Consider the following 57,671-nt stretch of genomic DNA (forward strand, 5'->3'; position numbering starts at 1 on the left):
GCCACTTTTCGCACGGTGGTATCCAGGGTAGCGAAGAGTTTGTTTTCGGCAAAAACTTCGGATTTGGCCAACAAATTCATCAAAGTAGACTTGCCTACGTTGGTGTAGCCCACCAGCGATACTCGAATCAATTCGCCCCGGTTTTTGCGTTGGGTGGTGGCTTGTCGGTCAATGACCTTGAGCTTTTCTTTGAGCAAGGCAATTTTATCCCGAATGATTCGGCGGTCTGTTTCAATTTCTTTTTCACCGGGTCCTCGCATACCGATACCCCCACGCTGGCGCTCCAAGTGCGTCCAGAGGCCCCGCAATCGAGGCAGCAAGTATTGCATTTGTGCCAGTTCGACCTGGGTTTTGGCCTGGGCTGTTTGAGCACGGGTAGCAAAGATATCCAGAATCAAGCTACTACGGTCGATGATTTTGACCTTGAGCGCTTCTTCCAGAGCATTGGTTTGCTTGCCCGTAAGGTCATCGTCAAAGATGACCATCGAAATTTCTTCGTGGCGCTCGATGTAATCGGCTATTTCCTGCAATTTTCCTTTTCCGATATAGGTACGCGGATCAGATGCATCCAATTTTTGGGTGTACCGTTTTATCGACACTGCACCAGCCGTGAGTGCCAAAAATTCGAGTTCGTCCAGGTACTCTTCTACCAGTTCTTCCGTCTGCGTTTTGTGAATAACGCCAATCAGCAAGGCAAATTCCGCTTCCTGCACAATGCCTTTTTTCCGCTGTTCTCCACCTACATTCCACTCGTTTGCCATATGCTTATCGTCTTTCTAACCAAGAAGCGGGATTGAGTTTTTGCTTGTCCCGCCATACTTCAAAGTGCATTTCCGGTCTTTCAGTTCCCACTTGACCGATTTCTTGTCCGGTGGTCACCGATTCGCCTCGTTTGATGTTGATCGAGGCAATATTGGAATACACTGTATAAAAATTGCCGTGCTGAATGATCACGGTGTATTGATATCCATTGATGAATTGAGCACCCACAACTTTACCCTCAAAAACTGCCCGAACTTTGCCCGCCGCCTGAGTACCGATATCCAGTCCGCTATTGGATACTTTTACATCCTTGTACTTCGGGTGTTGAAAAGTACCAAAACCCTGCACAATCCGTCCTTGATCAACTGGCCAGGACAAGCGGCCTTTTCGCGCTGCAAAAGTGCCGCTGGCGGCCAGGTCTTCGCTGCTTGGCGGAAGGTTATCTGATTCTGTTGTACCAGATTTTGAGGTTCGATCGAGTCTGTTGCTGTTTACTGCAAGACTGGGGTTGTTGGCGTTGTTCAGTGCTTCGGCGCTACGGGCTTTCTTGCGTTGGGCCAGCATTTCTTGCTGAATTACATTTTCAATGATTCCATTGAGTTTGTTGTGTGCTTTTTGGCGGTCAGTGAGTTCCTTAAGCAGTACTTTCTCATCTGCTTTCAGGTTTTTGAGCGCCAGGTTTTTGTCTTGTAATTCTACGCTGAGGGTTTGTTTTTGTTGTTCTACACCGTTCAGAAGATTTTCTTTTTCGCGAATGCGCTGCTTCAATTGCGTTGTTTTGGCTTGTAGCGTGCTTTGGGTTTCTGCGATCAGCAACGCCTGGCGTTTGCGGTAGCGCTGGTATTGACGAATGTATTGCCAACGGCGAATGGCATTGTTGAGGTTGTCGGCAGAGAGCAAAAACATCAAATAGCTTTGATTGAGTTTTTGGCGCAAGGCCATGCGCAGGGTTTGGGTATATTCCTGCTTCAAACGCAATACATCCTCCTGAAGGGCAATCAACACGTCATTGGTACGAGTGATGCTGCTTTCGTTGAATTCAATTTCTTGCTGAAGGTTGCCGATGAGTTGTTCGCGTTTTTTGACCTGGTTTTGAAGCGTTAAAAAAACCTGCAAGGCCGCATTTTTATCTTTACGCTTTGCCGATAAACGATTGTTGGTTTGATCAATTTCTTCGATCAGTTTTCGGCGCTTGTCTTCGAGGTCTTTGCGCGATTGTGCACAAAGAGAATACGGCAAATACCAGGTCAATCCCAATAGCAAGAGGATACGGCCAATGGTTTGTTTACTTGACCCGTTTGAAGCGCTGCGGAATATCAAATGGCATTGATATAGGGACATTGAGTTCTACCTGTGTGAATTGAATGTTTACTTCAACCTTACCTGTTTCGCGGCTGTCCACCACGAATTTACGAAGGTACGAAAAATCTTGTTTGTCGTTGGTGGCATTGTATTCTTCCAAGTCCAAATTTAAAGAACGAGTGGCCCCTGGTTCCAAATATTGCAGGTTGCGCAAACGCAGGGCACTGGTTTCGATCGACATTTTGACTTCCTTGCCCGAACCAACGTCGCTTAAAAGATAGCGATCACCTTCAGTCGTACTGTTAAATCTGCGGGACAAGAAAAATGGATTGCCTAAAATTACCTGTTGGATCATCAAGAGGTTTCCTGGCAATTGGTATTCTTTGCTCAGGTGGTCGAGGCCATATACACTGTATTCGTTGTTGATGCGATCCAGAATACGTACCGAATCGGCTGTAATCAGGGCACGTGCTACTTCGAAACCCAGTTTGCTCAAGGTAACCCAAACTGCGCTGTCTTTTTGCATGCGAATTCGGGCATTGCCCGACATGGAGATGTCCTGACTGCGAAAATCGATCTTGGCCTTGGCATCAAACGTTTTGGCTTTGACTTGTTTGGTTTCCATGCGGCGCACCAATAGTTCGGTTGAACTAAGATTGGCATCCTTATTGCCGAGTTTTTTGGAGGCCCCACAGGAGAATCCCAGCAGGAGAACCAGTAGGACAGCAACTGAGTTGATCCAGCTTATTGAAAAAATAGCGTTTTGCCGCTTATTCATGCAATTGTTTTTCATTGATTTTTTTCTTCAAAGACGCTGAAACGCTTCCTTTTGTTACGGCCAGGCTCCATTGTTGTACTGCCGCCGCAGTATCTCCCGATTTAAAAAGCACATCGCCGTATTGTTCCAGGTAAAGGGGATTTGAGCTGGGCAGTAAAGATTCGATTTTGGTTTTGGCATCGTTCAGGTTTCCATTGCGGAATTGTGCACGCGCCAATGCATAAATGGCCAGGCGAGACTGAGGATCGGCCTCGATTGCTTTTTGTGCCAAGGTCAAAGATTGTGACGCACCATTGGGCCGCAAAGCAAAACTTAGGGATTGCCAGGCCAGTACTATTGTCGTATTGGCGTTGATTTTTAAGGCTTCGCCAAAATTTTGATCCGCGCTGTTGGTGTTGTTTTGCAGGGTTTGAACCATGGCCAACAAGCTGAATAAATGCTGACGGGCCACTGGAAATTTAAGGCTCAGTGGCAAGCCTAGATCTATAAAATCCTGGGCATTTTTGAGTTGGTTCATGGCCAATTCAGCGCTGGCGGCATAAACATATACTTCAGGCTTGTTTGGGAATACATCCAGTGCTTTTTCGCAGGCCTTGGACAATTCAGGCATATCGCCAACCGTCTCTAATCCGGTAAATAAAACCTCCCAGTTGTTGAAATCTGTATCGTCTAGTCCAATTGCAACCCGGCTTTTCTCCAGGGCTTCCGCTTTTTTCCCTTGTTTGTTCAAAATGGAAGCACTGATTGCCAAAGGTTTGGCCTCTTTGGGGTAAAGTTGTTCCAAAATTTGAGCAAGGGTCAACAATTCTTTGGCCAATCCGGGGTCTCCTGAATTCAAATATTTATTCAACAAGGGCTCGATTTTGCCCAATTTAACTTCAAGGGCGGTATTGGTGTTTTCAAAAACTTGCCGAAGCGAACTCAAGTATTGGGCATCGTTTTGTTTACTTACGTCTCCACCGGCCAAAGCAAGGTTGGCCTTGGTATCGTTGGCATCCAATTCCAGAATTTTGCGGTAAACGATCCGGGCTTGTTCCTTTTCGCCTATTTGGGTGAAATATTCTGCCAGGTTGTGCTGGTAGTCCAGGTTGGATGGATGGGCATCGGCCAGGCGTTGCAACTCACGTACTGCTTTTTTTTGATCCCCTTGCGCAACATAAAGTCCATGTTTCAGGCGCACCAAATTTTCGTTCATTCCGGTACGGCGCTCCAGGTCATCGTATACCCGCAGCGCGGCATTGAGTTCATTGGCTTTTACCAGGTAAAATGCCCATTTGTAGGAGTAATTTGACTGTGTCGGCACCTGTTTTGTCAGTTGCTCGTATACGCCGGCAGCGGCTTTGAATTGCCCCATGGCCTGAAAAGCGTCGGCTTTGAGAACGGCGTACCAAACGTTGGTTGGACTCGCGGTAGCTGCTTTGGTGGCCCAAAGAATGGCTTCTTCTGGTTGGTTCTGCACCATCAGAATCCTGGCCAGTTCATATGCAGCTACATCATTGTTGGGGTATTCGGTGAGGAGTTGCTTGTACAATTCTTTGGCTTTGTCCAATCGGCCCAATAACTTTTCCTTACTCGCTTCGATGATCAAAGCTTCTCGAGTCACCTCTTTATTGGCCACGGTTTCATTCTGTGCAGCCAAAGTCACTACCACTAAAAGCAGCATCGCCAAAATAGTACTCCTCATAAACCTACATTTGAGAGCGACTACCCTTTAAAAGAGGTATAATCGCCCATGTTTAATGCTTTGGGAATCCCTGCGTATTCGCTTTGATTGCCCAGCATGGATGCTGTAAGTGAAGCATGCCTTATCTGAGCGTCGTTCTGAATCACGCTATTTTCAATAACAGCATTTTCTACGATACAGTTGCTTCCTATTGAAACGAAAGGACCAATGATTGCATTGCGGATCTGGGTATTTGCGCCAATGTAACATGGTGGGATGATTCGGGAATTGTGTACGGATACTGAAGGAGAGACCAATTCTTCCGTGTTTTCCTTGAGTTCCAGGATTCGTCGGTTGGTTTCCAACACATTGCTCATATTCCCACAATCCAGCCATTCTTCAATGGAAGCCTTGCGAAATCGGGTACCGTTGTTTTTCATTATTTCGAGCACCGAAGTAATCTGAAACTCCCCTTTGTCTTTGATTCCGTTGTCGATGAGATGCTCTACTTTACTGCGAAAATCGTCCCCATCACGAAAATAATAAATTCCAACGATTGCTTGATCGGAAACAAATACCGGGGATTTTTCTACAAACTCGGTGATGATGTTGTCGGCATCGGTTTTGACGACTCCAAAGGAAGCAGGGTTTTCTACTTGTTTGACCCAGATTAGGCCATCTTCAGTTGCATCAAAATGAAAATCTGCTTTAAATAAGGTATCCGCAAAAGCCACGATGCAAGGGCCACTTAGACTTTCGCGGGCACAATAAATGGCGTGGGCTGGCCCCAAAGGTAAATCCTGGTAATAAATGGAGCATTTGGCGTCAATTAAGGCGGCGATATTTTTGAGTTGCAGTTCTACTTCTTTACCAAAATCTCCGATGACAAACGCTACTTCTTCAATTTCACCAGAAAATGACGCGTTGAAATCTTCAACGATGCGCTGTACAATGGGCTTTCCGGCAATGGGGAGCAGCGGTTTTGGAATGGTAAGCGTGTGTGGGCGCAAGCGAGAACCTCGCCCTGCCATTGGGATAATAATTTTCATGCATAAAACATTTAAAGTCTACAGATTTGTATTTCACAGGTTTTTAAAATACGCATAAATAAGTTTACGTATCTAAAACCTAAATATACAAATCCGCAGACTTTTGTGCTCATAAAAAATGAGCTATATTAACCAGGACGAGTAAAAAATTATTCTACTACGGTAACTTTAAGCATATTCGTACGGTGGCGGCGGTGCAATGGCGTGGTAGCGGTATTCACAATGATGTCCCCTTCTTTAACGATGCCATCGTTTTTCAGGATCATGGTTACGTCGTTGATCGTTTCATCGGTAGTGGTGAATTGATCATAGTAGTAGCAGCGTACGCCCCAAACCAGGTTCAAGGTTGCCAACATGTGCATGCGATCCGAGAAAATATAAATTTCGATGGTATTCTTTGGCCGGTAACTAGACACCTTAAAGGCGGTATATCCAGAGCTTGTCATTCCGACAATGGCTTTGGCATTAATGTTTTCTGCAGTATTTACGGCATTCATACAAACTGCATCAGAAAGGAAAGTCCGTGATTTATGAGAAGGAATTGGGCGACGGCTTCCAATGACAAAATCTTTCTCGGCCTCGATGATGATTTTGGTCATGTACTCCACTACCTTAACGGGGTGTCTTCCTGCGGCAGTTTCGCCACTGAGCATTACTGCGTCGGCACCATCTAGCACGGCGTTGGCTACGTCGGTTGCTTCTGCACGAGTTGGTGATGGGTTGGTGATCATGCTTTCCATCATCTGGGTAGCCACAATAACCGGCCGAGCCCGCTGAAGGCATTTTTTGATGATCATTTTTTGGATGCCTGGCACCTTCTCGATGGGCATTTCAATACCCAAGTCGCCCCGCGCCACCATCACTGCATTGGATGCTTTAATGATTTTGTCAATGCGTTCGATGGCTTCTGGCTTCTCAATTTTGGAAATGATTTTAGCCGGGTGGCCTTTTGCATTCAGGATTTCGCGCAATTCTTTTACATCACTGGAGCGACGTACAAAAGAAAGCGCAATCCAATTGACTGGCTGAGTCAGCAAGAAATCAAGATCCTTGAGGTCTTTCTCGGTCAAACAAGGGAGAGAGACTTTGGTATTGGGCAGGTTAACCCCCTTGCGAGAAGAAAGAATTCCGCCATAAATTGTTTTCAGTTTAACTGTGTCTTTTTCGTTGGTTTCCACCACTTCAAAAACCAATTTACCATCGTCTACCAAAACCGTTTCCCCTACTTTTACGTCTTTGGGAAACTCCTGGTAGCTCATGTAAATTTTTTCCATATTGCCTACGCACTTCTCATTCACAAAGGTGATGACATCACCAGGCTTAAGGTCAAGTGCGTTGTTTTCAATTTCGCCCACCCGTAATTTTGGGCCTTGTAAATCGGCAAGCAAACTAACGTGCATTCCGTATTTCTCGTTGATATACGTTACATGATTAATGACTTGCAAATGGTCGTCATGGGTACCATGAGAAAAATTGAGACGGAAAACATTCACACCAGCCTTTGCGAGGTCAAGCAGCGCTTCATAGGAATTGGATGCAGGACCTACAGTGGCTACAATTTTGGTGTTTTTCATTGGGTGAGCAGTAGCTTCCATTTTTGTGTTGAGGGTGTTGGATTAAAATTAAAATTGGTTGATAAGTAACGCAGAAAAATTAACTTCTCGATTTTGGCTTTTGAATAGGAAGTCGAACGGTTCATTTCAAGTAAGCTTCCTATTCAAAAGCCTCTCAAAAAATCGGGTAGTAATTTTTTGCGTCATACTAAGGCGCTTGCACAAAGAAAATTATCTTTTGCAAACTAAGTGTAAATTTTACAATAAACCTCAGTGTAAAAGTACGTTTATATTGGAGAAAACAAAAACTCTTATGGCCACCATTTTGCTTACAGGTGCACGCGCACCCGTTACGCTTGAGCTTTGTCGCGCTTTTGCGCAGCAAGGGCATCGCGTTTTCGTTGCTGACGTATTGTTCTTACCCATAGCACGTTGGAGTTTGTATGCTGCCCAGTACTTCATCATTCCCCCACCTACTCAACGGTTATTGGAATTTGAGCAAGCCTTGAGTAAACTGATTGTAAAGTACCAAATTGAGCACCTGATTCCAACTTGCGAAGAAACCTTTTACGTAAGCAAAATCAAGGATCGTTTGCCTTGTCGAGTCTGGACGAGTGATTTTGATTTAATGATTCAACTGCACAACAAGCATCGTTTTCTGGATTTGGCCAAAGGTTTCTTTCAAATTCCGGCCACACTTTCTTGTACGGAATTTGACGATTGGCCAAACGCAAAAAATTACGTTTTCAAACCCGTTTTCTCTCGTTTTGCCAGCCGAGTCATTATCGGGCAGGATGAAGCGCAATGTCAGGAACCTCGTGAGCATCCTCAAGACTGGATCGCCCAGCAGCGGCTTTACGGGCAAGAAATTTGTGTGTATTCCATCTGGCGAAAAGGGCAATTGGGTGGCTTTGCTGCCTACCAACCAAGATACAGGGTGGGTAAAGGTTCCAGCGTTTTTTTTGAGCCATTTTTTCAACAAGATATTTTTGACGCAGTGCAGAAATTCGGTCAACATTATCAATTTGATGGTCAATTGAGTTTTGATCTGATGCTGTGTCCTGATGGGGTATATGTACTTGAATGCAATCCACGCAGCATTAGCGGTGTGCACTTATTGGGCGATGAATTGGAAGCTTGCTTTTTTTCGGAGCAGACCATCATACAGCGTTCGAAAAAAGCAAAGGCGGTAAAATCAGCATGGCTGCTTACGCAACCCTGGCAACTGTTTTCTCATGCTTATGCGGAGACTGAAGATGTGATTTGGCATCCGAAGGATATGAGGCCCTTTTTACTGCAAGGTTTGAGTCTACTTGAAATGGCGTATTTGGCCATTCGCCACCGCCAAAGTATGCTTGCGGTATCTACCCGCGATATTGAGTTCAATGGAGAATAAGAGGGAGAACAGAAAAATCCAGGATATTTTGGCCATTCATGAACTTGTCTTGCCAGCTTTTCTTAATTTTAACCCGATAAAAAACAAAACATCATGTCATTCGAAGTAGAAGGAAAACTACACAAGATATATCCTGCCGAAAACAAGTCAGGAAGTTTCCAAGCCAGAGAGTTTGTGATCGAGGTAGAAAGTGGCCAATATCCCCAAATGGTGAAATTTCAATTGGTGCAGGATCGCTGTAGCCTGATTGATGATTATGCCGAAGGGGATATGATCAAGGTACATTTTGACTTGCGTGGTCGCGAATGGCAAGGAAAATACTTTACCAACCTGAACGCCTGGCGTTTGGATCGCCCTTCCAAAGCAGAAAAATCTGCTGCTCCAGTTTCATCCGGCGTAGATGAAGGCGAATTTCCTTCCGTTAGCGATGAGCGCATGGGCGGTGGTGGCAGCAGCAGTAGCAAGGACATGGATGATCTGCCTTTCTAAAAGTACGAAGTATGAATATTGAGTGACGAATAATTGCCTCTTTATGGCCTTATTCGTCACTTGCTGTTTTTTCTATAATGCTGCCAAAATCTGCTGCGCGTGATTTTTGGTGTCTACCTTTTCTATCACTTGGGTGATCTCCGCATTTTCATTGATGATAAAGGTACTGCGCAGCACGCCTTCGTAGGTTTTGCCATACATCTGCTTTTCGCCCCAGGCGCCAAAAAGTTTGATTACTTCGTTGTCTTTATCGGCAATCAGGGAAAAAGGAAGGCTGTTTTTCTGAATGAAATTTTGTTGCTTTTTCACCGAATCCGGGCTAACGCCCAGAAGGGCATAGCCTTGGGCTTTCAGGTCGGCATATCCATCGCGTAAACTGCAATTTTCGACCGTACAGCTGGGCGTACCTGAAGCAGGGTAGATGAATAAGATCAGTTTTTGGCCTCGAAAATCTTGCAGAGAAACGGTTTCTCCAGTTTGAATAGTGGCCGTAAAATCCGGTACATGGTCTCCAGCTTTCAACATGTGTTTCTAGTTTTTGATTGTTGGTCAAAACGGAAACAAAAAAACCTGCCTCCGGTTCACCAATTTACCTGCTGAAGTTTTTCTCCCAAATCCGTTTGTTTCCCAACCCATCCCATACCTCCAGGTGAAAAACATGTGCACCCGGTGCAACCCGCTGGTCAAAGCGGTAGGTGATGCGGTCGTATTTTTCATCGTAATCCATTAGTATCCACTGCCCATCTATCTGCGCCCGATAACTCAATCCGGGCATACTTCCTGCCGCTCCGAAATTGTCGCGAATGCGAAAGGATACCGCATTCACTTTGCTCAAAACCGGAGTGAAGCGTTCAGGCGTGATTGTGGGCGGAACCGTATCCACTTTGATGCAAAATTCGCCAAAAGTGCGCACTTCTGCTTTCAACATGCCGTCTTGCCACTTGCCTCCATAATTGGTGACACGGCCACTGGCATTGCAGTATGCTACGAATGCTTTAGGGCGCAAGGAATCTGGCAAATTGACAGGTTTCAATGCCATCGTGTAAAATAGGTGGACTGGAATCCGCGCGTTATGTAGGGTATGCACTTTAGAAAAAACATTTGCCGATCGCTCGGGAACTACACTGTACTGCATAAAGCAATCTTCGTAAAAAGTACCCCCCTGAAAATTAATTTTGATGTCGTTGTTGTTGATGATACTGGGCTGGTTGTAAGGCAAGAGGTAATTGTATTGTCTGGCGGGAGCACTGATTAACGCCGTATCCAGCTTGACCCAAAACTGGGTACGCGCTGCATTTCCTGCGGCATCTTTGATCAGGATGTTGACTTTGCGGGTTTGTTTTTCGGCAATGTTGATTCTACCACTTTCTTGTACTTGTGAGTACATGGCCAAAGCATTGCCCGGCAACAAAAAGCATCGGTGGAAATAAGAATTGCGCGAAACCCGCTCTTCGTAATCCACATGTGCATTGATGTAGCGGGTTTCCGTAAAATCTAGTTTTTCAACCGCAAAGTGGTACACCCGCCGGTCGTCTACAAACATTTCTAAGCTGTAGATGCCATTGGAGTTGCTGACGCCATCCATGTAGTCATAAGCCTTGATGGCCAATCCCAATTGTTTGGTTTTAACTTTGAAGGTATCGCCGGTTACGCCATATTGTCCGTTTTTGAGCAACAAGGGTACACGGCGCGTTTCGGCCAGTTGCTGGGTTTCGGTGATCTGGTAGAGTTTGAGTTCGTGTACTCTTGGTGGGGTATTGTCTATTACCGGAAGTCCAAACAACAATGGGTTGATGGAGCGGTCGGTGGCGGTTTCCCGAATTTCGAAGTGGAGGTGTGGCCCGAAGGAATGCCCGGTATTGCCCATTTTGGCAATGTTTTGGCCCTTTTTTACGGGAAAACGACCTGGCTCGGGGTAGAGCTCTACACCAAACTGTTGTGCTGCGTATTGTTTTTCTTCGATATAACGCGCCAACTCAGGGGCAAAACCACTTAAGTGTGCATACAGGGTGGTGTACCCATTGGGATGCCGCAAGTACATAACATTGCCGTAGCCACCAGGATTGATCTTGATGCAGTACACTTCACCATCGCCAGCAGCATTAATGGGGTAGCCCAAGCCTCCTTTGATGTCGATGCCCGAATGAAAGTGATCGGGGCGCAGCTCGCCAAAAGTACCGGAAAGACGCAAACCTCCGTTGACGGGTGGTGCAAAAAAATCTTTAGGGTAGGTGTCTTCAGCACTAGGGAGTACGAAAGCCAATAACAAAACCGGGAGCAAAAGCGAGAGCAGTCGAAGTAGCATAGCAGTTCGTGGTAATTTAAGCACAAAAAAAATCATTGCATCATTCAGGTTTGGGGAGTGGAAAATGTGAGATTTTCACACATTGCAGAGTTGATGGAGCTAAAATAGTTTATTCTGAGAGAAGTTGCGCCCAAGAGCCTGTTAAAGTCTCTACATTTTTATTGTCGTCGAGGTATTGTAAGAATTTTTCCCGGCTAATGGGTCTTGCACCAAGACTTCCCAAATGCTGCGTTTGCTGCTGACAATCAATCAAGGTGAAACCTTTTTCTTTTAATTTTTGCACCAAAGTGATGAATCCAAACTTGGATGCGTTGCTGGTGCGGGCAAACATTGATTCACCAAAAAATACCTTCCCGAGAGAGATGCCATACAAACCACCCACTAATTCTTCATTTTGCCAAACTTCTACGGAATGTGCATACCCCATTTGATGGACTTCTACATAGGCTTCGATCATGTCTTCGGTAATCCAGGTTTCACCGGATTGCCCGGTTCGGTTGGATTGTTGACAATTGCGCATGGTGCGTTCAAAATCCTGGTCAAACGTGACCTCAAATTTTTTTTGGTTGAAATAGGGCCGCATGCTTTTGGCCACAATCAATTCGGAGGGAAACAACACGAAGCGAGGATCTGGCGACCACCACAAAATCGGATCGCCTTCATTAAACCAGGGGAAAATGCCAGACGCATATGCCTGCAACAACCGAGCTGGAGAAAGGTCTCCACCAACAGCCAGAACTCCCTCAGGAGTAGCGAGTTCGGGTGCTGGAAATTCTATAGTATGCTCGTCTAACCAAAAAACAGGCATAATCAAAAATAATTAACATTAAAAAAAGTTTTCCACAAAGTTTTCCACATTTTCATTTTTCAACACTATTCCTAAGCTGATAGTTGAGAAAAAGTACTATAGAAAGTAACAATAATGCTCCCGCCTGGTGGAAAACACCTAAGCCGATGGGCACAGTTCCTTTACAGTACAAAAGTGTAAAAATTCCCAACAAAACCTGTATAAAAATCATCACCGGAAGCAAGGGAAGTACAGTGCGAAAAATACTTTTTGATGCTTGTGTCATACCTTTGTAAAAATACCATAACACAATGATTGTCAGTATATATGCGAGGGTTCTATGCAGGATTTGAACGAGGGCTGACATAAACGGACCGCGGTCGTACTCCATGAAATTGAGGCTGTTCCATTCACTTCCTTTTAACACTACAGATGGAATCCATTCCCCATTCATTTGGGGCCAGGTAGGGAAAAAAAGACCTGCTTTCATGCCTGACATAATGCCTCCCAATACAATTTGTATGGCCAATAAGATGCCTATGTACAATCCCCATTTTTTCAACAAGGAAATGTGGATAACTTGTGGATAATGTGAAAAAGTTGTGAATAATGTCCACAATAAGGTACTGTACACTGCCAATGCGATAGACAAGTGGAGTGTAAGCTTATAGGCATTCACCCATGGCCGATTGACCAATCCACTGGCCACCATGATCCATCCAAAAGATGCGGCCAGAGCAGCTAAGAGTACAACTACCCCCAATCGACGCAACAATGGTTTGTCAATCCATCCCCTGAAATAAAAAAACAAGAAGGGAATCAAAAAAACAAAACCCATGGTGCGCGCCCAAAGTCGATGAAAATACTCCCAAAAAAAGATGAACTTGAATTCCTTCATGCTCATCCCTTCATTGATTTTTTGGTACTGGGGCGTCTTTTTGTATTCCGCAAAAGCTGCGTCCCATTGTAAAGCATTGAGTGGCGGGATTGTTCCGGTGGCAATCTCCCACTTGGTAATGGACAATCCTGAACCCGTCAACCGGGTAACGCCCCCGATCACAACCTGCATAAAAACCATAAAAACACCCACAAACAACCAAATCTTAATTGCGTTGGGATAAGCGAAACCTTTCGTATTTTCTGAAGTAAGCGTTGATGACATTCCATTGTGATTTTTAACTGGGACAAATATAGTCGCTTTTTTTTTCTAAAATTTTCAGTCGAAGTTCTCTATGATTAATAATAATGAATTTAAATTAAATAATAAATCAAGTTCATCATCAGCAGTGTTGGTATGTGGAGAAAAAAATAAGTTAACTCCAGGTTAATTAACGGTTAACCATTTCCGAATGGGTTATGCACAACAAACCAACAGGTCGAATCCAATGAAATAAAGCATTCTTCGATTTTATACACATCTTGCCTTTTACTCATTAACAGAATAACTTTATTTTTAGAAGCAGTGTTTGAATCGTTGGTAGAGGTGTAGTTTATAGCAGACAACTGCGACAAAACACTGTAGAGAATGGGGATAACTTTATTCTCAGCTCTGGAATGTGAATAGGTGTGTATAACCAGGGCCTATACTGACGCTTATCCACGAATGGGTAGTGGATAACTTCTCGTGTTAATTGAATGTAAACCAGTGATTTAATCAAACCTTGGGAAATGGCCTTGTGGAAAACTTTTCTCATTTATTTTTCCACAGTCCATTTTTACCAAAACAGCAATTTTTCATTAAAACTGTAAAAAATGTGCGGACGGTATTCTTTTTCCACAACCAAGGCTAAAATAAAGGTACAATTGGACGTACAGCTTGAATCTGGTACTGAACTTATCCACAATTACAACATTGCACCAACCCAGCAGGCCTATGTAATCAGTGACTTGGCGCCGGGTATTTTGCAACGGTTTCAGTGGGGACTGATTCCGTCCTGGTCTAAAGATCCCAAAATGGGCAGCAAATTGATCAACGCCCGTGCCGAAACGGTACTGGAAAAACCGTCATTTCGGCTGCCCATTCGCCAACAGCGTTGTTTGGTAGTAGCAGATAGTTTTTATGAATGGCAGAAAGAAGGGCGGGCGAAGACCCCGTTTCGCATTTTTCCCAGCAACGGTCAATTGTTGGTGATGGGCGGAATTTGGGATACCTGGCAAGGGGATGGAAAAGTTATCCACAGTTTTTCGATCATCACTACTGCTCCCAATCAGGAGATGAGACCGATCCATGACCGGATGCCATTGGTGTTGCCAAACAGAGATTCACAAAAAAGTTGGTTGGAAGAAAGGAACCCGGCAGCAATAGCGGAGTTGTTGCACACACCCGAAGATTGGATTCTGGATATGTACCCGGTTTCAACTGCGGTGAATTCGGTGCGAAACAATGGAGAGGAGTTGCATGATACTATACGATAAATTAAAATGGGATGTCATAATTTAAAAGTTCATTATAATTTTCTTGTAGAAACTTTACTCCCTGCAAAAAACTATTACCTAAAGAAGTATTTATCTCTTTAAGCTCTTTAGTGGATAAATACACATGGTACGGTTTTTTAACAGAGAATATGTTGTGGATATGATTTACGAAAATTAAACCGTCACTTAGCTCTGTTTTTGATACTTCTAAGTAATCTGGATTGCAGGCAAATACATTTTTATCTTCATTGAATTTGTCAAATAATGGAGATAGTTCATGATCTGGGTCACTTATTCTCGGCCTGATGGTCATAATGTATCCTAGTAGCTCAAAAGTGAAAATTAGCGACCAGTTTATACTAAAAGGTGTTTCTTGATTTTTAAAATAGAGAAAATTATATTGAATTATGACTTGTTCCAGCGGATCTAATTCGTCAAACCCAAAAGGAACATTATTTATAGAATCAGCATAATTAATGACTTGACCTTTTGAGGTAGAATAAAATATATGAATTGTATTCTCTATAAAAAAGGGAGAGAATTTACGGAATACAGCTTCGCATTCGTGTGCTAGTGGTAGCATTAAGTTGTTCTTTACACTAACTAAAGTGTCACTGCTTTTTCTTTTTTCAAGAGTTCCTCCGTTAGTTTCCATTTCCCTCTTCAACAACGCCAACTCTTTATCCAGATCATCTGGTTCTTCCAGGCTTTCTCCCTTTGCTCCTTTCACGTACAATTCCATTGAGTGTACCAAAGCCTCACCAATCAGCTCAAAGAATGGAAGATATTCTCCAGCATCTGCCTGACTCAGAGCATAATAATAAGCTTCCCGACTTGCTTTTTCCTGACGAATGATTACTGGAGGAAAGCCAGCTTTCATCAACAGTAGATTCATCATCAAACGAGCCATGCGGCCATTTCCATCATCAAAAGGGTGAATGGCGGTTAAGCGGTAGTGGAAGTAGGCTGCCAGAATAAATGGATTTACCTGAGGATTGGCTTTGTTTTGGCGATACGTTTCCATCAACTCGCCCATCAAAATGGGGGTCTCTTCAGGAGTGGCGTAATAGTGAATTTCACCAGTTTGGGTCAGAACGTGGTTGGAGCTGGTTTTGTACACACCAATCTGGATGCGTTTTTTTGCTGGTATGCCTTCATTGGTTTGGGTATCTACTTCATAAGGTTCAACCAAAATGACTTTGTGCAAACTCCGAATGTCACTCTCTGTAATTTCATTTTCGTCCTTGATCATTTGGTACAAAAAATTGATCGCTTCGTTGTGTCCCCTAATGTCCAAGTGATCTTTGAGTGGTTTACCTTTTGCCGTGAGGCCATGCATCAAAAAGGCGCGGGTTTCGCCATACGTCAGACTGTTTCCTTCGATAGCGTTGGAGTGGTAGTTCCAATCAAGGCGGTATTTCTGAAAAATGCGTTGTTCTTGTTCGGGTGAAATGGGGCGTAAAGATTCAATCTGCTGGTGCAAAAAATTAATCTGTTCAATGATTGGCAACGTTGAATAAGCTTCTAAGTTTATCATCCCATTTCTTTTTCTAATGTAGCAACTATTTAACAAGTATAAAAATACGACTTTTTAAACATTTGTTTTCCAAAGTTTCTTTTTTCTTTTTCTTAAAACGAAAACCCCTGAAACAAACAATGTTTCAGGGGTTCGTGCTAAAAGTATTTCAAAAAGGCAATTACCGCATATCCGCGATCGCCTCCAATTTTTGTACATATGCACCCGCCTCCAATTTCTGCTTGATGTCTTTGAAGGCAACAAGGGTAAGGTCAACGTCCTCATCGGTGTGTGCAGCAGTAGGAATCAAACGCAAGAGGATCATGCCTTTAGGGATCATCGGAAACATCACTACGGAGCAGAAGATGTTGTGGTTCTCGCGAAGGTCTTTCACCAGGTTACCAGTTTCATCCACCGAGCATTTGAGGTATACCGGAGTTACGCAACTGTTGGTGGTACCGAGGTCGTGACCCATTTCGCGCAGTCCACCTTGCAGGCGGTTTACGATGTGCCAAAGTTGCTCACGCAGCTCAGGCTTGGTACGCAGCAATTCCAAACGCTTCAATCCACCAATTACCAGTGGCATGGGCAGTGACTTGGCAAAAATCTGCGAACGCATGTTGTAACGTAGGTAATCGATGATATCCCGCTCGCCAGCCACGAAGCCACCGATGGAAGCCATCGATTTGGCAAAAGTACTGAAGTATAAATCAACGGCATCGGTTACCCCTTGAGCTTCAACAGCCCCTGCGCCAGTTTTGCCAAGCATTCCAAAACCGTGGGCGTCATCTACGAAGAAACGGAAATCGTAATGAGCTTTCATGGATGCAATCTCTTTCAGGATACCCTGGTTGCCGCGCATACCAAAAACCCCTTCTGAAATTACCAGGATACCGCCGCCGGTTTCTTTGACATGCTCGTTGGCACGTTCGAGTTGTTTTTTGAAACTCTCGAAATCATTGTGCTCGAAAGGAAAACGCTTGCCGATGTGCAGACGCACGCCATCGTAGATACAACCGTGGCTGTCTTTGTCGTATACTACTGCATCGTGACGGCTCAGTACAGAATCGATGATGGACACCACCGCCTGATAGCCAAAGTTGATCAACAAACCACGCTCTTTGCCTACAAATACAGCCAGCTCTTGTTCCAACTGTTCGTGGTAAGGTGATTCACCAGACATGATCCGGGCGCCCATTGGGTAAGCCATGCCCCATTCGGCAGCAGCATTGGCATCGGTTTCGCGCACCTCGGGGTGGTTGGCCAATCCCAGGTAATTGTTCAAGCTCCATACAATGCGCTCCTTACCCTGGAACATCATGCGACTACCGATTTCTCCCGAAAGTTTTGGGAATGCGTAGTAACCATGAGCCAATGCGGCATATTGTCCTAAAGGACCGCGGTTGTCTAGTATTTTTTGAAAAAGATCCGCCATTACAAGTTTGTTTTTAATTTGGTTTGAACCCTGATTGTGAATTCAGTGGGCAAAGATATATACTTTATCGCTTTTTGCTAACATTCGAACAAAAGTCATTCTGTACCAATTAATCAGCTAAAAACGAAATCCAAAGAATCAAAATTGAACTGGGCCCGTACCAACCCGATCCGCAATGATTTTTCCATCTTCACAAAGCGGCTTCAATTCGCTTTGGATAAATGGAGCAACCTGTGCCGCAATCTCAGTGGGGTAAAGCAAATGCAAATTGGGGCCAGCATCCAGCGTGAAGTAAAGCGGCAATTGGGTGTCCGCACGGTATTGCCTGATTTTTTCGATCATGGCCAAGGAGTTTGGTTTCATCAGCAAGTAGGGTGGTTGCGAACTCATCATCAAGGCATGCAGGGTGAGTGCTTCCAATTCTGCGATTTGACCAAAACCATGCAAATCTCCTGTTTTTAAAATATCGATCAATTGGTCAAGATTGCTGGATGCTTGCTGGTATCGAGCAGGAGCATATGGGTTGCCTTCCATAAGTTGGTGTCCAGCCCGGCTGGACACACTCTTTTCTCCTTTGCTCACAATGAGGATGTCATCGTGAAAGGTATGGAATACGGGATGCACCCAATCTGCACAAGGGCTTCCCCAAAGTTCACTGCTCCCGGGTTGTTTTTCGATTTCGCCCCAAGATCCCATAATCGGATACAATGAGCGGCATGCGCTACCCGAACCAAGGCGGGCCAGGAATGAAGCCTTGCGGTAAAATTCCACAGGCGTGTTGAGTGTACCAAACAGGTCTTGCTCCATGCTGCACAAACACAAAGCCAATGCACTCATGCTGGAGGCCGACGAGGCAATGCCCGCACTGTGGGGAAATGAATTGGCAGAGTGAATGGTCAAATGGAACTGGGTCAAAAAAGGTAGAATTTCTTCGACGGCCAATGCGCTGAGAAACTTGACAATTTTTTGTGCAAAAGCGGGTTGCGGCTGACCTTCAAAGAAAAAATCCAAAGAGATCTCCTCTCCAATTGTTTCACGTGGAACATAACTGAGTTCGGTTTCGGTATAAGCAGCTTGCAGGGTAAAACTGATCGAAGGGTTGCGGGGCAGTTGCTGACCGTACTTGCCCCAATATTTGACTATGGCAATATTGGACGGACTCTGCCAATGGATGTCGCCCGAAAAAGCATAGCCCGCAGCCATGCGCAATAGCGGATTGCGGTAGTGGTTTTGCATTGTTGAAGAATTGGTAGGAAGTAGAACACCGGGTGATGGAGAGTGTTCACCTCGTGGCGTAAAGTTAGGGAAAAAACTTTTGGCTTGACTATTCTATTCAGGGGAAAGGAGCTTTTATAAAAAAGGTAGCAAGTTGAATTAAAAATATTCTCGTATTTTTAATTCAACTTGCTGATTATAAGTTAATTAGACCCATTGGCCTTCGCCTGAATCTTTTTCGCTTTTTGCATTGGATTGTCTCCGGTTTCTACCGTCTGTCTTGGTCCCAAATTTGATCCTTTGAACAATTCAAAACGGCTCTGCTGTGACTTAGGGGGAAAGAAATTGTTTTCCATATCCACATCGGCGGTTTCGAGGTAAGGATCAAGAGTGATTTGAGTGGCCTCCTTTTCAGTGACAAAAACCTTGCTGACTTCCTCGTTGTTGAGTCGCCAAATTTCGGCAGGGATGCGGTACTCTTTGGAAGTGCCGTCCGCAAAATCAAAACGCAAAATCAAGGGCATCACTAAGCCGCCTTTGTTTTTGAATTTGATTTCATAGAAATTTTTGTTGGTTCCCAAAATTTTCTTTTCCTCATCGCTCAATCCATTCAGGTATTTTTGGTAGTCCTCTTTGTCCAGAATGGTTACTTGCAACGGGTCATAGCTGTAGTAAAAATCCCGGATGCTGGGATCCAATTCTTCCTGCGTTTTGGCGATCTCTTTTTCGTTGCGAATGCTGGTGATGTTTCGCGGTTGTTTTTCTTGTTCCTTGCGCACCAAGGTTTTTTCTACATCCGGATTTTTGCTGTCTGGGCGAAACCATTTTACATCTTCCAGCGCGATGTCTACATTGTCGCAAGTGTAAAACCAGCCGTTCCAAAACCAGTCCAAATCAATACCACTGGCATCTTCCATGGTGCGGAAAAAATCAGAAGGTGCGGGATGTTTGAACTTCCAACGGTTGGCGTACATTTTGAAAGCATGATCAAATAGCTCACGGCCCATCACAGTTTCACGCAAAATATTCAGTGCAGCAGCAGGTTTACCGTAAGCGTTGTTGCCCAATTGAGAAACTTGCTCTGAGTTGGTCATGATGGGCTCTAGCATTTTTTTGTCCATCTTCATGTAAGGCACAATGCTGTTGGCGAAACCACGGCGTGATGGATAATCCCGTTCCCATTGTTGTTCGGCCAGAAACTGCAAAAAAGAGTTCAAACCTTCGTCCATCCAGGTCCATTGGCGCTCGTCGGAATTGACGATCATGGGGAAGTAATTGTGGCCAACTTCGTGGATGATTACCCCAATGGTGCCGTATTTGGTTCTTTCGGAATAAGTTCCATCTTTTTCTACCCGACCATTGTTAAAGCAAATCATCGGATATTCCATGCCATTGGCCGCTTCTACAGAAATGGCCACAGGGTAAGGATAATCAAAAGTGTAGTGGGAATACCACTTGAGGGTATGGGCAATTGCTTTGGTTGAGAATTGTCCCCATAGTGGATTGGCTTCTTTGGGATAAGCGGACATGGCCAATACGTTGGTACCATTGGATTGCTTTACCGACATGGCATCCCAGATGAATTTGCGTGAAGAAGCAAAGGCAAAGTCCCGAACATTGTCGGCCTTGAAGCGCCAGGTCTTCTCTCCTTTTCCCTTTTCTTTTTCATTTTCGCGGGCTTCATCTTCGGTTACAATCACTACTGGAGTAGTGTATTCTGTTTTGGCTTTTTCAAAACGCGCCATTTGTTCCTTGCTCAGAATGTCTTTGGTATTTTGGAGGGTGCCTGTGGCTACTACGATGTGGTCATCGGGTACGGTTAGGCTCACGTCGTAATTGCCGAAAACGAGGGTGAATTCGCCTGCGCCAAGGAATTGCTTGTTTTGCCAGCCCTCAATATCGTCGTATACACACATCCGTGGAAAAAACTGGGCGATGGAATACAGGTAGTTTTTGTCATCTGGAAAATACTCGCATCCTGAACGACCACCCAATTTGAGTCGGTCTACGATGTTGAACCACCATTTGATCTTGAAGGAATACTTTCCTCCTGGCGCAATTGCCGTTGGGAGATCGATGCGCATCATGGTTTTTACCACGGTATATTTTAAGTCTTTTCCGGCGGCATCTTTCACAAATTCAATTTTATCTCCTCCATCAAAAGTGGGGGTGAAGCCATCCAGTTGCCGCAAAGTCATACGCTCAGACATGGTACTTGGGCGAGTGGAATAAGTATCGGATTCATCGTCGAAATGGTTTTGATCCAACTGAATCCACAAATATTCCAGTACATCTGGGGAGTTGTTGGTGTAAGTAATGGTCTCTTCTCCGTAGATTCTTTGCTTGTCATCGTCGAGTCGGATGTTCATGACGTAGTCGGCCTGCTGCTGATAATAGCGATGACCTGGGCCACCAGCACCATTGCGGTACACGTTGGGAGTAGGCAATTCTTGGTAGAGTTGCTTGAATTTGTCCTTCTTGTCCGGTGTTTGTTGCCCAAATATTGGAACAACACACCAGGCCAACGCCAAAAACAGTAGCGCGATTTTGGTAGTATTTGGTTTCATTGAGTGGATGAGTTATTGTGAATGAAAATTTTATCGTGCTTAAATATACAAAAGACTGAGGTTTTTGGGAAAGGATGTTGCTAAAGAGATGAAATTGGTAGATGGATAACGAAGGGTAGGGTGGATGTTCCACGTGGAACATCTCTCTCTTAGGAAAAAAGGGAAGAACAAACGAACATGGGTAAAACAAAGAAGGGGGATGTTCCACGTGGAACATCCCCCTTCTCAATTGTCTCAGAAAATTGAACCTCTTATCTCCCCATCAACCACCCCTTCAGCGCCCCATACTCCGCCTCCAGGAAATCCGCCTTTTTTTCTCGATCCGTCAATTCCGCCAGCCGTTCTGGAACCTCAATTTGACGCCCCAAAATTCTTTCCACATCATCCAAAAACTTGGCTGGATGGGCAGTTTCCAATATTACACCCCGTGTATTGGGATGCTTTTCTTGATACGCTTCCAGTGCCAAATACCCCACAGCCCCATGTGGATCCAGCGTATAGTTGTACTTTTGATCAACCAACTGCATGGCTTCTGCCGTTTTTGCATCATTAAAAGCATATCCACTGATTTGGTCTTTGAGATTGTTCCACGTGGAACATTCATCTTGTCCTAAATAGAGATCGAGCATTCGCGCAAAATTGGAAGGATTTCCTACGTCCATGGCATTCGAAAGGGTCGGCACGGAAGGACGCGATTGGTATTTTCCACTAGCAATATACTCCGGAACCACGTCATTGGCATTGGTTGCGGCAATGAAATGATGTATAGGCAAGCCCATTTTGGTGGCCAACAGTCCAGCCGTAATGTTCCCAAAATTGCCACTGGGAACACAAAAAACTACTGGATCGGCCGCTTTTGGCAATTGCTTGAAAGCTTCAAAATAGTAAAAAGACTGAGGAATTAGCCGGGCAATATTGATGGAATTGGCCGAACTCAATCTGATTTTCTGCGTTAGCTCCTTGTCCAAAAAAGCCTGTTTGACCATGGCCTGGCAATCATCAAAAGTACCATTGATCTCAAGTGCACTGATGTTGTGTCCCAGGGTAGTTAATTGCTTTTCCTGGAGCATACTCACTTTGCCACTGGGGTACAAAATAACCACCCGAATGCCGGGCGTTTTGTAAAATCCAGCCGCAACAGCTCCTCCGGTATCTCCTGATGTGGCCACCAAAATGGTCAATTCTTTGTCTGCACCTTGGTTGAAATAGCTCATCAATTGCGCCATAAACCGCGCTCCGAAATCTTTGAATGCCAAAGAAGGGCCATGAAAAAGCTCAAGGATAAATTTTTGCTCATCTAGTTTGACTATGGGCGCGGGGAAATCGATGGAGTTGGCCAGGATTTTTTGCAAGTCTGCATCAGGAATAGTCGTCCCAAACAAGGTTGAACAAACCTCATAAGCAATTTCTAGAAAACTATAATTGGCCAGATTTTGAATAAACTCAGGACTCAGTGAAGGAATATGCTCGGGCATGTACAAGCCATTGTCGTCCGGCAATCCTTTCATGACCGCCTCCTGTAAACTGGCTTGGTTTTTCTTGTTTTTGGTGCTGTACAAAAGCATAGCAAAATATTTTTTAGCGTTCAGATTGAACTTCCAGGATTATAATCGAATGGCGCCTTTTTCATTGATGGCAGAGACAAACAACTGGCAATTGATGTTTTCTTCGCGGTAAATTTTTTCCATTGCTGCGCCTACATTTTCAGCAGTTGTGAGGCTAGAACTAAGGGCAAAAATAGAGGGCCCTGCACCGGATATGCTGCAACCCAACGCACCTGCATTTAAAGCCGCGGCTTTGGTGGCATAAAAATGTGGGATCAACTGCGCCCGCTGTGGCTCAATGATCACATCGTGCAAAGATCTGGAAAGCAAATCAAAATCACTGTTGTACAAACCAACTATGAATCCGGCTAAGTTTCCACACTGTTCAATGGTGGCACTCAGTGGGACTTCTTTTTTTAGAATTGCCCTGGCTTCGCGGGTGAGAACTTCTACTTCGGGATAAATTACACTTGCATACAGTCCGGCAGGAACAGGTAAATTGTGTACATCCAAATCACGATTGCTCCGAATGAGCACTATACCGCCAAATAGGGAAGGGGCTACATTGTCGGCATGGTAAGCGCCATCCGCCAATTGCTCGCCTAAAACTGCAAAATGAAGAATTTCGTGCTTGCTCAATCTGCCACCCAAAAGCTCGTTGACAGCCATTACCCCTCCTACCGCACTGGCAGCGCTGGAACCCAAGCCGCTGCCAAAAGGCATTTTCTTGTGGATTTCCATGTCGATGCCCCATTCGTTTTCGCCCAGGTGTTCGAGCAATTTAAAGGCAGAAAAACTGGCAGTATTCTTTTGTGGATCCATTGACAGTTTGCCACCATCTCCGGTAATGCGCGTGATCCGTAGTCCAGGTTTATCCGAAAATTTGGCGACGATTTCGTCACCTGGTTTGTCTATTGCAAAACCGAGTATATCAAATCCAACTGCCACATTTGCTACAGAGGCAGGAGCAAAAACGCTTACGGAATTCATGTTTCGTTTGGGTTTTATGGGAGAATTCAGGGGTAAAACATAAATTTGAATCACCCCTAAATTTACCTTAATTTAAATAGTTGCCAATGCGAATGATTTCTGAAAAGATTCCAGCCGCAGTTACTTCTGCACCTGCGCCGGGACCACGTACTACCAGCGGTCGGTCTTTGTAGCGTTCGCTGGTAAACACAATCATGTTGTCGCTGCCGCTGAGTTGATAAAATGGATGAGATGCATCTACACTTTGTAGTCCAATGCTGGCCACTCCATTTTCCAAAGACGCCACCATGCGCAGTACTTTTCCAGCTACTGAAGCTGCTTCAACCAATTTATTGAAATAGAAATCAGCTTGTTTTAATTCGCTGAAAAACTCCTCTACTGTCGGTGCATTCCGACATGCATCGGGCAGTACGGCCTGAATTTGTACATTATCGGCTTCAAGTGGCAAGCCTGTTTCCCGAGCCAGGATGATCAATTTCCGGCGTACATCAATGCCATTGAGATCAACGCGTGGATCGGGTTCGGTGAAACCTAGTCTTTGTGCTTCTTCTACAATGGCGCTAAACGACACACCTGGCTTAAACGTATTGAAGATAAAAGAGAGTGAACCAGACAAAACGGCCTCGATTTTGAGAATCTGGTCACCACTGATGATCAGGTCATTCAGGGTAGAAATCACGGGCAAGCCAGCACCAACATTGGTTTCATACAAAAATAAAATTCCGCGTTTCTTCGCCGTTTTCTTCAACTTCAAGTATTGCGCGTAAGCGGAGGAAGTGGCAATTTTATTGGGGGTGGAAATAGAGATGCTCGCATCCAGAATTTCATCGTAGTGTTCAGCAATTTTTTCGTTGGCGGTATTATCCACAAAAATTGAACTGCTGAGGTTCATCGATTTCATTTTTTCAACGTAGTTGTCGATCTTCATTACCTCCACCGATTCGGACAAGTTCTCGCGCCAATTGTCCAGATCGATTCCATTGTCATTGAACAGCATCTTTTTGCTATTGGCCAAACCAACTACTTTAACCTCAAGGCTGTGTTCTTTTTTCAAAAAATCTGCTTGCGCCTTGATTTGTTTCAGTAAGGTGCCTCCAATCAGTCCCACTCCCACCATGAAGAGATTGACTACCGATGTGTCGGACAAAAAGAATGCTTCGTGAAGGGCATTCAGGGCTTTCGACTCGTCGGCTCGATTGATTACTACAGAGATGTTCAATTCGGAAGAGCCTTGCGCGATGGCCACCACGTTGATCCCGTTTTGTCCCAAAGCTTGAAACAAGCGACCCGAGATACCTGGCAAGTAGCGCATGTGTTCTCCGATGATGGCTACCACCGACAGTTCAGCTTCCATCCGCACGGAATCTACCAGCCCCGATTGGATCTCGTATTCAAATTCTTTTTCTACTTGCTTGCGTGCCTTGATGGCTTTATCCGGCTGTATTGCAAAACTGATCGAATGTTCAGAAGAACCTTGGGTGATCAAAATGACGTTGATACCCGCACTGGCCAAAGACCCGAATAAGCGCGCCGCGATTCCGGGTACCCCAAACAGGCCACTGCCTTGCAAGGTGAGCAATGAAATATTTCCAATGGAGGATATCCCTTTTACCGGGGTGCGTGATTCGTCTTCTTTGTCCGAAACGAGTGTGCCAGGATGGCTGGGGTTGAAAGTGTTTTTGATCCACATTGGGATCTTCTTGGCCAGCACGGGTTGGATGGTCGGAGGGTAAATTACCTTGGCACCAAAGTGCGACATTTCCATCGCCTCTGCGTAAGTCATCACTGGAATGGAAAACGCTTTTTTTACCCGACGAGGATCTGCGGTCAAAACGCCGTCTACATCTGTCCAGATTTCCAGCAAATCGGCATCCAATCCCGCTGCAATTAATGCTGCAGTGTAATCTGACCCACCTCGACCAAGTGTAGTCGTTAAACCTCCTTTGGCAGCGGCTATGAATCCTGTAACAATCTGAATTACATTGGTTTGCGAATAAAGGCTCTTGATTTTTTCATATGTCAAGGCCAAATCCACCTTTGCATTGCCAAAGTTTTTATCCGTCAGAATAATTTTTCTGGCATCCAGATATGCAGCATTAAGTCCTGCTTGTTGGAGGGCATGGGCTATGATGAATGCAGAGTTGCGCTCGCCAAAGCTGATCACGTAATCCATGGTGCGGGTAGAAGCTTCGCGCACGAGGAATATGCCGTAAAGCAAATTTTTCAAAACCTCGTGGTTGTTTTCCAATCCCTCTAGTACCTCACCCAGATAAGGTTCTTGCAATAAATTTCTTGCTGCATCCAGATGCCTTTTACTAAAAGCCAAAAAATGCTCATAGTAAGATTCATCTCCTTTCGCAGCCAGGCCGCTCATGTTGATCAGGGAATCGGTAACTCCACCAAAAGCAGAAAAAACAACGGTGAAGCGGTCGCCCCGACCAGAGTAATCCTTCAAAATGTCTACAATACCACGAATACGATCAGGAGTGCCCACCGAGGAGCCTCCAAACTTCAGTACTTTCATAACTCAAAGCATTTGCGGTTACAGTTGTATGGTGTCGATTTCTCACACTATTTACACGATAATGTGATGATATTTGGTTGGCAGGCTAAATCATTGGGCAACAAAGGTATAAAAAAGGTGAGTTCTGGCTAAAGAACTAGACTTAAATAAGTCGTTCAAGAAGGAGAAAAAACTGGGACAATACAAAAAAAGGCGGCTCAGAAAGTGAGCCGCCCAAAATTATTACGGTTTACTAGTTGTCGAAAATAAATGCTCTATCACAGATTGAGCGGTATATTCAAGAGATGTGTTTATTGTTGGCCGGGATTCATCATTTTGCCCATGAAAATTGCCTGATTGGTCAGGCGTTCACTGATGATAAAAATGAATGGGCGATTCACCAGAAAGTAGGGATTATTCGGAACTGAGGTTACAATGATTTCAACGGATGTAGCTGCAGCTGCTTTTGTGCCCACCTCATCCACTTCTATGAATGCCTTGTGTTTGACATTAGAAATGGACAATTCCTGGTTGCTGGCTATGCCCGAAAAATCAGCTTTTTTAGGGATGAATGCGGTGGGCATTCCTAGTGACTCCAAACTTGAATTTAGGCTGGCTTCGTATCGTAGCGTGAATCTTGGTAGTGCAAAAAAGACTTCTTGTGTAGTGTAGGCTTTATTCCAATTGTTCCAATTTGTCAATGTAAGCTCGGGCAGCACATCTTTTACAGTATAACCTTCTTTTGGCAAAATCACCGTCATCGAATAGATGGAATCTGCATACGGAAGCTTAACTGCTTGTAATTTTTCGTTGCTAAAATAAGATAATTTTGCCAAAGAGTTGCTATATGACATCATTTTTACAGGTACGCGCTGATTTTTTCCGGTGGTAAACTCATCATTGTACGTTTTCTTGGGGTCGAACTGGTTGCGCCAGGTTCCTTTAAAATAAATGGCGTTGATCAAAAACATAACCGAATTATCGTTGATTTGGTCAACAATCGTGGGGATGAGTTTATTGGTTTTGTCACTCACCCAGGCATTGATGATGTCTTTGGCATCGGATTTGCCAAAATCAAGTGGCTTAACTTCGCTGTTGAAATAAGTGGTGTTGGTGGAAAGGAAGTTTGGATTTACCGTAAAGCCCTGGCGGTACCAAATGGAGTTGGCCAAGGTGAGTTTAACTTTTGGATCCAGGTTCGGAAGTTCTTTTAGCAAAGTTTGATACGATTGGTTGAGTTCATCCAAGTTGATTTTTCCTGCCGTCAGTACTTTGAGCATTTCCTCTTTGGTTTGGCCGTTGGCACCATTGAGGGTCATGCCCAGGGCAGAGCTGATGCTGAGAGGAGAAATGAACAAATTATCCTCAGGCTTCTGTGCGTTGAGTTTTTTGAACATGTCAAAACCAAACTGATTGGTGGCTTCTCCCAACTTGCACACATTGGGATTTTGGTCACAGCTTAAGGTGCTGGTATTTGGGCTTGGGCTGTCGCCACCGTCACATTGAAAAAGACAGGAGGAAAGGCCAAAGCAGAGCAGTAAGAAAAAAAGGTTGCGTTTCATAATCATCAGGTTTATTAAGTTTAGACGCAGGACTCCCCAAAAAGGTTGGCGAAAAGTGCAAAACAAAAGAACCGGCCGTAAGCTTGAGTGTCTTACAGCCGGTATCGAAAGCGACTTTAGATTGCAGGAAAGAATAAATCTTTATGCGAAATAAGAGAAGAATACAACAATAATTAACCCTTTGATGACCACAAAGAAACAGGCGCAAGGTGAATTGAGGATTAAACCCAGGTTAAATTGACTTTAATTAATTTTGAGGTATTCCGTGCAACAATTGCCGTACAATGGGGGTAACCATTTTGGCGCGTTCTGGATCAAATCCATTTAAACTTGCCTTTTTTACGGTGCCTTCGCCTTTGGCGAAAACCAGCAATTCCTGGCGTTCAGGAGGGGTAAATTTGGAAAAGGTTCTCCGCAGCACGGGGAGTGCTTCGCGAAAAACTTCGTAGGGCAAGGTACCCAGCCAGTCATTCAGCATTTGCCACAAGGCTGGGGTGTGAATCAGCAGTTGACCGCTGCCATGCAAAAAACCTTCCAGCCACTCGGCGGCTTCGGTTGCTCCGGCGGCTCTGGAGAGTGCCGCAGATAATTCAGTGCCCGCTTCTTCCGGTTCAAGTTGTTTTTTATCCAACAAAATGCGGGTACATATTCCGGCCAAAAGCGGATGGGTGCCCACCGAACGCATCACCTGGGTCAATGCATCATTCCACAATTCGGTAGCTTCCTTCTCGTTCAAGAGGGCTACGGCGCGATTGCCTTCCAGGAGTAAACTGAAAAACTGGCGGGCAGGTTCTTCATCCAACTGCCGACAAGCGGCGGGCAATCCGATGCACACTCTGGGTAGGAGTTGATCCAATAATTCCCGTACGGCCAGGGCATCGGTTTGGCGGGTGTTACCGTAGCGTAAAATATTTGCCAACGGCGGCAGGGCTTCCAATAGTCCCAATACATCACGGGTTTGCGCACCGAGTTCTTGCAATCGTTTGGTCATAGGCCCAATGGCCGCGGGCAAATCCGCTTTGAGCACTTCTCCAAATCTGCTCAGGAGTAAGGAGAGACTGTCTTCACTTTGTACCAGATGCAAGATGTAGCGCAAAGCTGCTTCTTCAACGGTATTGCCCCACATGCCCATTTCGATCAAGCGGATAATGAACTCCGGTGTCCAATCGTTGAATTGCCACAATTCATGAAATCCGCCTTTGACTTTTCCGCTTACCGCCAGCGGGCTGGCCCAGGGTACGCCAAGAATGAGCAAGCGGTGGAGCAAATGACTCGCCCGCAAATTTCCGGGCGTACGCATGTCCAGTTTTTTAGGCTCGTCCTTTTTGTGCAAGCCTTTGTATTCTTTGCTCAAACTTGCACTCTTGACGCAAGCTTCAAAATCTTCTTGCAAAGGAATGCCACTGACCCCTGCTGGAACATTGCCTTGCACATTGCCTACTACCAACTCCTGATGGATGAGTTTCAACGGAGCGGGATCACCTGCGCCGAAAACCGCCAGTGCAGCTTCTTCCAATTCGCCAATGCCAGTGGTCGCGCGGTGGCGTAGGGCAGCCAGGGCATCGGCCAAACGCACAGCCTCCTGCACATGTGCGGCAGAAGCATCCAGGTGTTTTTCGCGCAACAATTGGGCAACCCGGATCAACCAACGCATCCCATGTTGCTCAGGATGCTGAAATAATAATTCGTACCAGGAGGGCGAAAGTACACCAGCCGCATAGCCAGATTGGAAGGCCAAGCGCTGATAGCTCCAGGGAATCCAGGTGCAGCGGGTTTTTACTTTTTTCAAACCCCGCAAAAGTGCATTGTCGTTTTTTGGGGGATACAGACTTAGGTCATGCAAGGCAGGAGAGTGCCAGGCGCCACAAACAACAGCAATGCGTTGAAAACCTTCTTTTTGTGCCAGCCGCATGGTTTTGCGCATGAACGCCTCGCGCAGGAGGGTTTCGGTACTTTCCAGGCGCAGGCCTTCTTGGCGCAGGGCGGTCATCATTTCCAGAATGGCCTCGAATACGGCATTGTCGTCGCTGTAGGTTTCAAAGGTGTGTTCCCACCAACGCTCGCTGTCGTCGTATCCTGCCAGGGTGGCCAAGTGGTGCATGGGATCGCGGAGCATTTGTCCCATCTCTGGATCGGGGGATTCGCTCAGTTGCAATTGGGGTAACGCACTGGCCGAATCGCGCAAGGCAAAAGTGTGCGCCATCGGCAAATCCATCGCCCGGACAGGAATGCCCTGATTTTGGGCATAATGCAAGGCTTGCCATTCGGGAGAAAAAACAGCGAAGGGTAAAAAACTGGCCTGCTGCAATTGTTGGGGATTGTACAGGAGCAAGGCCGCTGGCGGCTGCAAGTCTTCGTGGCTGATCCACTTCAATGCTGATTCACAATCTTCGGGCAACTCGATCAGCACGACATCAGGCTGCCACTGCTCCAATGCGCGGAGCAAACGTTGGGCGGAGCCGGGGCCGTGGTGACGGATGCCGAAAATTTTGTGCATGACGGTGTGCAGAATTTGGCTGGAAAGATACGGAATAAGGAGAAGCTCGGATAATCTATCTCGTTGAATTTATAAACTATAAAAATTTAAATCCATTTATTTGAAATAAACAGTTTATTTTTCCTCTTTCCGCAAAACCCCGTATCTTCCACTCGGAAACAAAAAGTCGCCATGTCAGATAAGAAACTTTTCCTGCTGGACGGACACGCCCTCGTTTATCGAGCGCATTTCGCCTTCATCACCCGCCCCCTCATCAACTCCAAAGGAGTAAATACCTCTGCCATCAATGGTTTTACCCGTCAGTTGTGGGATTTGATGCGCAATGAAAAACCGACCCATATTGCCGTAGCCTTTGACCCGCATGGACCAACGTTTCGGCACGAGATGTATGAGCCTTACAAAGCCAATCGCGAAGAACAACCCGCCGACATTGGCATTGCCATACCCTGGATCAAAAAAATCATCGAAGCCCTCCACATCCCCATCGTAATGGTGCAGGGATATGAGGCCGACGACGTGATTGGCACCCTGGCCAAACAGGCCGAAACCGAAGGTTACACCGTATACATGGTGACGCCCGACAAAGACTACGGGCAACTGGTTTCCGAAAACATTTTCATGTACAAACCCTCGCGCCAGGGCAATGGCATCGAAATCATGGGGGTCAAGGAAGTGTGCGACAACTGGGGCATCAATCGGGTGGATCAAGTGATCGATTTGCTCGGGCTCATGGGCGACGCAGTGGACAACATACCGGGCATTCCCGGTTTTGGTGAAAAAACTGCGGCCAAATTGCTGGATCGTTTTGATACCATTGAAGGGGTCATCGAAAACGTCCACCAACTCAAAGGCAAAGAAAAAGAACGCGTAGAGCAATATGCCGAGCAGGCCATGCTGTCTAAAACACTGGCCATCATCGATGTCAATGTCCCGATTCAGTTCAATGCGGATCGATACACCATTGATCCCATCAACCGCGAAGAACTGTCGGAAATTTTTAAAGAACTGGAATTCCGCAGCCTGGCCACTCAAATCCTGGGAGAGGGCGATCGCGCCAGTGCTCCTGGCCCTGGTCAGCAAGGGTCTTTGTTTGGGGATACCGAACCTGGGCCTGCTCCTCAAAAAGGAGCCAACTTGCCGGCCCACGCGGTGGCTGAAAAAACCATCGACAATACCCCGCACGAATACCACCTGGTCAACACGCCAGAAGCCATGCAAAAGCTGGTGCTCGAACTTGGGCAACAAAGTGAATTTTGTTTCGACACCGAAACCACCCACTTGGAGCCAACCCAGGCCGAATTGGTGGGCATGTCTTTTGCCTACCAACCGGGCGTAGCCTATTATGTGCCAGTACCCGAAGGCAAGGAAAATGCCCAAGCCATCGTGGAAATATTCAGAGGGGTTTTAGAAAATGACAACATCCTCAAAATTGCCCAAAACCTCAAGTACGATGCCATCGTGTTTAAATGGTACGGAGTAGAAATTCGCGGGGCTTATTTCGATACCATGCTGGCGCATTACCTGCTGGAACCCGAAAAACGCCACGGCATGGATTACCTTGCCGAATCCTACCTGAGCTATTCGCCCATTTCCATCGAAATGTTGATCGGCAAAAAAGGCAAGGATCAGCTCAACATGCGCCAGGTAGCGCTTGAAAAAGTAACCGATTACGCTGCCGAGGACGCCGATGTTACTTTACAACTCAAAAACCTGTTTGCACCCAAACTGGAAGAAGGAGGCGTGCAAGAACTTTTTGATACCATCGAATGCCCCCTGGTAAAGGTGCTGGCTGATCTGGAATACGAGGGCATCCGCATCGACAGCGCATATCTTGATGTTTACTCCAAAGAATTGGAAACTCAGATTCAAACCCTGGAGCAATCCATTTATGAACAGGCTGGAGTAAAATTCAACATCGGTTCGCCAAAACAGGTCGGCGATCTGCTTTTTGAACGATTGAAAATCCCGTACAAAGGGGCAAAAACCAAAACCGGGCAGTATTCCACCGACGAAGACAAGTTGATTGAGCTTGCACCGGAGTTTCCGATTATCCAAACCATTTTGAATTTTCGGGGCTTGAGCAAACTCAAATCAACATACGTAGATGCCCTTCCTAAATTGGTCAATCCACGTACCGGGCGCATTCACTCCTCGTTCAATCAGGCTTTGGCGGCTACGGGCCGCTTGAGTTCGAACAACCCCAACTTGCAAAATATTCCGGTGCGTACACCCGAGGGAGCAAAAGTTCGCCGGGCTTTCGTTCCTCGCGACGATCAGCACACCTTGCTTTCCGCAGATTACTCTCAAATCGAATTGCGCCTTATTGCCGACATCAGCGGAGACATAGCCATGTTGGAAGCTTTTCAAAATGGCCTCGACATTCATACCGCTACTGCCGCCAAGGTGTTCAATGTTCCGTTTGACCAGGTTACCCGGGAGCAGCGTTACCAGGCCAAAACCGTCAACTTCAGTATTCTGTACGGAGCAGGAGCTACCAACCTCTCGCGACAGCTGAGCATCAAACGCACCGAAGCCAAAGATTTGATCGACGCTTATTTTGCTTTGTACAGCGGCTTGAAAGGATACATGGTTGAGGTAGTGGAAGAAGCCCGTAAGAATGGATACGTCACTACCCTGATGGGCCGCCGCCGGTACATCCGCGAAATCAATTCCAAAAGCTCACTCGAACGCAGTAACGCCGAAAGGGTTGCGGTGAATACTCCCGTGCAAGGTTCTGCCGCCGACATGATCAAAGTAGCGATGGTCAACATACATCAAACGCTCTTGGAGCAAGGGCTAAAAACCAAAATGATTTTGCAGGTGCACGACGAATTGGTCTTTGATGTACCCAACGAGGAATTGGAAATTGTGAAACCAATCATTACGGAAAAAATGCGCACGGCATTGCCGAAACTGAAAGTGCCGATTGAAGTAGGATTGGGAACCGGACAAAACTGGCTAGAAGCGCATTAAAATGGAAAAATTAAAATTTAAACTGTTGATCTTGATAAGCTTGTTTGGCTTGCTCAGCAGTTGCCGAACGGGCTGCGGCTGCCCCATGGCGAAAGGAAAAGGAGAAGAAATCTGGACGAGCACAGCGGTGCTCGTCCAGAAAAAATAAGTTGTGATTACATCGCGTTGAGCCTGATTTCGTCGTCGTTGTCGTCAAAGAAACGGTACTTGCCGAGGTGGTAAGCAGAATCCGCTTTGATGTCAATTCTACGGAAGTATTGCTTGTACCATTTCCAGTGAAAGCTGCTGAACCAACCTTTGGTCAGGTAAGCCTGCAAATAAGGGTGTACCACCAATTTGATGCGTGATTTTGGATGCGTGGACTGAATATAAGCCAAATCGCGCTCAATATCAGTCACCATCAAAATCGAAGCATTGGTTTTGCCCGTGCCATTACAGGTTGGGCATACTTCGGTTGTGTCAATTTTTACTTCTGGTCTTACCCGTTGGCGGGTAATTTGCATCAGGCCAAATTTACTCAAGGGCAAAATGGTGTGTTGTGCCCGGTCTTTTTTCATGGCCTGCTTCATCTCCTTCACCAGATCTTTGCGGTATTCGAGGTTGCGCATGTCGATGAAGTCGACGATGATGATGCCGCCGATGTCGCGCAAGCGCAATTGGCGGGCAATTTCTTCAACCGCTTCCATGTTGACCTTCATTACCGCCTCTTCGGCGTTGGTGCTGGACATTTTGTGGCCACTGTTCACATCGACGACGTGCATGGCTTCGGTTGATTCGATCACCAGGTATGCCCCACTGGACATGGTTGCTGTTTTGCCAAAAGAAGCCTGGATCTGCCGGGTAACGCCGTGGGTCTCAAAAATCGGCTTTACACCTTTGTAATGACTCACAATGTTGACCTGATCAGGTGCGATAGAACCCAGATAACTCTTGATGTTGAGGTAAAGTTCTTTGTCGTTGGCTATGATGCGGGTAAAGGAATCGCTCAGCAAATCGCGAAGGATACTGGAGGTTTTGTCCAATTCACTCAACAATTTGGCTGGTCCATCGGTTTTGAACATCGATTTGTACATCTCCTCCCACTTTTCCAGCATATAAGATAGTTCCTCGTGGAGGTCAGCTACCTTTTTGCCTTCTGCAGCAGTACGTACAATCACCCCAAAGTTTTTAGGCTTGATACTCTCGATCAGTACTTTCAGACGCTTGCGCTCTTCGTTGTTGGCAATTTTTTTGGAAACGGCCACCACATCTGTAAATGGAGTGAGTACAAGGTAACGCCCTGGGATGGTGATTTCGCAACTCAGGCGAGGTCCTTTGGTAGAGATGGGCTCTTTGAGTACCTGTACCAAAACGTTTTGGCGCTTGTTGATCACCTGGTCGATCTTGCCATTTTTGTTGATCTCCGGTTCAATATTGAAATTGTCCAAACTGAAAGTATTGGACTGCCCAGAGGATACCTGCTGGGTAAACTTCAACAAAGACCGGAGCTTAGGCCCCAGATCAGTGTAATGTAAAAAGGCATCTTTTTTATGCCCAATGTCTACAAAAGCCGCATTGAGTCCCGGCATCAACCGACGGACTTTGCCTAGAAAGATGTCACCAACTGTAAAATTGTTGTTGGTTTTTTGGTAATGGATTTCTACCAGCTTACCATCTTCCAAAAGTGCAATTTCGACTTCTGTTGGAGTAGAATTAATAATAAGATCTTTTTCCACAGGCTGCCAAATTTAAGGCTGCCCGGATTGTGTAGAGCGTGCGGTGCGAACAAAAAAGAATGAAATAATAAGGCAAGTACCTATGGTCATACGCTTGAGTGGAAATCAAAATAAGAGGAATCTTTTTCTGTTTTGTTGGGGCTGGACAAAGAGACGAAAGTAATACATCAACATTAAAAAGCTCACAACTGCTCTTATTCTAACCGGATCCGTCCAAGCTGGACATAAAATTGGTGATGCCGTACTAAAAGCCTGTTCAAATTTTGAATTGTACAGACTCCAAATGCAACTTTTGAGTTGGCCATAAGCACATAATCCAGATTGCGGGCAACAAGGCCTACAATCTGGATTTTCCGGCAGATGACAAACACGATGGCTGAAAACTAATTAGCCGCAAGGAATGCCTCTCTACAAGTCCCGGAGCCACTTTATAAAAATAAGTAGACCGCTGATGCACGGAAGGTATTGAGTTTAAGAATGGCGCAAATGCTCCGTTTTTAACAAAATACATACCACCGCACATCACTATCTGTTCTTCTTCTTATGACGGTTCTTGCGCAATCTTTTCTTGCGCTTGTGCGTGGCAATCTTATGTCTTTTACGTTTTTTACCGCAAGGCATAGTAAAACCTTTTAAAGGTGAATAAATATATTTCTTTGTGCGCGGTCATACAGTCGTGATAAATCTCGACTCTACTGAGCACATTTTTGCGCAAACGAATCTGCTTTAGCCTGGTTTCCCAGGCCAGTATAAGCGTCTGCTAACAAACAAGCCGCTTCTCTTGAGCCAGGTTCGAGTTGTAAAACCCGTTCCAGGCGTTCAACTGCACGATCCAACTGATTGGTGCGGATGGCCAAGCGCCCCAATTGCAATAAAATTGCCGGATTGTCCGGATTGCTGTTGTTCAATTCCCGGAGCATCAAGACTCCTTTCATGGGGTTGTCTTGAGGCGGATTATCGGTGTACACCAGTGCCAAATTGATTTTATGCGACAACTCGTCAGGATTGATCGAGATGGCATTTTCAAAAGCTTTGGTGGCATGCGATGCCGCGAATTCACGAACAACAGGATCACTAACGCTTTGCAATGCCAAAGAATAAGTGGTGCCGGCGATAGCCCAGCTTTCTTCATCTTTGCGCAATTCTGCAATTTGTTGTGCATAATGGCCAGAAATGACTGCATTGCCCAACCCATACCACTCTCCTGCCAAACGTTTGAGTACGGTGATTTTTGCCGTATCGGTAGTTTGGCGCGCCAATTCCTCTTCCAATGCTTCAACCAGAGCTGCATCATTGACTTTGAGGCTGTCTTTTGCGGCAGGCAAAAGCACATTGATGTCGGTGTTTTGAGCAACCAGCGATCTAGACTTTTCTAGACCTTTCATTTTAGGCGCTTTGGTTTCGCAACCAAAACGGAGTACCAGCAACAGCAATAATGCAGTGCTGATTACAGCATATTGCAACTTTGTCATCAGTGCGGGTTATCATGCGTTTGATTTCCTTAATCACTTAAACTACACAAATTTATGCCAAATATGGCAACTTTGTTGAGTTAATTGACTTAAGGAAAAAGACCCTACTAATCTTCGTCGTCATCGTCACTATCACTGTCTTTAGGCAGCGAATCAACGTTAGACTTTACTTGCTCAACAAACACTTTTGCTGGCTTGAAAGACGGAATAAAGTGTTCTGGGATCTCGATTGCTACATTTTTCTTAATGTGGCGACCGATTTTTTTGGCGCGTCTTTTGATCACAAAACTACCGAAACCGCGAATGTACACGTTCTCCCCTTCGGCCAAAGAACCTTTAACTTCTTTGAAGAAAGTCTCCAACGTTACCAGTACATCAACTTTTGGTACACCTGTCTTCTCAGATATTGCTGCAACTAAATCAGCTTTTCTCATCGGTATATACTTGGTTTATAGTAAGTTATAAATGTTTCTGGCTAATCCAGAAAGCGAGTCGCAAATTTCGTAATTTTCTTCCTTATTTAAAAACTAATGACGCTTTTATTTCTTTAGTTTTCTTTAATTTTCAATTCGTTATCTTTGTCGATCACACACACCGTATACTTTCAACTGTATGTTATTATCAATGACTGGTTATGGTAGAGTAAGCCGAAACTACCGCGACAAAAATATTATTGTCGAAATTCGATCTCTGAACAGCAAATTCACTGACCTTCGGCTTAAAGCGCCCCAGCATTACAAAGAGAAAGAACCAGATATTCGTAAAGTGCTGACTGAGCGATTAGAGCGTGGTAAAATCGATTTTACGCTGGAGATTATTTCCTCTACTGGAGAGGACGGTTTTGCTTTGAATGTGCCTTTGTTCAAGCGGTACATTACCGAACTCCGTCAATTGGGAGAGGAGTTGAAGGTGGAAACCGGAGATCTGATGCTGGCAGTATTGCGATTGCCTAACGTGGTTGCCTCTGCTTCTGACCAGATTGAAGAGCAAGAATGGGAAAATGTATTTTCTTCGATCATGGAAGCCATTGGGCAGTTTGAATCGTTTCGGGCTTCCGAAGGCAAAGTGCTGCAAGAGGAGTTACACAGCCGCATTGTACTGATTCAGGACAATTTGGAAAAAGTAACCCCATTGGAAGGCGAACGGGTTGTACGCATGCGCCAACGTTTGCACCAAAACCTGGAGGATTCTTTGGGCAAGGAAAAAATTGATGAAAACCGCTTTGAACAGGAGATCATCCACTACCTCGAAAAATTGGACATTACTGAGGAAAAAGTACGTCTCGCCCAACATTGCAAATATTTCATTGAAGAACTGACCCAACCGGGTACTCAAAAAGGCCGTAAACTCAGCTTTATCAGCCAGGAAATTGGTCGCGAGATCAACACTCTGGGGGCAAAAGCTTATTCATCCGAAATTCAACGCCTGGTGGTCGTAATGAAGGATGAGCTGGAAAAGATCAAGGAGCAGGTGGCCAATTGTTTGTAACATGAGTAAGCTCATCATATTGACGGCACCATCGGGTGCTGGCAAAACGACTATCGTACGGTATCTCCTGGAGCAGTTGCCAGAATTGGCCTTTTCTATTTCTGCTACGACTCGGGCACGCAGACCAAACGAAGAGGAAGGCGTAGATTACTACTATATAGGTGTAGAGGCATTTCAAGGCTTGATTGCAGAGGAGGCTTTTGCAGAATGGCAGGAAGTATACCCAAACCAGTATTATGGTACTCTGCACAGTGAGATGGAACGAATTTGGCTGGAAGGCAAACACATCGTGTTTGATATCGATGTAAAAGGTGCGGTTAACCTTAAAAAAGCTTATCCTGATCAATCATTGGCTATATTTATCAAACCACCTTCAAAAGAGGCACTATTTGAACGGTTGCGGCAGCGAAATACCGAAACCGAAGAAAGCTTGCGCAAACGGTTGATTAAAGCGGAAGAAGAGCTTACTTTTGAAAATAAATTTGACCATGTATTGGTTAACGACGTACTGGAAGAAGCCTTGGCAGAAGCGCTCCGACTGGTGCGAAAGTTTATCGCCCCTTAAGAGGTACGTTATGGAAAAACTCATCACCAACGGGATCAAAATCTCGGTAGAAACCTTCTACCAACCCAGTTATTCCAACCCGGTTGAAGGAAAATTCATTCATGCCTACCGGATCACCATCGAAAACCTGAGTGATCTTACGGTTCAACTCATGCGCCGCCACTGGATCATTACAGATTCAGATGGCATTGTGCGGGAGGTAGAAGGGGAGGGCATTATTGGTCGCCAGCCTGTACTGGAGCCACACGAGTCGCACCAGTATGTGTCCTGGTGCAACTTGCATACTGGACTGGGGAAAATGGTGGGTGCATACGAAATGCAAAATATTCACACCGGAGAGTTGTTTCAGGTCGATATTCCTGCTTTTCAATTGGTGGCTCCTTTTCAACTGAATTGAAGCAAGGGCGCAAAAAAAAGAAAGCCGGGTGGAGTCAATCCATCCGGCTTTCTTTTTTTCCATCAGAAATGAATCTGATTACTGCTTAGTGATTTTGAGCAGAGGCGCCATTTCAGGATCAGCAACTAATTCTGATCTGCGGTTTGCCGCTTTGCCTTCCTTTGTGCTGTTGTCTGCTTTTGGCATGGTTTCACCACGGCCAACGGTAGCAACCTGAGCTGGGCTAACGCCAGCTTTGATCAACTCACGGCAGATTGCCAATGAACGCTTGGAAGACAATTCCCAGTTGTCTTGGTAAGCACCACCACCACGAACTTTGTCCGTATCGGTGTTGCCTTCTACCAAAATTTTCAACTTTGGATTGCTTTTCAGTGTAGTTGCCAATTGAGCAACTGCATCACGCTGAGTTTTTGACAAGCCAAAAGAACCTGACTTGTAATCCAGTGGTGCACTGCTAATCAAGTACAAACGGCCATCTCTTTCTTCGGCAGTCAAGCCGCTGCTCTTGTAAGCAGAGAAGATTCCGTTCACTTCGTTCTTGATTTTAGTCAATTCAGCCTGACTCATGTCCAATTTCTGCTGAACTGCGCTGATTTGAGCTTTTGTAGCATCAAGATCTTTGCGCAAGTTGGCGATTTCGCCATTCAAGCGTGCTTTTTCAGCTTCCAATTGGGTTTTCAGGTCAGCGTTTTCTTTCTCCAGGTTGGCTACTTTTGTCTGTGTTTCAGCCAAAGCCTTGTCTGCTGCTGCTTTGCTGGCAAGCAGTTCGTCAAACTTTTTCTTGGAAACACAAGATTGCATAGAACCTAGCGCAAGAACAACTACTAGTAAGTTGAGTACTAGACGCATGTTTTTCTGTTTAATTTAAAAATGAATAGTTTCGTAACCATGATGGCGCTCTTGCCATAATAAGCTTTGGAATAGGAACGCGCCGATTCCAGCTTTTATCTTGCAAAACAAGGCATATTTTGTGAATAAAACAAAACTACACCTAAATTTATTAGCAATGAAGGGCTGCTAAAGCTTAAATATGGCTTGGAGTTGCTCCCAAAGACAAAGAAGTGTTCCTTAAAATCGGAATACTCCAAATCAAATCTTAAATTCACCCTGATAAATTGGATCTTATGAACAAGTTTTTTGTCTGCTTCTGCTACTGCATTCTGACTTTGGCCGGATTAACTGCGCAATCAAGGTTGGATACCAATACGTTTATTTTCCGAAACCTTATTCCTTTTAGCGCCACCCATGTTTTAACCGTCCAGCAAAACTGGAATGAGGACAACTTACCCGCAAAATTGTACATGCAGGTTTTGAATGGAACGCAGCCCATACCTGAAAAATTGGTTGATCTCCAAAAAGGCTCCCTCAAATCTACGGTGAAAAGTATTTTTGCCTGGAATGGAAAACTCAACCTGCTTACTTCCTTGTATTATCCCGGGCCAGGACGGAGCAATTTCATCTGGCAACAGTTCGACCCTAACACTTTGAAAGACGAACACAGTCAGATTATCGATGCGGTTGCGACTCCGTACCCTGCTTTGTCCTCTACCTACCTGGGCTACGCCATTTCTCCTGATAGCAGTCGAATCGGGTTTTACAGTTGGATTTATGCGTATTCCAGTGACTCCGTACGCCTTAATATACAGGTGTACAATCGGAAAATGGAAAAGGAATGGTCGCGACAATTCAAATTGCCATTCAACAACAATCGCTTTTTTATCAATGATTGTGGTTTGCGAAGCAACGGTGAATTCTTTCTTTTTGCCGAAAACTACCTCAGCAAAATTGGTGCTGAAACAGTGATCAAAGCCAATCGGATTGAGCATTTGGCCTTCCAGTTTCGGCCAGATCGGGATACTGCCCGGATCATTCGACCTGTGTTGGCCAAAGGGGTATTTTTTTCTGGACTTAAATTTGGCATTGCTCCCGACGAAAAGCTGGTGGGTATTGGAATTTGGCAGGCTCCCCGCTTTGCGACCGAAAGTGGGTTTTTTCTGCTGCAATTGAAATCCGGGGAGGAGGCAGTTTCTCAAAATATTGAAATGCTACCAAAGGAAATGTACGCCCGTGCTGAGCGACAAGCCAAACAGGATTCCGTGCTGGGTGAAAATTTTGCTCCGTTTGGATTTTATGATTTTAGCATCAACAAGCTGGTTCTCCAGCGGGATGGTCAGGTTTTTGTTGCTGCCAATTACTACAATACCAGTCTTTTGATGCGCTTTGATGCTGAAAAAAAACTTAAATACCTGAGCATTTTACCAAGGATGGAGTATGGTTTTTTGCGCCATATTTATGACCAGGATTTTTTGGTGAAAGGAGATAGTACATACTGCCTTTTTACCCAGGTAAATGATCAACTGGCTACACCTTATAAATTGATTCGCATTGGTGAAAATGGTGAACTGATCCACAGCACCATCAATTCCAGGGTCACGACTCGGCGACCAAAGTTTTCGCTCAACACCAATTTTTGTCAAATGGTGGGAGATCAAATGGTTCTGCTAGCCGCAACCGATAGTCAAGTGCCTTTTGGAAATCCTCGTACCGTCACTTTACGCGTTGAAAAGGTAGACAACGTGTTTAAAGAATAATAAAATTCAGTTATCTCGCTGCGTAAAACTTGAAGTATTTACATTCTTGTACGATGCGTTGGTAAAACTGGGTGTCGGCATAATCGCGGTTCATGATTCCAAAATACTCGTAGGTGCGGGTGCCACCCCGCCAGTAAAAATTGTTTTGCTCGCAACGGGCGGCCATAAAAGTAGCTCGGGCAGCCAGTTCTCTACTGCTGGTAAATTGCCGCGCCATATTGAAATAGCCCAAAGCTTGCGAACAATCAAAATGTTCTCGATTGCCCAGGGCAAAGCGTTCGTCGGGAACCAAATTGGGATCTTTGGCATTTTTGCGCCGCTTGAGGCTGGATCCACTCCGGAAATTGTCCATCACGGGCCAAGCCGAACCAAAGTAGGACATGTTGTAATAACCTAGCCCCATTTGGTAAAAAAATCCGCCTCCTTCCAATCGATTGGCCAGGGCACGGTATTCCAAATCCAGCATGCGCTCAATGATTTCCCCACGATTGAGAAACGTAACCGTATCGCGGATCGGGCAATTTACGCAGTCGCGAAAACGCTCTACAAAAGGTGCCCAAGCACCGTAATCCAACCAAGCATTGCGGTCAATTTTTTTCATTTCCTCTAATGAAGCGACCAATTGGTATTGATCCAATAAGACCGTTGCCTTCAGCATGTGGATATCATTGGGCGTAAGCAAGCTGTCGCCCTGCTTGAGCAGGTTGCGCTCCATGCGATTGAGGCGTTTTTGCTCCAGCATGGCCAATAGGTCGTCGAGCTCGGTTTCCTGGGGATTGATGCGCAAATCTCTAAAAGGATGCTCGGCCAAAAAAGCTTTACCGGGCATATTGTAGCGTTTGTAGAGCCAACCCATTTTGTCGTGGGTGAATGGAGCAAATTTGGCTGGAAATCGCAAAACCAGCGGATTGTCGAGCAGGAGCTCGGCTACCTCGTCTTCCATTTCATCGTCTACCTTTTGATAGGAACCTATTTGCGCAGCCAATTTAAAAATCTCCAACTGCTCTTGCAAACTCTCGTCTTTGATTTGGTTTTCGATCCGCTCAAAGGATTTTTGTGCCGCATAAAAATCGCCCGCCACCATTTCCAGATAGCCATCGGCGATGGCCCACAACTCCGGAGTGCCCACTTTTTTTTCTGCATTGATTTTTTGGACAAAATCTTGCAGCTCGATCAGGTAATCACCGATTTTGGGTTGAGGAATTTGATGGTAACGGCGGTTTTGATCCCTATTTTTGTTGAATTCCAGCCCCAATAATTGCTTTTCAAGTCGACGCAATTCGCGTACCAGCAATACATCGAGGTATTCAATTTTGGGATCAAGCACATAAATGGCCCGCATTTCTTCCAGGGCACGACTGCGATCCAGGTAGGCACGCATGGCAAATAGGGTAGCTCGCTCTTGATTGTCTTTGCAAAGGATGTAAGCCTGCTTCCACTCTTCGTCGCTGCGGATGCGGAAACTTTGCAAGGCCGACTCGCGTTTGCTGGGGCAACGCAGAAACACCTGAGCATAATTGTATGCAGCTTCAGCGTAGCGGCCCAAAGATTGCAGGGCGCCGGCACGGTGGCCGAGCATCCAATATTCGATCAAACTGGGATCGTTGTCTATCTTGGGTTTCAGCCAATCGTACAACTCAACTGTGCGGTTGTATTGCTTGGTATAATGCGCCATGCGGATGATCTGAAATGCATAACGCAGCCGAATATAGTGAGAATTACTCAACATAAACTCATCGCGGCCACGCAGGATCAAACTGTTGACAATGGCGGTGTTGCTGGGGGTTTCTTGCCAGGGATCGGTGGTGCTGACGTGCGGCTCAACATCCCGGGTGTATTGCAAGTAACGGAGGGTTTCGGTACAACCATTGCGGTACAGGTAATTGGCAAAGGTATTTTGGCGAAGGTAAGGACTCAGGCCATAGCCTTTCACGGTAATGCCGTTGATGACTTCCTCCAGATCACTTTTGGGCCATTCATATACCACCGCGTAGATGTCGGCTTTTTCTGCCCGGGCGCAATAGCGACTGTGCCACTCTGCAATGTTGTCTTCGATCATGTTGGCTTTTTGCACGCCAAAACGTTCGTACAACACATCGAAACCCAATACATAAGCTGCTCCGGCCGCACTGCCTTTGATGATGCTGGAGCGCAGAAAAGAGTATCCCTTAAATTCGTGCAAATTGGGTCCACAATCGCCACCTACGCTCAGTGGCCAAACCAATACCAACAGGCCAAGACCAAAGGCACTTGCCCGCAGTACATGTGGCATCCATGATTTAAAATACAGCGAAAACATCTTCCATCTGTGCATGACTAATTGCTTTGATCAAGCTGGGGTGTAAATGGTAAATTGCTACCCAACGCTGTGTCGCCGAAGGCAAATGCTTCCGTGCAAATTGCGCTGCAGCCTTAAGCTCGGGGTAGCCACATGTTTCCACCCGCAACAAATCACCTTGATACAAATAATGACCGTTAAGATAAGTACTTTTTTGCACGCGAAAGCGCTGTGGTGCAATCTCCTTAAAACGAGCATCGCCACGCAGGGTCTCTACCCGCAGGTCATTGAGCAAGCGGATCATTTCCCCTTCCCGAAAAAGCACCCCCCAGCTAAAGGCAGGCAGCACCACATCCAGGGGCAAAGCATACCTGGGAAAAGGGGCATATGCGCTGACCGCAGGATTGGAAAATATCGAATTGTTCTCTTTCCAGTCTTCCACATTTCCCACATTGTACAACATCAACATGCCTCGCGCTACTGGTGGTATGCCCGTGCGTTGGGGGTATTTCCACTGGTGCAAGCGGATGGTCGCAGAAAGGGGGATGTGGATCTTTGCTAAACGTTGATCAAGTGCTTTCAAGAAATTAAAATATACCCTGCGGGTATTTGTGTTCCAGTCACAATCGATTTGCACCTCGGAAATGCCATTGACCAGCGGTACTGCTAAGTTCTCAATTTTGTAAAAAATGTGATGGACTAGTTTTTGCAGTTGTGCGTCACTTTCCACATGATCCCACGTACGGTTGGTGATGAATACTACAGGTACCAGTTGCAATTTTGCTAATCCAACTGTATCGATTTTGATGCTGGCTAGAGGGACAATCCGCCCACTACTTTCGTCCCAGTCAACATCAAAAAATTTGCTGTAAAGACGAGTAATTCCGAGAGATTGCAACCGCTGTTGTTCGGAACTGCTCAAAGCAAGACGGGTTTGCCAGTGGTAAAAAGCCCGCTCGGGCGGCGGCTGGCATGCGCAAAGCAAGAGGAGGCAAATAAACCATCCAATCGAAAATAGACGTTTCAATGTAGATTTTTTTTACAACCCAAAATACACCGAAATTCTAAAACTTAAGTCCCTTTAGCCTTCCCAATCCTGCCTTTGCAGCCTGGTGCAAGCTGGTACGGTAATCGCTAGGGCGCATTTCGGTACACAATTGAAAGTAGCGTTGCGCCTGGGGGTAATCCTTGCGCAATTCGCAGATCAAGCCAGCTTGAAGGGCTGCATTGCAGGCAAAATAATAGGTCGATTCGCGACCCATCGCAATGGTTTGGCGGTAAAGTTTCAGCGCATCATCCCAGCGCGACATACCGTGTAGCACTCTCCCCGATCGGTAAGTGTATTCCAGTTGCAAACCCTGATTTGGCCAGGTGTAGGTTTCTTTTTCTTTGAGTAAATCGTAGGCTTTTTGGAAATAGCCCCCATCAAAAAGCAAGCGTGCGCGCACAAGAACAGGATCTGGCATAAACCCACTTTGGGATTCCTCCAGCGCGTTTTTGTCCGACCCAAAATCAGCTACACCCTTTTGGCTGCACAATTGCAGGTAGCGCTTGTAACCACTGGTGTTGCCTTTGATCAATTCCGACCAGGCTAATTTTTGGTAAGCCTCCTTGATGTTGTTGCGCCCCCGAAAATTACTGAGAAAGCTAGAGAAATGCTGCGCAGCGTCGTCGTCTAGTCGGCGCAATTTGGCCAAACCCAATTGAAATTCCAAGGCCGGAAAATCCATAGCGCTTCCTTGTTTTGTGTACTTGCTGAGCATGTCGATGGCCTCGTTGTTGTGGCCACTGCGCAGGGCAACGCTGGATTTTAGAAAACAATGCAAGGGATTTTTGGCAGCATCCAAGTTCTGGTTTTGGAGAATTTTCCAGGCTTCTTCGGCGTCGTTTTCGAGATAAAGCACCAGGAAGGCATAGTACACCACGGTTTCGTCCTCAAATAGAAAATCATTTTGCCGCGCGTAGCGCATTACCTTTTCCAACTCTGCTTTGCCCTGGGCAATCGAGCCTTGCATGCCGCCCAAAAGCTTTAGCCCCCACTGGTAATTGTCGGGAATGGTGCCGGCCATGGCGTGCAAAAGCCCCAGGTCTTTGTAATTGGGCATAAAGTTGGGAAACTTCTCCTGGTTCTTTTTGAGCAAGCGAAAGGCTTTGCCTGCGTTGGAAAAAGCACCCAGGTAATCGCCAAATTTGAGGCGAACCAGTGACCACTGCAAAAAAATATCTCCCTGTGCATACAAGTAATAAGGCGACTGTGGATTGCCCGCTTTTATTTTGTTCAGTCGCTGATCGAGGTGCTTTTTGAGAATGCTGTACTCCTCGGCATTTTCATTGATGTACAGACGGAAAAAATCGAGGTAATTTTCGATGTGGTAAACGGCGAGGTTGTCTGGATCCTGAATTTTGAGGCGGGCTAAAATGGCCGCGGATTCGTCGATGCGCAATGCGACGGCTTTCTGGTAAGCTTGCTTGATGGAGGCATTGTAGCTGAAATAAGCTTCAGCTTGTCCTGGTATCGCCCAATGCAACAAAAGCACCAGACCCAGCAATGTAGTTTTCTCTAGTAAGGTGTAGTTCATGTGGATCGTATTCGAAACAAAGATATCGTTTTTTATCTATATAAATTGGCTTTATGTTGTGTGGTTTGTAAGTTTTATTAAAAAATGAGGGAGAACGCATCAGTTCGTTAGTGCCGCCATGCATGGCCGCACTACTCCGCCACCATTACCGACATCAATTCCTCGATTTCCTCTACTTCGATTGGAACATTGGCCATCAAATCCACTGGGCCAATATCGGTAACCAAAATATCGTTTTCGATGCGGATGCCCAGGTTTTCGTTGCGGATGTAAATGCCTGGTTCACAGGTGAAGACCATGCCTTCCTGGATCGGTACATACCGATCGGCCAGATCGTGTACATCCATACCCAGGTGATGTGAAGTGCCGTGCATAAAGTATTGCTTGTACAGGGGCAGTTCCGGATTTTGTTGTTCAATCTCTTTACGCGTCAGCAATTTGAGATCAATCAATGCACTTTCCATCATTTTGACCACTTCCTTGCTGTATTCTTCCAGGGTCGTTCCGGGCACGAGTAGCTGCTGCGCTTCGCGCATGATGTGCCGCACGGCATTGTACACATTGCGCTGTCGCGAACTAAATTGGCCACTTACCGGAATGGTGCGCGTAAGATCGGAGGCATAACAAGCATATTCTGCCCCAAAATCCATCAACAGTACATCTCCAGCGCGACAAACCTGGTTGTTGCGGGTGTAATGCAAGATACAACTGTTGACGCCCGCTGCTATTATCGGATCATAGGCATGTCCAGTAGCGCGATTGCGCAAAAACTCATGCGTTATTTCTGCCTCGATCTCGTATTCCATCACTCCTGGACGAACAAATTCAAGCACTCTGCGAAAGGCTTTTTCGGTAATGCCAATGGCTTGTTGAATGAGTTCGATTTCTACCGCTTGCTTGTTCATCATCAGCTTCTTGAGGATGGGCTGGGAGCGGTGGTATTTGTGTCCTGGGTAGCGGTCCATCAGATCGCGGGCCATGCGCATGTTGCGGGTTTGCATTTCGGGGATAAACCGATCGTGTTCTTCGGTATTGATGTAAACCCGCTTGGACAATAAAACCAACTCGTGCAAGATGGCGGGCATCTCGTCTAACCAGTACACTTTTTGGATGCCCGACACAGCTCGGGCTTGTTCTTTGCTGTATTTTTCGCCTTCCCAGATGGCAGTGTAATCGCTGGTGCGCTTGACAAAGGCCAGTTCCTGAAATCCTTCCTTGATGCAATCCGGGAACAATACCAGGATGGTTTCTTCCTGATCCAATCCGCTGAGGTAGAACAAACCCGAGTTTTGCCGAAAAGGGAAAAAAGTATCTCCACTGCGGGGCATCAGGTCATTGGCATAAAAAATAGCCAACGAATCGGGCTGCATTTTGCGCATGAAGCGCTTACGGTTGTTGCAAAAAAACTCCGGATTGATCGGGTCGTATTTCATGGTCGCTCTCCTTTGGGGCTTAAGTTATAAAAGATATTGGTAAAAAATAAAAACTTGAGCTTACAAGTTGATGACAGTTTTCATTTCTATCTCTCATTCAAAATATTTCGGACTTTTTACTTTTTTTAGCACAATCATGGCATCAAACCGCTTGATGGGGGTAATCTGAATTTTTCCACCATTCTCCAGTTCAAAAGCTGGAATCGGCTTAAACAGCCATTTGTTGTCCTTGCCTGGCTTTTGGCCGCGCAGCTCCAGGAAATTTACCTCCTTATCGAGTCGGTTAAAGCGATAACCAATGCCTCCGAAGCCATCGTCTTTAAAGGGCTGCACATCGCGCATCCAGTGCCGATACAGCTCCCCTCCTGCGGCATAAATCCCAATGTTGTATACCTCTTTGCCAAAACGCTCACTGATGTAATTGCCCTGCATTTTCACGGGATTGCCAGAAAAATCTACCGAGGTAATCTCCGTACCGATGTGGGCATTGTGCGCCCAGTAAATGATTTTTTTGTTGGGGTAAGCCACATCCGCCAGCCACATCAGATTTTCAGCCATGATGCGGTCGCGCAGCACAATTTGCTGCCTTTGCTGAATGGCGCGGTAATCAAGGGTCCAGTATTCCAGGTAATTCTCCAGCGTACGGCGAAGAAAAGGAACGAGTAAGGGTTTGCTGGGGAAATCCTGACGCAAGCGCGCTTCATTATTTTCCAAAAAATCCATCACCTTGTTGATCACTCGTTCGTTGGTGCGAATGGCCTGCATGAGTTGGGTGCTGTCCGAAAAGATGCCATACAGCAATCCCGAATTCATAAAATTGTACTCTACATCGCGCGAAAGCTCCCGATCGTATTTTTGTAAAAAATCAATCAGGAAGTTGTTGAAAAAATTGGCCGAAGTTTGGCAATCTGGCCCCGCCAACTGCAATGGATCAGGGGTGTTGACTTTGGCCTTGGCGTATTCAAACAGGGGCAACATCTCCTCACAACGGAAATTCCCAAACACCGAATTGTACATCAATCCTTTGGCATCCAGGGTTTCTTGGTTGAGCCAGGCGAGATTGATGTCGCCAAAACCACCCTCGATTACCAGCACATCGAAATCCATTTGCTCGTGCAAAAACTCCACCAGCCGCGTTTTTAATTGGTAAAATTCTGCCGCACCATGTGCGCTTTCGCCAAGCTGAACCAGCCGCACACCCTTGAGTTTTTCCTTCAAAAAAGCCAAATCAAGGTAGTCATCGCCTTGTAAACGAGCAATGGGAATGGTGTTTTTTTTCAGCCACAACAATTCCTGATTGGCGCGCTGACCAGCAAGTTCAGGAAGAACAAACAAGCTGAGCAGTAGAAAAGCAAGCAACAGACGCATAGGCACTTGGGTTAAATCGTGCCTAAAATACTGCAAATTGTGAAAATGAGTCCAAAAAAGCCACAGCCACATCACGCATATCCTGAGATGAGTCCCTGCTTACTGCTGTTTCAATCCCATAAGTTCCTTATCTTTGCGCCATGAACGGAAAAGAACGCATGGACATCCGGCAGCGCTCCCTGGTAGAATTGGAGGAGCTGTTTAAGGATATGGGGGAGGCCAAATTCCGCGCCAAACAAGTATACGAATGGCTGTGGCAAAAAGGAGTACGCTCTTTTGAAGCCATGACCAACCTTTCCAAAAGTTTGCGCGAAAAACTGGCAGAGACATTTGTAATCAATGGCATCATCGAAGATAAAGTACAGCGCAGCGCCGATGGCACCATCAAATCGCGCTTTCGTTTGCACGATGGCCACCTGATCGAGTCGGTGCTGATTCCGGTATCCGAAGACCAGCGTTTTACCGTCTGTGTGTCTAGTCAAGTGGGTTGCAGCCTGACCTGCAAGTTTTGCGCCACAGGTCGCATGAACCGCGTACGCAACCTCGACGCCGCTGAAATTTACGACCAGGTGGTGTTGGTCAACGAGCAATGCCTCGCTACCTTTGGCCACCCGCTCACCAACATCGTATACATGGGAATGGGCGAACCCCTTCTGGCCTACAGCAACGTGATGGAAAGTGTTGATCGCCTTACTTCACCCTCTGGCCTCAATATGTCGCCCCGGCGCATCACCATTAGTACCGCGGGCATTGCTAAAATGATTCGAAAACTGGCCGACGATGGTTGCAAAACCAACCTTGCCCTCTCTCTTCATGCAGCCGACGACACCAAGCGCGATGACCTCATGCCGATCAACGAGCAAAACAACCTAGCTGTTTTGATGGATGCCCTGGAATATTTTTACCGCAAAACCCACAACCGCATCAGCTACGAGTACATCACTTTCCAAAACGTAAACGATGGGCTAGAGGACGCGGCCAAATTGGCCAAGCTGTGTCGGCGCTTTCCGGTACGCGTCAACATCATTGAGTACAACCCCATCGGCGATGTGCCTTACCTCAAATCAGAAGAAGATCGAATCGATGCTTTTGCCCGTTACTTGCGTGAGCGCGAAATCATGGTCACCATACGGCGCAGCCGAGGCAAAGACATCGATGCTGCTTGTGGGCAATTGGCGAATAAGGAGTAACATAGAGGTTGAAGGATTGAACCAAGTAGAACTGAAAAATTTTTATTTATTTTTTTGAATCGGGAACTTAATTAATTAGGATGGGGTTGATGCTTTGAAACCCAAAAAATCCTAACTTTATGGTAGCACAAGCAAAGCAAAGCATGAATTACGATCGTATCCTGGAAGAGGAGTTGTTGCCTCAGGCAGAGGCGCTGCTTACTTTTGCCTACCATCTGACTTACAACCAGCAGGACGCGGAAGATTTGGTACAGGAAACCTACATGAAAGCGTACAAGGCCATCGACAAATACATCGAAGGTACCAACGCTAAAGCTTGGCTTTTCAAAATCCTGAAAAACACCTTCATCAACGATTACCGCCGCAAATCGCGTGGCCCCGTGATGAAAGAACTGGATGAAGTCATCGCTTTCCAAAACCGCGAGAACACCCCTTACACCAGCGCTCATGCCGGATTGGCCGAAGAAACTTACGAGTCAATGATGGGCGATGAAGTTACCGTGGCGGTAAATAAACTTTCAGTCAATTTTCGAGTTGTACTCTTGTTGAGCGATGTGGAAGAATTTTCTTACGAAGAAATTTCCAAAATTTTGGATATTCCCATCGGAACCGTGCGTTCGCGCTTGAACCGCGCGCGAAATGCCGTCAAAGACGAGCTAAGAGCTTACGCCCAATCGATGGGCTTTAAAGATAACCGTTAACCCATGATTCGCGTTGTGGGTCGAGACCCTTTCTTCTGCTCCATACCTGGGAGGGCGCGAAGAAGGGGTCTTCTTCGATTCACAGGCAAGGGTTGCGGCATTAGTTAACCTTAATTACCACATTTCGTGGGCTACCAGGGAGTTCTGGCACCAACCAGGATGACCAAAAAAACAACAAAGCTATGGTCAAGAGTCCGATCACCAAGGATGACTTTATTAAAAAAGTGAGTTTATTCCTGGACAATGAACTTACAGACAAAGAAAGTCGAGATTTGCTCCGAGAAATTCAGACAAATCAAGCGTTTATGCACATTTTGAAAGAAGAACGAACCTTTAGGGAATTTATTAAGACAAAAATTGATCGGCGAAAACCTTCTCCTGCCCTCATAGCTTCTATAAAAGACAAAATAAAAGCTTCGCCGTTCTGATCCTGTTTTCAGATCAACACCTGCAAAAATCAACCTTTTAACACCTTTAAGCTCAAATCCAGACTTTGGGCAGAGTGCGTCAATGCTCCTACGGAGATGTAGTCTACTCCGGTGAGTGCTATGGCACGCAGGGTATCCAGCGTTACTCCGCCCGAAGCCTCGGTTTCAAAGCGTTTCCCCACCATTTTCACGGCTTCGTGCATGGTTTCAACTTGGAAATTGTCCAGCATGATGCGGGTGATATTGCCTGTATCCAATACTTGCTGAAGCTCGGCCAGGTTGCGCACCTCAACAGTCACATTCAGTTTCAGGCCATTGGCTTGCTGGTAAGCGTGTACCCGCTCAATGGCAGGTTGGATGCCGCCACAAGCGTCGGTATGGTTGTCTTTGATCATGAACCAGTCGTACAAGCCATCGCGGTAATTGTGGCAACCGCCAATGCGCACCGCCCATTTTTCCAAAAAGCGGATCAGCGGAGTGGTTTTGCGCGTATCCAAAATTTTTACGGGAAGATCCGCTACTGCGTCGCGGTATTGCCGACTGATGGTGGCAATGCCACTCATGCGTTGCATGGTGTTGAGTACCAGGCGCTCGGCTTGCAATAAAGCCTGGGTATGGCACTCTACGATGAAAGCTACATCGCCGTATTTGATATTGTCGCCATCGTCAATCATTTTTTCAAAATGAGCAGAGGGATCTACCGTTTTGAAAATGCGTTCGGCGATGACCATCCCGGCCAATACGCCTTCATCTTTCACCAACAACCGCGCACGGTTGCGGGCAGAATCAGGGATGCAGGCCAAACAAGTAACATCGCCAGTGCCTACGTCTTCGCGAAGCCCGGCAGCGATGAATTCGTCAATTTGATCAAAAGACATGTAATGGGATTTTGGTATGGGTAGAGACGCGATGCATCGCGTCTCTACCCAAAAAATTAAATCATCGCACCTACCTTCTCCAGCAGTGCTTTGGTTTTTTTGATGCCCTCTTTCTCCGGGGTTTTGCTTCCTTCGTATTCGATGCCCACATATCCCTTGAATTTCGCTTTTTTTACGATTTTCATCATTTTGACGTAATCGACCAGCATATCGTTGCCCTCTGCATCAAAGTCGTGCGTTTTGGCACTTACGCCTTTGGCAAAAGGCATCAGCTCTTCTACGCCCAGGTAGCGGTCGTATTCTTCGGCACAATTCCAGGAACCGGCCTTGCGGGTCACACAGAAGTTGCCAAAATCGGGAAGCGTACCCACGTTTTTCATGTTCACCTGCTTCATCACGCCCGACAACCATTTGCCATTGGAAGAGTAGCCACCGTGGTTTTCAACAATGACATTGATGCCCATACTGGCGCCGTATTCGCCCAATCTGCTTAAGCCTTCTACTGCACCCTTTGCTACTTCTTCGGCGGTACCTTTGCCTGCGGCATTGACCCGAATGGTGGCACAACCCAGGTATTTGGCACATTCAATCCATTGTTTGTGTTGTTCAATGGCCTTATCCAGTTCGGCTTTGGTGGTTGATCCCAAATCGCCTTCCCCATCAATCATGATCAGGTGGTTCTTGATGCCGTTGTCTTTGCAACGCATCAGCAATTCGTTGAGGTAAGTAGTGTCTCTGGCTTTGTCTTTGAAAAACTGGTTGACGTACTCTACAATTCCGATTCCGAATTCTTTGCGGGCCATCACCGGAAAATCGAGGTTGGTCATTTCTTTTTTGAACAGCGCATTGTGCAAGGACCATTCGGCGAGGGAAATTTCAAAGAACAATTTTTTGCGGCTATCCAGGTCAAAGTTGGCAAGTGGGGCTAAGGCCAAACCTGCCCCGGTGTAAGCAATCTGATGAAGGAAATCACGACGTTTCATGTGATTGGAAGAATTTTTTGCGTGAACGAATCATTCCCAAGATAGCGGTTTTTGAGAATTTTTGGGAAAAATGCACACAAACTACAAACTGGATATGCTTCCGTTTTATAAAAGAAAAAACGTAACTTTCCCTGAAATCTACCATCATGTCGCAAACCCACTACCGCAACTGCAACCTTTGTGAAGCCATGTGCGGCCTGGAAATCCGCTTGGAAAATGACCAAATAAGCAGCATTGCCGGAGACAAAAACGACACCTTTAGTCGTGGCCACATTTGCCCCAAGGCAGTAGCACTCAAAGACATCTACGAAGATCCCAACCGACTGCGCACTCCAGTAAAGAGAACCCCCGAAGGGTGGCAAAAAATTTCTTGGGAAGAAGCCATGGACGCCGTAGTGGAAGGTATTCAACGCAGCCAGGCACAATATGGTCACAATGCTGTAGGTTTGTATCAGGGCAACCCATCGATCCACAATTTGGGTACCATCATGAATTCACCGGCGTTTGCCAAGGCTTTGCGCAGCAAAAACCTCTTTTCTGCCACTTCTACCGATCAATTGCCGCACCATTTTGCATCCTGGCAATTGTTTGGACATCCCCTGCTGGTGCCTATTCCCGATATTGACCATACCCAATTCATGCTCATCATCGGGGGCAACCCCATCGCCTCCAATGGCAGTATGATGACGGTGCCAGATGTAGCCAAACGCCTGCGGGCCATCCAAGAACGGGGGGGCAAAGTGGTGGTGGTGGATCCTCGCCGCACCGAAACTGCGGAGAAAGCTGATCAGCATTTTTTCATTCGTCCCAATGCTGATGTGTTGCTATTGCTGGCCATGGTTCAAACCTTGTTTGCCGAAGGCCTGGTCAATTTGGGACACTTGGCTGAATTTACGGACGGCGTAACCGAATTGCAAGATGCTTGTACCGCATATACCCCAGAGAAGGTCGCCGCTGCAACGGGCATTTCCGCCGCAGCGATTCGGCAATTGACCCGAGAATTTGCGCAAGCGGAATCGGCGGTAGCCTATGGCCGGGTGGGGGTTTCTACCCAGGTGTACGGCGGCTTGTGTCAGTGGTTGATCGATGCACTCAATATCCTGACGGGCAATCTGGACAAAAAAGGAGGGGCCATGTTTACCCAACCAGCAGTAGATTTCATCGCGCGGGGAAAATACGAAAAGCGCTTCGGACGCTGGCACTCGCGGGTGAGGGGCTTGCCGGAGTCACTGGGTGAACTACCAGTAGCAGCATTGGCCGAAGAAATTTTGACCCCTGGTGAGGGACAAATTCGAACGCTCATTACCAGTTGTGGCAATCCGGTTTTGTCTACGCCCAATGGGGCGCAGGTGGATAAAGCGCTGGCCAGTCTGGATTTCATGGTGAGCATCGATATTTACATCAACGAAACGACCCGCCATGCGCACATCATTTTGCCCCCGGCAACCGGACTGGAAGTGTCGCATTACGACCTGACCTTCCATGTGTTGGCCGTGCGCAATACCGCAAAATACTCGCCCCCTTTGTTTGAAAAAGCTCCCGATGCCCGACACGATTATGAAATTTATCAGGAATTGGCTCATCGACTGAGTGGCAACACTGAACCATTTCAGGCCGAGCCACCAGAGGAAAAACTTGACCTTGGATTGAGGTTTGGCCCTTATGCCCTTTCGTTGGATCAATTGAAAGAAAACCCTCACGGAATTGACCTGGGGCCTTTGCAGGCTTGTTTGCCCCAGCGTCTGTTTATTCCAGACAAGCGCATTCCCTTGGCACCGGCTAATTTTTTGCAAGATTTGAGCAGAGTTGATCAATTGTTGGCGCCTACTCATTCCGTCCATGAATTCCCTTTTTTGCTAATTGGTCGACGCCACTTGCGTGACAACAACTCCTGGATGCACAATGCCTCGCGTTTGATGCGCGGGCGCAATCGCTGCACCTTGCAAATGCACCCGGACGATGCCGCCCAACTGAGGCTGGCAAACCAACAAGTAGTAAAGGTGAGCTCAAGGGTGGGTGAAATTGAGCTGCCCTTGGAAATCAGCGCCGAGATCATGCCCGGAGTGGTGTGCATGCCCCATGGTTATGGCCATGCCCGGGCGGGAGTACAACTCGACGTGGCCAAACAATACGCCGGGGTAAGCATCAATGACCTGACCGATGAATTTGTACTGGATGACCTGACCGGGAATGCTGCGTTTAGCGGGGTGAGGGTAAATGTTGAGTCTAAAGTTGAATCGACCATTTCAACTTTTTAAGCGCTCAATTGTATCCAATAGCAGAAACTCACTTGGAAACCTGATCGGCATGAAAATCGGTATTGTATGTTATCCCACCTATGGCGGTAGCGGCGTATTGGCAACAGAACTCGGATTGGCCCTGGCCAGAAACGGACACGAAATCCACTTTATCACCTACAAACGCCCTGCCAGACTCACCCATTTTCACGAAAATGTGTACTTCCACGAAGTGGATACCGAGCAATACCCACTTTTTGAATATACCCCATACGATACGGCTTTGACCAGCAAACTGGTGGATGTGGTGCAACACGAAGAACTGGATTTGCTGCACGTGCATTACGCCATTCCCCATGCGGCAGTAGCTTACATGGCCAAAAAAATCCTGCTGACTCAAGGAAGGTATATCCCTGTAGTGACTACCCTGCACGGTACAGACATCACGCTGGTAGGCAAAGACAAATCTTTTGCGCCTGTCGTCGAGTTTTCTATCAATAAATCTGATGGCGTTACGGCAGTTTCCAATAGTTTGCGCCAGCAAACCTACGAAACCTTTACCCTCACCCGCGAAATTGAAGTAATTTACAATTTCATCGATTTTTCGCGCTTTCGCAAAAGCAACAAAGACCATTTCAAAAAAGCCATTGCGCCCAAGGGCGAGCGCATCCTCATCCACGTTTCCAACTTCCGCAAAGTAAAGCGCATCAATGATGTGGTGCAGGTGTTTTACCGCGTCAACAAACAAATGCCTTCCAAGCTACTGTTCATCGGTGATGGTCCCGAACGCCGCGCTGCCGAGGATCTTTGCCGCGAATTGGACATCATCGAAGATGTGCGCTTTTTGGGCAAACAGGATGCCATTGAAGAATTGATGGCGGTTGCCGATGTGTTCATCATGCCTTCCGAAAGTGAAAGTTTTGGTTTGGCCGCATTGGAGGCGATGGCTTGTGAAGTTCCGGTAATTTCCACCAACGCTGGTGGTCTGCCCGAAGTGAACATTCACGGCGTGACCGGATTCCTGAGCGATGTAGGCGATGTAGACGACATGGCCCGTCACGCCATTTACATCCTGAGCGATGATGGGGTACTAGCACAGTTTCGCGCCAATGCCTTGGAACAAGCCCAACGTTTTGACATTCAGGAGATTTTGCCGAAGTATGAGGCGTACTATGAAATGATTTTGAAGGCGTCGAAGTATTGAGGAGGGATTTAATTTAAGCAACTCTTGCAAAAATTGCTGATCCTACAATCAAGAAGCATAAAACTATATTTAAAATTCCTCCAAGCCATTTGAACCAAGTTGATGGTTCTTTCATGGTAAAGCTCAAAATTGTCAAGATTATTCCAATCAAGCAAAACACTTGAATTGCAATAAAAACTATCATTGGAGGTTCTGGGAAACCTTCACCTGCTTTAATTTTTTTCGGTATAATTGAAAAGATATAACTGAGCAATCCTAAAGTTATGATTGAAGTCATCAAAGATAGTTTTGAAAACCTCTTCTGATTGTTCTGAATTTCTATTTCGTCTAAGATTTCATTCATGGCTTGATTTGCTTTTTTAGCTCTTCGATTTGCCTTTGCAATTCAAGGTTTTTCTGGATTTCATCTTCTGCACGCTTCTTTTCTACTTCTGCGCGATTCTTCTCTTCAATCAGTAATTGATCCTTCTCGGCAATAATTTCATCTTTCTCGGCGGCTAACTTTTTCATTTCCCGATCAAAAATGCGATCTAACTCGTCCTCCAAATCCATATTGTCCCGAATTTCTTCACTTGCGATTGCCCTACCCAAACGATCCAGCATTTTTTTGATCAAAGGATCATTGGTATCCCCTTGAAAATCCAATTGGTGTTGGTCATTCGTCGTTTGATAGATGGGACTGAAGACCTGCAAAATGCGCTCCAGTTTTGAGCGTGCCTTGCGGGGCAACTTCCGGGCCTGAATCAGGTAAGAATCGTGGGTCAATAGCTCCACAAAATCCTCTTTAATTTCCAGTATTTCCTGTGTAACGACATCCCGGTACTCCCGGTTGATCTTGACCACTCCTGCATGGATGTTGTCAA

The 57,671-nt window shown here is 46.0% G+C and carries 44 protein-coding genes (1 of these 44 cut by a window edge); 12 read left to right on the top strand and 32 right to left on the bottom strand.

Annotation, left to right across the window (positions count from 1 at the left end):
- From hflX to pyk, 6 genes are all read right to left on the bottom strand, one after another.
- Nucleotides 1-761: GTPase HflX (hflX, locus tag ABW391_RS08625; RefSeq protein ID WP_353481446.1), on the bottom strand; the 761-nt coding region annotated here is incomplete at its 3' end.
- Nucleotides 762-765: 4 nt separating this feature from the next.
- Nucleotides 766-2,103: a murein hydrolase activator EnvC family protein gene (locus ABW391_RS08630; protein ID WP_353481447.1), complete on the bottom strand. Its 1,338-nt coding sequence runs from the start codon at nt 2,101-2,103 to the stop codon at nt 766-768.
- Complete coding sequence (gene lolB1 / locus ABW391_RS08635; protein ID WP_353481448.1) at nt 2,048-2,842, bottom strand: lipoprotein insertase outer membrane protein LolB1; 795 nt, start codon at nt 2,840-2,842, stop codon at nt 2,048-2,050. The genes ABW391_RS08630 and lolB1 overlap by 56 nt, the downstream gene beginning before the upstream one ends.
- Nucleotides 2,835-4,526, bottom strand: a complete 1,692-nt coding sequence (locus ABW391_RS08640) for a tetratricopeptide repeat protein (protein WP_353481449.1) — start codon at nt 4,524-4,526, stop codon at nt 2,835-2,837. Before ABW391_RS08640 ends, lolB1 begins: the two co-directional genes overlap by 8 nt.
- Nucleotides 4,527-4,546: 20 nt before the next feature.
- Nucleotides 4,547-5,554, bottom strand: coding sequence for a sugar phosphate nucleotidyltransferase (locus ABW391_RS08645; protein ID WP_353481450.1), 1,008 nt, complete (start codon nt 5,552-5,554; stop codon nt 4,547-4,549).
- 149 nt (nt 5,555-5,703) lie between these two features.
- A complete protein-coding gene (pyk, locus tag ABW391_RS08650) occupies nt 5,704-7,149 on the bottom strand; it encodes a pyruvate kinase (protein WP_353481451.1) in 1,446 nt (481 codons plus the stop codon).
- 271 nt (nt 7,150-7,420) lie between these two features.
- Between pyk and ABW391_RS08655 the strand changes: the two genes are divergently transcribed.
- Both ABW391_RS08655 and ABW391_RS08660 read left to right on the top strand, forming a co-directional pair.
- The gene (locus ABW391_RS08655; RefSeq protein WP_353481452.1) at nt 7,421-8,503 is read left to right on the top strand and encodes an ATP-grasp domain-containing protein; all 1,083 of its coding nucleotides are present in this window, start codon (nt 7,421-7,423) and stop codon (nt 8,501-8,503) included.
- A gap of 93 nt (nt 8,504-8,596) precedes the next feature.
- Nucleotides 8,597-8,992: a DUF3127 domain-containing protein gene (locus ABW391_RS08660; RefSeq protein WP_353481453.1), complete on the top strand. Its 396-nt coding sequence runs from the start codon at nt 8,597-8,599 to the stop codon at nt 8,990-8,992.
- 72 nt (nt 8,993-9,064) lie between these two features.
- Here ABW391_RS08660 and bcp read toward each other — a convergent pair whose 3' ends face one another.
- The 4 genes from bcp to ABW391_RS08680 form a co-directional block, all read right to left on the bottom strand.
- Entirely contained in the window at nt 9,065-9,517 is a 453-nt protein-coding gene (bcp, locus tag ABW391_RS08665; RefSeq protein WP_353481454.1) for a thioredoxin-dependent thiol peroxidase, read from the bottom strand.
- Between the two features lie 64 nt (nt 9,518-9,581).
- A complete protein-coding gene (locus ABW391_RS08670) occupies nt 9,582-11,297 on the bottom strand; it encodes a M23 family metallopeptidase (RefSeq protein WP_353481455.1) in 1,716 nt (571 codons plus the stop codon).
- A 109-nt stretch (nt 11,298-11,406) separates the two neighbouring features.
- On the bottom strand, nt 11,407-12,105 hold the full coding sequence (gene aat / locus ABW391_RS08675) for a leucyl/phenylalanyl-tRNA--protein transferase (protein WP_353481456.1): 699 nt from the start codon (nt 12,103-12,105) through the stop codon (nt 11,407-11,409).
- Nucleotides 12,106-12,157: 52 nt separating this feature from the next.
- Nucleotides 12,158-13,246 carry a COX15/CtaA family protein gene (locus ABW391_RS08680; protein WP_353481457.1) on the bottom strand — a complete coding sequence of 363 codons (1,089 nt, stop codon included), beginning with the start codon at nt 13,244-13,246 and terminating at the stop codon, nt 12,158-12,160.
- Nucleotides 13,247-13,836: 590 nt separating this feature from the next.
- Between ABW391_RS08680 and ABW391_RS08685 the strand changes: the two genes are divergently transcribed.
- A complete protein-coding gene (locus ABW391_RS08685; RefSeq protein WP_353481458.1) occupies nt 13,837-14,499 on the top strand; it encodes an SOS response-associated peptidase in 663 nt (220 codons plus the stop codon).
- Between the two features lies 1 nt (nt 14,500).
- Here the strand turns inward: ABW391_RS08685 and ABW391_RS08690 are convergent, their stop codons facing one another.
- The 9 genes from ABW391_RS08690 to ABW391_RS08730 form a co-directional block, all read right to left on the bottom strand.
- Nucleotides 14,501-16,036: a Fic family protein gene (locus tag ABW391_RS08690; RefSeq protein ID WP_353481459.1), complete on the bottom strand. Its 1,536-nt coding sequence runs from the start codon at nt 16,034-16,036 to the stop codon at nt 14,501-14,503.
- Between the two features lie 160 nt (nt 16,037-16,196).
- Nucleotides 16,197-17,450, bottom strand: coding sequence for an aminotransferase class I/II-fold pyridoxal phosphate-dependent enzyme (locus ABW391_RS08695; protein ID WP_353481460.1), 1,254 nt, complete (start codon nt 17,448-17,450; stop codon nt 16,197-16,199).
- 138 nt (nt 17,451-17,588) lie between these two features.
- A complete protein-coding gene (locus ABW391_RS08700) occupies nt 17,589-18,686 on the bottom strand; it encodes a diphosphomevalonate decarboxylase (protein ID WP_353481461.1) in 1,098 nt (365 codons plus the stop codon).
- 182 nt (nt 18,687-18,868) lie between these two features.
- A complete protein-coding gene (locus ABW391_RS08705; protein WP_353481462.1) occupies nt 18,869-21,232 on the bottom strand; it encodes a M1 family metallopeptidase in 2,364 nt (787 codons plus the stop codon).
- Nucleotides 21,233-21,483: 251 nt separating this feature from the next.
- Nucleotides 21,484-22,797, bottom strand: a complete 1,314-nt coding sequence (gene thrC / locus ABW391_RS08710) for a threonine synthase (protein ID WP_353481463.1) — start codon at nt 22,795-22,797, stop codon at nt 21,484-21,486.
- A 39-nt stretch (nt 22,798-22,836) separates the two neighbouring features.
- The gene (locus tag ABW391_RS08715) at nt 22,837-23,766 is read right to left on the bottom strand and encodes a homoserine kinase (RefSeq protein ID WP_353481464.1); all 930 of its coding nucleotides are present in this window, start codon (nt 23,764-23,766) and stop codon (nt 22,837-22,839) included.
- Nucleotides 23,767-23,833: 67 nt separating this feature from the next.
- Nucleotides 23,834-26,290, bottom strand: coding sequence for a bifunctional aspartate kinase/homoserine dehydrogenase I (thrA, locus tag ABW391_RS08720; protein ID WP_353481465.1), 2,457 nt, complete (start codon nt 26,288-26,290; stop codon nt 23,834-23,836).
- 290 nt (nt 26,291-26,580) lie between these two features.
- Nucleotides 26,581-27,831 (bottom strand): serpin family protein, encoded by a 1,251-nt coding sequence (locus tag ABW391_RS08725; protein ID WP_353481466.1) that lies wholly within the window; start codon nt 27,829-27,831, stop codon nt 26,581-26,583.
- A 247-nt stretch (nt 27,832-28,078) separates the two neighbouring features.
- Nucleotides 28,079-30,328, bottom strand: a complete 2,250-nt coding sequence (locus ABW391_RS08730) for a DUF5682 family protein (RefSeq protein WP_353481467.1) — start codon at nt 30,326-30,328, stop codon at nt 28,079-28,081.
- A gap of 171 nt (nt 30,329-30,499) precedes the next feature.
- On the opposite strand from ABW391_RS08730, the gene polA reads away from it, so the two are divergent.
- Nucleotides 30,500-33,301: a DNA polymerase I gene (gene polA, locus ABW391_RS08735; protein WP_353481468.1), complete on the top strand. Its 2,802-nt coding sequence runs from the start codon at nt 30,500-30,502 to the stop codon at nt 33,299-33,301.
- Nucleotides 33,302-33,456: 155 nt separating this feature from the next.
- On the opposite strand, the gene ABW391_RS08740 is transcribed toward polA, so the two are convergent.
- The 3 genes from ABW391_RS08740 to ABW391_RS08750 all read right to left on the bottom strand — a co-directional run bounded on the left by ABW391_RS08740 (nt 33,457) and on the right by ABW391_RS08750 (nt 36,922).
- Nucleotides 33,457-35,016, bottom strand: coding sequence for an Rne/Rng family ribonuclease (locus tag ABW391_RS08740; protein ID WP_353481469.1), 1,560 nt, complete (start codon nt 35,014-35,016; stop codon nt 33,457-33,459).
- Between the two features lie 692 nt (nt 35,017-35,708).
- Nucleotides 35,709-36,488 carry a tetratricopeptide repeat protein gene (locus tag ABW391_RS08745; RefSeq protein ID WP_353481470.1) on the bottom strand — a complete coding sequence of 260 codons (780 nt, stop codon included), beginning with the start codon at nt 36,486-36,488 and terminating at the stop codon, nt 35,709-35,711.
- Between the two features lie 107 nt (nt 36,489-36,595).
- Complete coding sequence (locus tag ABW391_RS08750) at nt 36,596-36,922, bottom strand: HU family DNA-binding protein (protein ID WP_353481471.1); 327 nt, start codon at nt 36,920-36,922, stop codon at nt 36,596-36,598.
- Between the two features lie 178 nt (nt 36,923-37,100).
- Between ABW391_RS08750 and ABW391_RS08755 the strand changes: the two genes are divergently transcribed.
- From ABW391_RS08755 to apaG, 3 genes are read left to right on the top strand one after another with little or no spacing between them, the layout of a single operon-like run.
- Nucleotides 37,101-37,976 (top strand): YicC/YloC family endoribonuclease, encoded by an 876-nt coding sequence (locus ABW391_RS08755; protein WP_353481472.1) that lies wholly within the window; start codon nt 37,101-37,103, stop codon nt 37,974-37,976.
- 1 nt (nt 37,977) lies between these two features.
- A complete protein-coding gene (gmk, locus tag ABW391_RS08760; protein WP_353481473.1) occupies nt 37,978-38,541 on the top strand; it encodes a guanylate kinase in 564 nt (187 codons plus the stop codon).
- A 10-nt stretch (nt 38,542-38,551) separates the two neighbouring features.
- The gene (gene apaG, locus ABW391_RS08765) at nt 38,552-38,938 is read left to right on the top strand and encodes a Co2+/Mg2+ efflux facilitator ApaG/CorD (RefSeq protein WP_353481474.1); all 387 of its coding nucleotides are present in this window, start codon (nt 38,552-38,554) and stop codon (nt 38,936-38,938) included.
- 78 nt (nt 38,939-39,016) lie between these two features.
- Here the strand turns inward: apaG and ABW391_RS08770 are convergent, their stop codons facing one another.
- Nucleotides 39,017-39,787: an OmpA family protein gene (locus ABW391_RS08770; protein WP_353481475.1), complete on the bottom strand. Its 771-nt coding sequence runs from the start codon at nt 39,785-39,787 to the stop codon at nt 39,017-39,019.
- 275 nt (nt 39,788-40,062) lie between these two features.
- Here ABW391_RS08770 and ABW391_RS08775 point away from each other — a divergent pair, with 275 nt between their 5' ends.
- Nucleotides 40,063-41,529 (top strand): hypothetical protein, encoded by a 1,467-nt coding sequence (locus ABW391_RS08775; RefSeq protein WP_353481476.1) that lies wholly within the window; start codon nt 40,063-40,065, stop codon nt 41,527-41,529.
- A 10-nt stretch (nt 41,530-41,539) separates the two neighbouring features.
- Here ABW391_RS08775 and ABW391_RS08780 read toward each other — a convergent pair whose 3' ends face one another.
- From ABW391_RS08780 to ABW391_RS08800, 5 genes are all read right to left on the bottom strand, one after another.
- Complete coding sequence (locus tag ABW391_RS08780; RefSeq protein WP_353481477.1) at nt 41,540-43,843, bottom strand: hypothetical protein; 2,304 nt, start codon at nt 43,841-43,843, stop codon at nt 41,540-41,542.
- Nucleotides 43,809-44,834 (bottom strand): hypothetical protein, encoded by a 1,026-nt coding sequence (locus tag ABW391_RS08785; protein ID WP_353481478.1) that lies wholly within the window; start codon nt 44,832-44,834, stop codon nt 43,809-43,811. Before ABW391_RS08785 ends, ABW391_RS08780 begins: the two co-directional genes overlap by 35 nt.
- Before the next feature lie 37 nt (nt 44,835-44,871).
- Nucleotides 44,872-46,386 carry a tetratricopeptide repeat protein gene (locus tag ABW391_RS08790; RefSeq protein ID WP_353481479.1) on the bottom strand — a complete coding sequence of 505 codons (1,515 nt, stop codon included), beginning with the start codon at nt 46,384-46,386 and terminating at the stop codon, nt 44,872-44,874.
- A 131-nt stretch (nt 46,387-46,517) separates the two neighbouring features.
- Nucleotides 46,518-47,819, bottom strand: a complete 1,302-nt coding sequence (locus ABW391_RS08795) for an aminopeptidase P N-terminal domain-containing protein (RefSeq protein WP_353481480.1) — start codon at nt 47,817-47,819, stop codon at nt 46,518-46,520.
- Nucleotides 47,820-47,912: 93 nt separating this feature from the next.
- Nucleotides 47,913-49,187, bottom strand: a complete 1,275-nt coding sequence (locus ABW391_RS08800; RefSeq protein ID WP_353481481.1) for an erythromycin esterase family protein — start codon at nt 49,185-49,187, stop codon at nt 47,913-47,915.
- A gap of 140 nt (nt 49,188-49,327) precedes the next feature.
- Here ABW391_RS08800 and rlmN point away from each other — a divergent pair, with 140 nt between their 5' ends.
- Nucleotides 49,328-50,377, top strand: a complete 1,050-nt coding sequence (gene rlmN, locus ABW391_RS08805) for a dual-specificity RNA methyltransferase RlmN (protein WP_353481482.1) — start codon at nt 49,328-49,330, stop codon at nt 50,375-50,377.
- Between the two features lie 119 nt (nt 50,378-50,496).
- Complete coding sequence (locus ABW391_RS08810) at nt 50,497-51,078, top strand: sigma-70 family RNA polymerase sigma factor (RefSeq protein ID WP_353481483.1); 582 nt, start codon at nt 50,497-50,499, stop codon at nt 51,076-51,078.
- 457 nt (nt 51,079-51,535) lie between these two features.
- Here ABW391_RS08810 and nadC read toward each other — a convergent pair whose 3' ends face one another.
- Nucleotides 51,536-52,384, bottom strand: a complete 849-nt coding sequence (gene nadC / locus ABW391_RS08815) for a carboxylating nicotinate-nucleotide diphosphorylase (RefSeq protein ID WP_353481484.1) — start codon at nt 52,382-52,384, stop codon at nt 51,536-51,538.
- 56 nt (nt 52,385-52,440) lie between these two features.
- A complete protein-coding gene (locus tag ABW391_RS08820; protein WP_353481485.1) occupies nt 52,441-53,367 on the bottom strand; it encodes a sugar phosphate isomerase/epimerase family protein in 927 nt (308 codons plus the stop codon).
- Nucleotides 53,368-53,513: 146 nt separating this feature from the next.
- On the opposite strand from ABW391_RS08820, the gene ABW391_RS08825 reads away from it, so the two are divergent.
- On the top strand, nt 53,514-55,625 hold the full coding sequence (locus ABW391_RS08825; RefSeq protein WP_353481486.1) for a molybdopterin-dependent oxidoreductase: 2,112 nt from the start codon (nt 53,514-53,516) through the stop codon (nt 55,623-55,625).
- A gap of 49 nt (nt 55,626-55,674) precedes the next feature.
- A complete protein-coding gene (gene bshA / locus ABW391_RS08830) occupies nt 55,675-56,808 on the top strand; it encodes an N-acetyl-alpha-D-glucosaminyl L-malate synthase BshA (protein ID WP_353481487.1) in 1,134 nt (377 codons plus the stop codon).
- Nucleotides 56,809-56,821: 13 nt separating this feature from the next.
- Here bshA and ABW391_RS08835 read toward each other — a convergent pair whose 3' ends face one another.
- A complete protein-coding gene (locus ABW391_RS08835; RefSeq protein ID WP_353481488.1) occupies nt 56,822-57,151 on the bottom strand; it encodes a hypothetical protein in 330 nt (109 codons plus the stop codon).
- Nucleotides 57,148-57,671, bottom strand: the 3' portion of a protein-coding gene (locus tag ABW391_RS08840) for a hypothetical protein (protein ID WP_353481489.1). 382 nt of this gene lie beyond the right edge of the window; only the last 524 of its 906 coding nucleotides appear in the window; the start codon falls outside the window, past its right edge — the gene reads right to left on this strand; its stop codon occupies nt 57,148-57,150. The genes ABW391_RS08835 and ABW391_RS08840 overlap by 4 nt, the downstream gene beginning before the upstream one ends.

It is taken from the genome of Haliscomenobacter sp., assembly GCF_040403615.1.
Classification (GTDB): domain Bacteria; phylum Bacteroidota; class Bacteroidia; order Chitinophagales; family Saprospiraceae; genus Haliscomenobacter.

Bases quoted from the DNA above. Each gene is read 5' to 3' on its own strand.
- ABW391_RS08695 (WP_353481460.1), bottom strand. From the start codon at position 17,450: ATGGCGGATCTTTTTCAAAAAATACTAGACAACCGCGGTCCTTTAGGA.
- ABW391_RS08640 (WP_353481449.1), bottom strand. From the start codon at position 4,526: ATGAGGAGTACTATTTTGGCGATGCTGCTTTTAGTGGTAGTGACTTTG.
- ABW391_RS08745 (WP_353481470.1), bottom strand. From the start codon at position 36,488: ATGACAAAGTTGCAATATGCTGTAATCAGCACTGCATTATTGCTGTTG.
- bshA (WP_353481487.1), top strand. From the start codon at position 55,675: ATGAAAATCGGTATTGTATGTTATCCCACCTATGGCGGTAGCGGCGTA.
- rlmN (WP_353481482.1), top strand. From the start codon at position 49,328: ATGAACGGAAAAGAACGCATGGACATCCGGCAGCGCTCCCTGGTAGAA.
- ABW391_RS08795 (WP_353481480.1), bottom strand. From the start codon at position 47,819: ATGAAATACGACCCGATCAATCCGGAGTTTTTTTGCAACAACCGTAAG.
- polA (WP_353481468.1), top strand. From the start codon at position 30,500: ATGTCAGATAAGAAACTTTTCCTGCTGGACGGACACGCCCTCGTTTAT.
- ABW391_RS08730 (WP_353481467.1), bottom strand. From the start codon at position 30,328: ATGCACAAAATTTTCGGCATCCGTCACCACGGCCCCGGCTCCGCCCAA.
- ABW391_RS08825 (WP_353481486.1), top strand. From the start codon at position 53,514: ATGTCGCAAACCCACTACCGCAACTGCAACCTTTGTGAAGCCATGTGC.
- ABW391_RS08670 (WP_353481455.1), bottom strand. From the start codon at position 11,297: ATGCTACTTCGACTGCTCTCGCTTTTGCTCCCGGTTTTGTTATTGGCT.
- nadC (WP_353481484.1), bottom strand. From the start codon at position 52,384: ATGTCTTTTGATCAAATTGACGAATTCATCGCTGCCGGGCTTCGCGAA.
- ABW391_RS08690 (WP_353481459.1), bottom strand. From the start codon at position 16,036: ATGATAAACTTAGAAGCTTATTCAACGTTGCCAATCATTGAACAGATT.
- gmk (WP_353481473.1), top strand. From the start codon at position 37,978: ATGAGTAAGCTCATCATATTGACGGCACCATCGGGTGCTGGCAAAACG.
- ABW391_RS08705 (WP_353481462.1), bottom strand. From the start codon at position 21,232: ATGAAACCAAATACTACCAAAATCGCGCTACTGTTTTTGGCGTTGGCC.
- apaG (WP_353481474.1), top strand. From the start codon at position 38,552: ATGGAAAAACTCATCACCAACGGGATCAAAATCTCGGTAGAAACCTTC.
- ABW391_RS08775 (WP_353481476.1), top strand. From the start codon at position 40,063: ATGAACAAGTTTTTTGTCTGCTTCTGCTACTGCATTCTGACTTTGGCC.
- ABW391_RS08750 (WP_353481471.1), bottom strand. From the start codon at position 36,922: ATGAGAAAAGCTGATTTAGTTGCAGCAATATCTGAGAAGACAGGTGTA.
- ABW391_RS08660 (WP_353481453.1), top strand. From the start codon at position 8,597: ATGTCATTCGAAGTAGAAGGAAAACTACACAAGATATATCCTGCCGAA.
- ABW391_RS08755 (WP_353481472.1), top strand. From the start codon at position 37,101: ATGTTATTATCAATGACTGGTTATGGTAGAGTAAGCCGAAACTACCGC.
- ABW391_RS08725 (WP_353481466.1), bottom strand. From the start codon at position 27,831: ATGAAACGCAACCTTTTTTTCTTACTGCTCTGCTTTGGCCTTTCCTCC.
- ABW391_RS08770 (WP_353481475.1), bottom strand. From the start codon at position 39,787: ATGCGTCTAGTACTCAACTTACTAGTAGTTGTTCTTGCGCTAGGTTCT.
- ABW391_RS08680 (WP_353481457.1), bottom strand. From the start codon at position 13,246: ATGTCATCAACGCTTACTTCAGAAAATACGAAAGGTTTCGCTTATCCC.
- ABW391_RS08810 (WP_353481483.1), top strand. From the start codon at position 50,497: ATGGTAGCACAAGCAAAGCAAAGCATGAATTACGATCGTATCCTGGAA.
- ABW391_RS08630 (WP_353481447.1), bottom strand. From the start codon at position 2,103: ATGTCCCTATATCAATGCCATTTGATATTCCGCAGCGCTTCAAACGGG.
- ABW391_RS08655 (WP_353481452.1), top strand. From the start codon at position 7,421: ATGGCCACCATTTTGCTTACAGGTGCACGCGCACCCGTTACGCTTGAG.
- ABW391_RS08780 (WP_353481477.1), bottom strand. From the start codon at position 43,843: ATGCACAGATGGAAGATGTTTTCGCTGTATTTTAAATCATGGATGCCA.
- ABW391_RS08645 (WP_353481450.1), bottom strand. From the start codon at position 5,554: ATGAAAATTATTATCCCAATGGCAGGGCGAGGTTCTCGCTTGCGCCCA.
- bcp (WP_353481454.1), bottom strand. From the start codon at position 9,517: ATGTTGAAAGCTGGAGACCATGTACCGGATTTTACGGCCACTATTCAA.
- ABW391_RS08835 (WP_353481488.1), bottom strand. From the start codon at position 57,151: ATGAATGAAATCTTAGACGAAATAGAAATTCAGAACAATCAGAAGAGG.
- ABW391_RS08800 (WP_353481481.1), bottom strand. From the start codon at position 49,187: ATGCGTCTGTTGCTTGCTTTTCTACTGCTCAGCTTGTTTGTTCTTCCT.
- ABW391_RS08685 (WP_353481458.1), top strand. From the start codon at position 13,837: ATGTGCGGACGGTATTCTTTTTCCACAACCAAGGCTAAAATAAAGGTA.
- ABW391_RS08700 (WP_353481461.1), bottom strand. From the start codon at position 18,686: ATGCAAAACCACTACCGCAATCCGCTATTGCGCATGGCTGCGGGCTAT.
- pyk (WP_353481451.1), bottom strand. From the start codon at position 7,149: ATGGAAGCTACTGCTCACCCAATGAAAAACACCAAAATTGTAGCCACT.
- lolB1 (WP_353481448.1), bottom strand. From the start codon at position 2,842: ATGAATAAGCGGCAAAACGCTATTTTTTCAATAAGCTGGATCAACTCA.
- thrA (WP_353481465.1), bottom strand. From the start codon at position 26,290: ATGAAAGTACTGAAGTTTGGAGGCTCCTCGGTGGGCACTCCTGATCGT.
- aat (WP_353481456.1), bottom strand. From the start codon at position 12,105: ATGCCTGTTTTTTGGTTAGACGAGCATACTATAGAATTTCCAGCACCC.
- ABW391_RS08820 (WP_353481485.1), bottom strand. From the start codon at position 53,367: ATGAAACGTCGTGATTTCCTTCATCAGATTGCTTACACCGGGGCAGGT.
- ABW391_RS08715 (WP_353481464.1), bottom strand. From the start codon at position 23,766: ATGAATTCCGTAAGCGTTTTTGCTCCTGCCTCTGTAGCAAATGTGGCA.
- thrC (WP_353481463.1), bottom strand. From the start codon at position 22,797: ATGCTTTTGTACAGCACCAAAAACAAGAAAAACCAAGCCAGTTTACAG.
- ABW391_RS08790 (WP_353481479.1), bottom strand. From the start codon at position 46,386: ATGAACTACACCTTACTAGAGAAAACTACATTGCTGGGTCTGGTGCTT.